Here is a 57,671-nt window from a genome sequence, read left to right on the forward strand (position 1 = left end):
ATTTGTATATTTTTTAAACACCATACTATAATAATTTTGATTATTAAAACCAACAGTTATTGCAATATCGAGTAGGTTTAAATTAGTATCTATTAAAAGCTTTTTACTTTTTTCAATTCTTAAGTGATTTAAAAAATATGAAAATGTATTTCCAGTATATTTTTTAAATAAGCTACAAAAATAGCTCTTATTGATATCTAAGTAATTACATAATGAGTCAATTGTTATATCTTGACTATAATTTTCATGAACATATTCTATAGCCTTTCTTATGTAAGGATTAAACAATTTATTATTCATATTCTTATCAAATTTATCATCAGCTATATTCAAAATGAGCTTAGACATATAATTAGAACATTCTAAAGAACGATAAGGTATATTATGCGAAGTACTACCAACAGGTTTATTTGATATAGGTCCTAATACAAAGAAACCTTTATTTTTATTAAACTTAGAAATACTTACAACCTTATAATAAATGTTTATATTTTTGCCTAAATTGATATTTAAATGACTACTTGAATGATTTATTAAATCTTTTATTTGTTCTAGTGGAAATATTTCTTCAAAATAATCATTGTATCCAATTTTATATATATCATCAAACTCACTTGAAATAGCCTTTACAGGGATATTGCAACATTCATAAAAATCTTTGAGTACTGAAATTATAAAATTCATAAAAAACTCCTAAAAATTATTCTAAAAATAAATTTAAACAAAAAAAATTAAAAAAATGCAAATATATTTAAAACTTTTATGTATAAAAAAATATATAATTAACTTGTTAATGAAAATCAATATCACATAATAAATAATATAAAGTATAGAATTTAAAAAGTCAATGATAAATGAAAATTATTATTAATTGATAAAATGGAGGAGAAAAAATGGCTTTAAGAAAAAAAGGTTTAAAAGTAGCGGTTACAGCGATGGCAATAATATCATTTATAACATCGGGGGGATTAAATAATATCTATGCAGACAGTAGTATAGATAAAAATGTTACAGTAATAGAAAGAACATTAGAAGATAAGGTGTATTCAGTAGCAAATAAAATAGAATATATAAAAGATGGAGAAATAATAACATCTGGTCATGGATACCAATCTTTAAGAGATGCATTATCAGAAAATACATTAATAGAAGTTAAAAATGGAAAAATATATATGACTCTTGAATTTACAGATTCTCAATATAGCATTATAGATACAATAAAAATATCAGTAGATGGAAAAACAACTAATTTTGAAAAATCAAGCGATAGAAAGTATACAGTTGAATTAACAAGCTTAGATTCAAATATACAACTAAGTTATAATGTTAATGTACCGGTACCAAATATGCCACCACACTCATTTACTGTAAATGTAAAGTTATCAGATACTCCAGAACTTGAAACAAAAAATAATGCACCAGTAATAAATGTAAAAGATAAAACAATATATGTAGGAGAAGAATTTGATGCATTAAGTGGAGCTACAAGTGGAGTAGCAACAGATAATGAAGATGGAGATTTAACATCAAAATTAGAAGTTGTGAGTAAAGTAGATACAACTAAACCAGGTACATATGAGGTTACATATAAAGTTGCAGATTCAGAAGGATTAGTTACAACTAAAACTATAAAAGTAACAGTTTTAGAAAAAGAAGAAGTAAAACCAAATGGATTAGAAAATGGTAAATATAAAATAAAAAACACAACAGTATATTCAGGAAATAGTTCAATGGGAACTAGTATGGTAAGAAATTCATTAGAAGAAGTATCATATTTAGAAGTTAAAGATGGAAAGGTATATCTTACTCTTGAGTTTGCCAAAGATATGCATGGTATGATGGAAAATATAAAATTAACTGTTGATGGGGCTGCTGTAAATCCTACAATCAATGGAACAAAATATACATTCGAGGTTAATTCTGTAAGTTCTAAGATAGGTATATCAGCATACATAACAGCTATGGGGATGAATATAAACTATACTGTTGGATTAGAAGAGTCAACTATTGAAAAGACAACATCTTCTTCAACAAGTGGAATAACAAATGGAAGTACATCAGGAAGTACAACATCATCAAGTGGAACAACAAATGGAAGTACAACATCAACAAGCGGAAGTATATCGTCTTCTGATACAACAGTAACAGAAAGTACAGTTAAAAAAGGAAAATTATATACTATACAAAATACAGTAGATCATGAAAGTCAAACTGGAAAAGATATGGCTAGAAAATACTTAAATTCTACATCTAAAGTTGAAGAAATAGATGGACAATACTATGTAACATTAACATTTACAGGTTCAGAATTTATGAAAAACCATGTTATATATGTAAACGGAAGTAAAGTATCTCATACAGTAACAGCTAAATCAGGAGATAGCATAAGTTTGAGATTTAAAGTATCTAGCTTAAGCGATACAATAAAAGTTGGAACATATGTAGTGCCAATGTCTAGAGATATAGAATTTACAGTTAAATTATTAGAAAGTACGTTAAAGTTTGTAAAAGAGTATGAAGTATCAAGTAATGGATCATCAACTCTTCCACAAACTGGATCAGCTATAGATGGAACAATGACTATGGGTATAGGGACTTCGTTAATGGCATTAGGTACATTATTAAATAGAAGAAAAAGAAAGTAAATAAAAAAACACTAGGAATATATTTCTAGTGTTTTTTATTGAAAGAAATTATCCAAATATATTTATAAAATCTAAATACAGAGTAAGAAAAAGGTTATAAAAGATTGTAAAATATATATGAAGTTGAAAATCAATATCAATAGGAAAATATATTTTGCAAAGGATGGTATAATGAATAAAAAGAATATTATAAAATTTACATTAGATATAGCTATGGCTGTATTATTTATAACCTTTTTTAATAAGAATTTGATAAGTTTTAAATTTCATATAATGGGTGGATATGTATTTACAGCATTTATACTGATTCATATGTTTTTAAATAGAAAATGGATAATAAATATAAGTAAAAGATTATTTGATAAGAAATTAAGATTAAGGGTAAAAATATCATATATACTAAGTGTATTCTTATCTATAAGCATTTTTTTAATAATAGCAAGTGGAGTGCTTATGATGAAATCAACGACTTATGATAGAATAATGTTCTGGAAGATGCTTCATTTTGGAGCTTCATACTTATCGATTGCCTTAATTGGTATGCATATAGGACTTTATTGTAATTTTATAATGAATATGTTTAAAAAAGTATTCGAAATCAAGAAAAATAATAGTACTAGTAAGATGTTAGTAAACATTTCTGTGATTTTAGTATTAATATTTGGAATATATACTACATATAAAGTAGAGTACTTTACAAAAGTTACAAATACATTAACATATGTTGTACAACATATAACACCACAAGATATAGAGAAACCAGAAGGTAATGGGTATAAAAAGGAATCTCCTACATTTATAAATCTAGCAACAACATATGGTTCAATAATATCTATATTTGCAATATCGACTTATTATAGTGATATTGCTATAAAAGAATATAATAAATCAAAGTTAACTAAAAAAGATAATAAAAAAATAGTAGAAGAAGCATAGATAAAAATGTAGATATGAATTAATTCATATCTACATTTTTATTTGAAAATAATAATATTTAAATTTAAATAAAAACTTTATTATACTTATTAATTTATAAAAATAAAATAGATTTTTACAAATTAAAATATAAAAAATGTTGTCAAAAGTGTTGACAAAAAAATAAAATTTTAGCGTTTAAAAAATACTTGATAGTCCACTATATATAGTATACAATAACTGATGTGATACTACATATGGTGCCTAAGGATTAAAAAAATGATTCATATATAGTAAAAAAAGTCAATAGGATTTTGTGAAATAAAAATAAGATTTTGTTAAAAATATTATTTTTATTTTACAAAATTTTAGGGATAATAAAGTGTTAAAAGGAGTATTTTTATGGTCAAGAACTTGAATATTATAAAAAGAGATGGAAGTATTGTTAAATTTAATAAATGTAAAATAGAGGATGCAATACTTAAAGCTATGAAATATGGAAGCGGAATATATGAAGAAGAAATAGCTAAAAAAATAGCAGATGAAATAGAACTAAATTGTTTTGAAAAAGAAAACTCTCCAACTGTATATCAAGTTGAGAACATGGTCTACAACAAATTGATAGAATATAAGCATGAGTTAACAGCAAAAGCTTATGAAGGGTATAGAGCAGTGCAATCATTTAAGAGAGAAGTAAATACTACTGATGACAGCATAATAGGACTTTTAGATAAAAGTAATGAGGAAGTAATAAATGAAAACTCTAATAAGAATGGAGTATTGGCTTCAACTCAAAGAGACTTAATCGCAGGAGAAGTATCTAAGGATATATCTAGAAGAAAAATAATACCGGCACATATAGTTCATGCTCATGATGAGGGTGTTCTTCATTACCATGATATGGATTATGCGATGCAATCAATTCATAACTGTATGCTTATAAATTTAGAAGATATGCTTCAAAATGGAACAGTAATAAATAATAAGTTAGTTGAACCTCCAAAGTCATTTAGTACCGCTTGTACTATAGTTACTCAAATAATAGCTCAAATAGCTAGTGGTCAATATGGTGGAAATACTATAACAATTAAGCATATAGCACCCTTTTTAAGGGTATCTTATGATAAGTATTACAATAAATACAAAGAAAAGTATTCTGAAGAAATGGCACATGAACTAGCAGAAGATAGAATGTTAGAAGAATTAAAGTCGGGTATACAAACTATAAGATATCAATTATCAACTCTTCATACAAGTAATGGTCAATCACCATTTTCTACTATATATTTAGAAATTGAAGAAGGCCATGAATATGAAAGAGAAATGGCTTTAATCTGTGAAGAAATGATAAATCAAAGATTAGAAGGAATGAAAAATCACAAAGGTCAACAAATAGGTGAAGAATTTCCTAAGCTTGTATACTTGTTAGATGAGCATAACTGCTTAGAAGGTGGTAAATATGATTATATTACAAAACTAGCAGCTAAGTGCAACACAAAGAGATTAGTTCCAGATTATCAAAGTGCGAAAATAATGAGAAGAAATTACGAAGGAAGTGCATTCCCGCCAATGGGTTGTAGAAGTCACCTTTCTCCATGGAAGGATGAAAATGGAAATTATAAATGGTATGGTAGATTCAATCAAGGTGTTATAAGTCTTAACTTAGTTCAAGTAGCTTTAACTGCAAATAAAGATATGGAAAAATTCTGGGAGATACTAGATGAAAGGTTAGAACTTTGCAAAGAAGCTTTAATGGTTAGACATAACTTATTATTAGGAACAACTTCAGATGTATCTCCAATACACTGGCAACATGGAGGAATAGCTAGACTTAAAAAGGGTGAAAAAATAGATTCATTATTAAAAGATGGATATTCAACTCTTTCATTAGGATATGTGGGAGTATATGAAATGACACAAGCGATGCTTGGAGTATCTCATACAACTAAAGAAGGAGAAGAGTTTGCTTTAAAGGTAATGCATCATTTAAATAATACATGTCAAAAGTGGAAGAAAGAAACAGGGCTTGGATTTGGATTATATGGTACTCCAGGAGAAAGTTTAACCTCAAGATTCTGTAGGATAGATAAACAAAAGTTTGGTGAAATAAAAAATGTAACAGATAGAATGTATTATACAAATTCATATCATGTTCATGTAACAGAAGAAATAGATGCATTCTCTAAATTACAATTTGAATCTCAATTTCATGATATAAGTTTAGGTGGATGTATAAGTTATGTTGAAGTACCAGATATGAGTAAAAACTTAACTGCAGTAGAACAAATAATAAACTATATTTATCATAATATACAATATGCTGAAATAAATACTAAGCCAGATGTATGTTTTAAGTGTGGATATGAAGGTGAGATATTATTAGACAATGACTTAGAATGGTATTGTCCAAATTGTGGTAACAGAGAAAAAGAAGAAATGCAAGTTATGAGAAGAACTTGTGGATATATAGGATCTAATATGTGGGGTAAAGGGCGTACGCAAGAAATTGGACAAAGAGTTCTACATTTATAAGATTGGAAGTGATTATATGAGGTTTTCTAAGATAAAAAACAATGATATAGCAAATGGTGTGGGCATAACAATGTCGCTATGGACACAAGGTTGTCCACATCATTGTAAGGGATGTTTTAATGTTGAAACATGGGACTTTAATGGTGGAAAAGAATTTACAACTAGTGATTTAAAGTACATCTTAGATAATATAAATAAAAACAACATAAAAAGAAACTTAGCTATATTAGGAGGAGAGCCTCTTTGCCCTCAAAATGTTAAAGGTGTTATAGAACTTTGTAAAAAATTTAAGAAAGTTTATCCTGAAAAAATGATATACTTATGGACTGGATACGTAGTTGAGAATTTTGATTATATTCAAATGGAGATATTTAAGTATGTAGATGTACTAGTGGATGGAAAATTTGAAGAAGATAAGAAAAACTTATCGATTATGTTAAGAGGCTCTTCGAATCAAAGAGTTATAGATGTAAATAAGTCGTTAAATAACAATGACATAGTAATGTATGAGGTCGGATAAAAGGAGAAATTGATATGATAATGAACGTAAAAAAAACAAATAAAGATGCAGTAATACCGATGTTTGCTCATCCAACAGATAGTGGTTTTGATTTATTTACATGTGAAGATGTAACTGTATCAGGCGGAAAAAAAGGAATAGCTAAAACTGGATTAATATTTGAAATACCACAAGGTTGGGGTATACAAATAAAAAATAAGTCAGGAATAACTGTAAAGGGTGTTCCAACAACTTCGGGAACTAATGCAGATATAACAGTATTTGAAGGAACTGTTGATATGGATTATAGAGGTGAAGTTGGAATAATGTTTAAAAATGAAGAAGATTTTGAAATAACTATACCAAAACACACTAAATTAGCTCAAGGGGTTTTAAGAAGAGTTTATAATTGTACTTTTATAGAAGTTGAAGAAGTAAATGATACCGTTAGAGGCGACGGTGGATTTGGTTCTACAGGTACAACTATTAATACAAAGTAATCAGATTTTTATATACATAAAAGAGACTATCTCATAATATGGGATTGTCTCTTTTTTTATTAGGTAATATAAATTATAGCTTAATAAAAAATAGATATTTTAGTAATATAGGATAAAGACTAAAATATTAAATTTTAATAAAAATAGAAGGATGGTAATAGATGAATAAAAAATTTGAAGATTTCAATTTAGATAAATATATAATAAAAGCTTTGTATAATTTAAACTATAAAACACCTTCTAAGGTACAGAAGGAAGTTATACCTAGATTGTTGAAAAAAGAGGATGTTATAGTTAAATCTAAGACAGGAAGTGGTAAAACTGCAAGTTTTGGAATTCCAATATGTGAGAATATAGATATAGAAAATAATAACGTACAAGCTCTTATAGTAGTACCTACTAGAGAGTTAGCACTTCAAGTTAAGGATGAAATTTCTAATATAGGAAGATTAAAAAAGATAAGATGTAGTGCAATATTTGGGAAACAACCTATAAAGGAACAAATAAGAGAACTAAAACAAAGAGTACATATTGTAGTGGCTACACCAGGTAGGATAATCGACCATATAGGAAGAAATACAATAAACTTAGATGATATTAAGTATTTTATAATAGACGAAGCGGATAAGATGCTTAATAAAGGGTTTATAGAAGATATGGAATTTATATTAAATAAGATACCTAAAAAGAGTGTAAAAGGATTATTTTCTGCAACTATAGACGATGATATACAATACATATGCGATAAATACCTTAAAACATCTAATATATTAGATATAAAATATAATGATGTATTTGATAAGAGTCAAATAATTGAAAATAAAATAAAGTCATCTGAAAATGACAAATATAAAAATCTAAAGAGTATAATTTATAGGGAGAATCCAACATCTTTAATAATATTTTGTAATACAAAAGATAAAGTTAAAAAGTTGTATGAAAATATGAAAAAAGATGGATTTTTAATTGAAGAACTTCATGGAGATATGTCTCAAGATAAAAGAATATTTGCGATTAAGGACTTTAAAAATAATAAGTTTAATATACTTATAAGTACAGATGTGGCTGCTAGGGGTATACATATTGATGATATATCTTTAGTAATAAACTATGATGTTCCACGAGATAAAGAAAATTATATCCATAGAATTGGTAGAACTGGTAGAAAAGATAGCTATGGAAAAGCAATAACTATTTTTACCGACAAAGATGATAAGTATATCAATGAAATAGAAGAATATCTAGGGTATGAAATAAAACTTCTTGAAGAGTTAAATATAGATGATATAGCAGAAGGAAAGATAAAGTTTGAAAAGAAATCTAAGGAGATTTTGAAAAATAGAAAAAATAAAATAATAGATAAAAATATTCATAGTGAAGTAACAAAGATATATATAAATGCAGGGAAGAAAAAGAAAATAAGAGTTATAGATATAGTAGGAGCTTTTAGTAATTTACCAGGTATAAATAATGAGGATATAGGTGTTGTTGAAGTTCAAGATTCATGTTCGTATGTAGATATACTTAATCATAAAGGCGAAGGATTAGTGAAAAAATATAAGGAAATAAGTATAAAGAAAAAGATAGTCAAATTAAGAAAAGATAGACAAAATTAATAGATAGTCTAGACTTAATAAAAAGTAGATTAGAGGAGCTAGGTTTTTATTAAAAATAGCTCCTTTTATTCTAATAATAGTATAGATTATATAAAATATTAAATATAAAAATTACTCTATATTTTCACCAAAACTCTCACTTATAAGTCTAGTATAGCTAATAGATCTAGCAATTCTATCTAATATTTCATCTTTATTACTTATAACAATGTCTGTTCTAGCATTCCAAAGCTTGTCAAATAAGTCAGTACACATACCCTTAAACTCATTATCACTAATTATAAAGTAATAATTTTTACCAGATTCAGGATACACCTTTGTGAATTTTAAGTTTCTTGATAGATATAGTGAAGGATTTTCTTTATTTTTAAAATCGTCAACCAGATCACCATCAACAAGTCTTATTTCCACATCATTTGATTCAGTAAGAATTTTTTCAATATATTCTATGTGTCTTTCTCTTTCCTTAAATGTAAGAGTTACTGGAGTATTGAAAAAGTGTAATTTTCCAGATGACATATATTTTCTAAGCTCTGATTCATGAATAAGAACTTTAAGCTTTGATTTATAGGTTACATTGTGAAGGAATAAGTTAATTTTCTTTAGTTCATTAATTATTTTTTGGTTATGACCAAATAATCTTTCTGCAATTTCCATAAATAAATCTGGTGGCATAAAGAATTCATTAATAGAACCAAGAAGACATCTTAAGTCATTATTCATTATATATTGTATATAAGTTTGGTCTTCAATCATTGAAGAAGCTTCTTTTCTATAGAATAAAAGATTTCCTTTATTCTTTAGTGTATATTTTAGATTTGAATAAAATTCTTCAACTAAGCGTCTATCCTTTGAGTTTGTACTAAATAGACATTCACCCTCTTCAAAGAATATATTTGTAGATAAGAACTTATCCTTTATAGCAAAAGCTACAGTATTTGACTTAACCTTACAATTATAAATTTTAAAGTTTAAACATGGATAACTAGCAATTAAATTAATGCCAAGTAATGTATTTATAACATCATCTTCATTATCATCTCCACCAAAGCCTATTAAAAATCTAGCTTTTACATTTGTTTTTTTACTTATTCTATGTAAAATCTCCTTTAAGTCTGACAAAGTTATTTTATCCTTATGGTTTAGATACATTAAGCTTAAAGAAATTAATATTTCTAAAGAGTCTTCTTTGTCTGCCATATTATTTAACTCATTAAAAAATGTATTGTAAATAATGTTAGGTTTTACCATAGAGAAGCTATTATAATATTCTTCAGAATGTGTACTTTTTGGTAAATTTTGAATAGATTTATTATTTAGATTAACGGTGTCAATATAAACTTCTTTTAACATAGTTTCAATGTATTCGCCAATGAACTCTTCATTGCTATCAGCTGGTATTTCAAAGTAATCAATTAAATTAATTAAGCTTGATTCATCTAAAGAATCAAGTATGAAATCTGAAATATTTTTACATATTTCGTTTATTCGCTTTGAACTAGGTAAATATGTAGATAGTATCCATTTATTAATATAAGACACGTCATATCCTATAAATTTAGCTAAGCTACTTTTCTTTTGGTTTGAAATATAGAGTAATTTTTCTATTAAGTTTCCGAACGTTATATTTTTCAACTTTGATGTCCTCCTAAGAGATATATATTTTCTTTGTAGTATCTAATAAGATATATATTATACCATTTTATTATAAAAATTATAATAAGTTAATTAGCACTTTAAGTTGGAATATTAAGAATAATTATAAAAATATATAAATTTAAATTACTTAAAAGGAAAGAAGGAATTCCTTATTTCTCTAAAGTGCTCTATTTTTCTTAAAAATGAATGAATAAAGTATGTTATTATTAATTTAACAAATTGAAAAAGTGTTTTCATAAGAAAAAAGGTAAGAAAATATAAGAAAAAGCAAAAAAAATATAAAAAAATTAAGTAATGAGTAGGAAAAATAGGAAATTAATTTTACTCATAATAGAAAATAATAAATGACATTAAATTAATAGGAGGAGATTTTTTAATGAATGATTCAACAATTAATAAAAATAAAAAAATAACTACAGGATGGTTAATAGTAATAGCTTGTATGCTTGTACAAGCTATACCAAATGGAATAGTAGTAAATACACAAGCATTATATATGTATCCAGTAATGGAAGCGAAAGGATTTACACTATCTCAATTTTCATTAATATTCACAATAGGTACAATAGTTCCAGCGGTAATTGGACCATTTATAGGTAGTATGTATGGTAAATTAAATACAAAAATGTTATATCTAGCAGGAGGTATATTATTATCTGGAGGATTTATGACATTCTCAATAGCAGATAAATTATGGCAATTTTATGCAATTGCAGCTATAGCTCAAATAGGTTCTAGTATAGTATCTGGTATAGGTATACCGATGTTACTAAACTCTTGGTTTGATGAAACTATAAAAGGTAAAGCTATGGGTATGGCATATGCAGGTGGATCTATAGGGAATATATTCTTACAACAATTAGTTACGAGAACTATAAGTTCAAGTGGTTATGCTCACTCATATTTTATATTTGGTTTAATTGGATTAGTAGCAATAATTCCAATAGCATTATTTATGATAAGAATGCCAAAAAATGAAGGTGAAAAAGTTAGAGGTAAAGAGCAAGAAAAAGAAGAAAATACAACTTCAATAGACATATCATATACATTAAAAGAAGCTCAAAAAAATAAATACTTCTGGATAATGGGAATAGGATTATTATTCGTAGGTATATATGTATCTGCTTATTCAATACAATATGCAGCGTATTTCCAAGGTGAATTACAATTATCATCATCTACGATAGCTACAACAGGTTCATTATTTGCGATGGCATCATTATTAGGAAGTATGGTTGGGGGTATATTATTTGATAAATTAGGTGTATTAAAAACTTTATCAATAGCAGCTATAGCAGTAATAGGATCAGGAGTTGCATTATTAATGGCTGGAAGCTCGCCATTGTTTGCACATGCACACTCAGTTTTAAAAGGTATAGCGACGTTTATTTATATGATGGGACCAGCTTATATGGTAGGTTCGTTCTTTGGTAATAAAGAATATGGGCAAATACTTGGTTTAGTTAATTTAAACTTTGCAATAGGATTTTGTAGTGGATCAGCATTATTTGGAGTATTTGCTGAAAACTTTGGATATAATGCAACTTGGATAGGAATACTAGTATGTGTAGTTATAGCATATATATCACTTACAATTGCAGCTAAAGGTATGACCAAGGTAAATAAAGAAAGAACAAAACAATTAGATGAAAACTCAGTTAAAATAGCTTAATATAAAGGCTGTCTATTAATTAGACAGCTTTTTTAATATATAATTTTAGAATCATACAAATGGAAACTTTGATATGACCTATCCATGTAGTTCCTTAAATATCGGATGTGACCGAAGTAAATTTTTATATTTAAAGAAAAGTTATATTTATTAAAATATATATGTTTAAAACAAATTATCGTGGACATAATCCTAATAAAATTTATCGGGGGTATGGTATAAAAATGATAGTATTAAATAGAGAAAGTATTATAAATGGATTAATAGAATTAAAAAAAGAAGAAGACAGAGAAAGTAGGATAATAGTTAATAATATAAAATCAATAATAAGTTTAAATGATATAAGTGATTTAGATAAATTAAATCTTATAAATAATGAATTGGGAAAAATATTATTTGATGAAACTATATAAAAATACTTATCCATAAAATAAATTTATATATTGAGAAATTATGAAAAGAGTTGTTAATAATCGGAATGGGTTTATTAATGATTTATCTATATAAATAGAAATTAAATATATTATAGAATATATTAGACGAACTTAGATTACTTGAATTTACATTTAATTAATGGTAATTTATATTTAAATTAATATTAAGGAGGAGAATTATGAAATTTAAGTTTTGTCACAATAATTTCAATGTATTAAATCTTGAAAAGAGTTTAGAATTTTATACAAAGGCACTTGGATTAGTTGAAACTAAAAGAACAGTAGCAGAAGATGGAAGCTTTATATTAGTGTTCTTAGGTGATGGAGAGAGTACACATAAGTTAGAATTAACTTGGTTAAGAGATTGGGATAGACCTTATAACTTGGGAGATAATGAGTTTCATCTAGCATTTAGAGTAGAAAATTTTGATGGTGCATATAATTTACATAAAGAAATGGGATGTATATGCTATGAAAATAAGGAAATGGGAATATACTTTATATCAGACCCAGATAATTATTGGATAGAAATAGTACCAGAAAATATGAAATAGAGGGAAGTTATGAAGAAAATAATAGTTGTAGTAGCGAATAGTGATTATTGTATAGAATCTTTAAAGAAAGCAGGGGATTCTATGGATGTAGAGATAAAGTTTGAAATTCAATCAGAAGGAAAAATAATAAACGAGCTGTCTATACGTGATATAAAAGAATCAACAGCGGTATTATTTGCTATAGATGGAGAAGTGGAAGACTTAGAAAAGATAGAAAGATTCATAGATTGTGAATACTATGAGGTTGAAGAACAGTTTATAGAAAATGATGCAAAATCAGTATTACAAGAGATATTATCGGATTTAAATTAATTTTAAGTAAGTGAAAAAATAAAACATTTTGTTATTTTAAAAGTACAGAATATACTATTGATTATATTTAAGATTTAAATAATATATCATAGCTATATATATATAAAAGACCTTTAAGGTAGTATAATAACTACCTTAAAGGTCTTTTTTATATATAGTAATATCTTTAGAAAAATAGTGCAAAATATATTTAATAAGGAGGATGTAACGTGATTAAAAAGACCATTATAACTAATACTATTACATTTATGATTGTTATGTTTTTTGTTATTACATTCAAATCAATATTTGGAAATGAAAATACATTGATTGGTGTTACTACAATAACAGCAACGCTTATGTTTTTAGAGCGAGATTTTACAGCGTCACCTTTAAAAAATGTCTTAAAATTTATAGGAGTAAATTTATTGATAGGACTCGGAGCATCACTGATTGTTGCAAGTAATCTATGGCTAGGACTTATAATTAATTTTATAGTAGTATTTATATTTAGTTATATATTTACTTATAACTTAAGACAACCATTGTATGTTCCTTTTGGATTGCAGTATATATTTTTATTATCAACACCTGTATCAACTGACAGATTAGGAATCAGATTATTAGCCTTAATATCTGGAGCGTTGATAATAATGTTAGTCCAATTACTTGTTAATAGAAATAAATTAGATACTCATGGTAACAAGATATTAGTAGGTATATGTGAATCTATCGAGAATAAGGTAGATTGCATTAAAGATAAATCAGACAACTATGATTCTATAAGTAATGTAAGTTCATCTATAGATGAATTTAGAACTATAATATACGATAAGAGAGAGTTAGATTATTATTTGACAAAAGAGGCTAAAATAAAGTTGAATATGTCTGTAGCTCTAGAAGGTATAAATACTGTGTTATATAGTGTAGATAATAAGTTGATAAATCTAAACATACTAGATACTTTAGAAGAATTATTAAAAGTTGCAAAGAAAGTAATTTCTATTAATCCTAAAAAAGATAAAATAATACAACTGAATTCTTACGATATTAAGAAACTTTTAGATTATTGTCAAGAACAGGAAATAAATGATTTGCTTAATTTACAATTATTAGAAGGGATGATTTATTTAGATGATACGCTACAAGAGCTTACTAAACTTGATAAAGAACAATATAATGCAATTAATAAAATAGGAAAAAAAGTAGATGTATCTTCAGATAAAAATATCAAATATCTTTTTAAAACAACTGATTCACCTAAATACTGTTATGCCATGCGTATGGCTATAACTATGACTATAGGATTGTTCTTAATAGAATATTTTAAACTTTCTGAAGGAAGATGGATATTGTTTACTATATTGTCGTTAACTACTCCGTTATATGAAACATCTAAACACAAAATTATATACAGAATAGAAGCCACTTTAATAGGGGCTATAATAATAACTGTACTATTTAGTATATTTAAATCTGAAGATAGTAGACTGCTTATAGTAATGTTAAGTGGTTATTTGCAAGGGTATGTAAATGAGTATAAACATAAAACAATATTTGTAACTATATCAGCAATTGGATCTGCAGCTATTGTTGGTAATATTCAAGCTTTGACAATTGGAAGAATTATAATGGTAGTTATAGGTGCTCTAGTAGCTATAATAGCCAATAAGTATTTATTCCCTTATAATTTAGAGAAATCAAATTATCAAATAAGAAGAATATATGATGTTTCTATAAAAAAAATGTTTAATGAATTATGCAGTTTAGTAGAAGGTAAAAATAATCCTGAAGTTATAAAAAATTTATTTGTTACAACCTCTATTATAGAATCTAAAGCAAGAATCAATGAGCAGATAGATAAAGATAAAAATTATATAAGTATAGTAAATGAAAGAAGATGTCTAGTGAGTAATATTTATGAGTTATATATGTGGATTTATAGAGAAAATATAAATTTACAGGATAGGGATAAAATTATTAATTATATAAAATTATTAATTGAATATAGAGATGATAATAAAACAGATAAAGTAACACTTGTAGAAAAAGGGATAAATGAAAGTAATAATATAAAAACAAAGATTATAATAAGTACTATACTAGTAATACTTGAAGAACTAGAAAGATTAAGTGAACTGGTTAAATTAAGTGAAAAAGCTCAGATTTAAAGATCTGAGCTTATTCCATTTAATACCTCTTTTAAAGTAATAAGAGAATCATTTAATTTATTAAGCTTATCTTGAGATAAAGGTGAAAATTTATTTTTTAATGATGACTCAAATTCTAAAAATTTATTTTCTAAAAATATATTTCCTTTTTCGGTTAAGTTTATATTTATAACTCTTCGGTCTTTTTCATCAGGGATTCTTTCAATCATATCTTCGTCGATAAGTTTATTTAATAACTTAGTCATATTAGGTGTAGATATAAAAAGTTTTTTTGCTACTTCTGATATAGGTTGTTGCCCTTCCTTTTTTAAAACCGCTAATATTTGAAAGTGTGAATGATTTAAATTACCTTTATCAAATTTACAATTATCATGTAAAAGTTTCTTTTTAAATAAAGGAATAATCGTTATAAAGTTTCGAACAATTTGTTCTAATTTAACTTCATCCATTTATTGTTACCTCCATATAATACATATTTGTTATTTAATATCGTTAATTTGTAATACTATATAAAGAATGATATTTATATTATTGACTTTTATTAAAAAAAGTATATACTTAAAAAGTATAATAGTTAAAAAGTATAACTATTATAAAATATAACTATTATAATTATACAACAAATTTTATTGAAATGGAGGTAAAAATTTAAATATGACTAAAGTTTTAAAATACTTAAAGCCATTTACATTATCACTTATATTAGTCATAGGGCTTTTGATAGTACAAGCGACTTGTGATTTATCTTTACCAGACTATACGTCAAATATAGTTAACGTAGGGATACAACAAAATGGTATAAAAAATGCAGTGCCTACCGTTATTAGAGAAAAAGAATTAAATAAACTAATGATTTTTATGGATAACAATCAAAAAGATGAAGTAAATAAAAATTATAAGTTAATAGACAAGGATAATTTAACTAAGGAAGAATATGATAAAGAGGTTAAAAAATATCCAATATTAAAAAGTGAACCGTTATATAAGTTAAATACAAATGATAAAAAAGAAATAGAAAATTTAAATAAAATAATGAGTAAGGCTTTGGTGAAGGTGTCAGGTATTGAAGCTGCAAGCCAACAAGGAAAAATACCAAATCTTCCAACAGGAGTAGATATTTTTTCTGTAATTGAAAAACTACCTCAAGCTCAAATAGATGAGATGACAAAAGAGATAGATAATAAAACAAGTGATTTAGATGAAAATATGCTAACTCAATCATCTATATATGCTGTAAAAAATGAATATGAAGCTATAGGTATAAATATAGAAAAATTACAAAATAATTATATATTTAAATCAGGTGCAGCTATGCTGGGAATAGCACTTATAAGTTTATTAGCAACTATAGTTGTTGGATTTATTGGTTCAAGAGTAGGTGCTGGAATAGGGCGAAGTCTTCGTAAAGATGTATTTAGAAAAGTTGTAAGTTTTTCAAATGTTGAATTTGATAAATTTTCAACTGCATCACTTATAACTCGTAGTACAAATGATATTCAACAAATACAAAACTTTACAGTTATGCTTGTAAGGATGATATTATATGCACCAATACTAGGTATAGGTGGTGTACTAAAAGTTTTAAATACTGATACATCAATGGCGTGGATAATAGGTGTAGCGGTTGTTGCTATACTTTTAGTAATTATAGTTTTATTTAGTTTAGCGATACCTAGATTTAAGAAAGTACAAAAACTAGTAGATAAACTAAACTTAGTAACACGTGAATCACTAGTAGGTATGTTAGTTATAAGAGCTTTTAGTAATCAAAAAGTAGAGGAAAAAAGATTTGATGAAACTAACATAGATTTAAGAAAAACAAATACATTTGTAAACCGTATAATGTCAGTAATGATGCCTACGATGATGTTAATTATGAATATGATAACAATACTAATAGTTTGGGTAGGTTCTCATAATATTGATGCAGGAGTAATGCAGGTTGGAGATATGATGGCATTTATTCAATATTCAATGCAAATAATAATGTCATTCTTAATGTTATCAATGTTATCAGTTATATTACCAAGAGCATCAGTTTCAGCTAGTCGTATAGGTGAAATATTATCAACTGATGTAGCTATAAAAGATTCAAAAGAAACTAGAGAATTTGATGAAGATAAGTATGGAGAAGTAGAATTTAAAAATGTTTCATTTAAATATCCTGATGCGGAAGATGATGTTATAAGCAATATAAGTTTTACAGCTAAGCCTGGTCAAACAACTGCTTTTATAGGAAGTACAGGAAGTGGTAAATCAACTTTAATAAACTTAATACCTCGTTTCTTTGATGTTACAGAAGGTGAAATTTTAGTAAATGGAGTTGATATAAGAAATATTAATCAACATAAACTTAGAGATGAAATTGGATATGTTCCACAAAAGGCAGTTTTATTCTCTGGAACTATAGATAGTAATATAAGATATGGTGCAGAAGGTTCTACAAAAGAAGATATAAGGGAAGCGGCAAGTATTGCTCAAGCTATGGAATTTATAGAGTCAAAACCAGACAAATTTGAGACTGAAATATCTCAAGGTGGTACAAATGTATCTGGTGGACAAAAACAAAGACTTTCAATAGCTCGTGCTTTAGCTAAAAAACCTAAGATATTTATATTTGATGATAGTTTCTCAGCACTAGATTTAAAAACTGATGCAAAACTTAGAAAAGAATTAAAATCAAAAACTAAAGATGCAACAGTTTTAATAGTGGCTCAAAGAATAAGTACAATACTTCATGCTGACCAAATAGTTGTACTTGATGAAGGTAAAGTTGTAGGAATAGGAACTCACAATGAGCTTATGAAAAACTGTGAAGTTTATAAGCAAATAGCACTATCTCAACTTTCAAAGGAGGAGCTAGATAATGAGTAATAAAAAAGGAATGAAAAGACCTGGCGGCATGGGCGGAGGTCATATGAAAATGGGTCAAGAAAAGGCTAAAGACTTTAAAGGTACGATGAAAAAACTAATAAGCTATTTAAGCCCATATAAATTAGCTATATTATTGGTTATAGTTTTTGCTATAGGAAGTTCTGTATTTAATATAGTTGGTCCTAAAATATTAGGAAATGCAACAACTAAAATATTTGAAGGTCTAGTTAGTAAGGTAAGTAATAGTGGTGGAGGTATAGATTTTGATGCTATATTTAGAACTTTAACTATACTTGCAAGTTTATATATTATAAGTTCGATATTCTCTTTTATTCAAACTTTTATAACATCAGATATATCCCAAAAGGTATCTTATAATTTAAGAAAATCTATATCTGAAAAAATTAACAAATTACCTCTTAACTATTATGATAGAAAGACTAATGGAGAAGTTTTATCGAGAGTAACGAATGACATAGATGCAATAAGTCAAAACTTAAACCAAATATTATCACAAATGATAACAGCATCAACTACTCTTATTGGGGTTTTAATAATGATGTTATCGATAAGTGTTACAATGACGTTAGTTAGTTTAATTGTAATACCTTTATCTTTAGTGATGATTATGTTCGTTGTAAAAAAATCTCAAAAGCACTTTAGAGCGCAACAAGAGTACTTAGGACATACTAATGGACATATAGAAGAAATGTATAGTGGTCATAATATAATGAAAGCATTCAATGGTGAAGAAAAAGCTATTGAAGAGTTTGATAAATTAAGTGATACGTTATATAACTCAGCCTGGAAATCACAATTCTTATCAGGAATGATGATGCCGATAATGACATTTATAGGTAACTTAGGATATGTAATAGTAGCTATAATGGGTGGATTCTTAGCTATAAGAAATAAAATTCAAGTTGGGGATATACTTGCATTTATTCAATACGTAAGATCATTTATGCAACCTATAGCTCAAACTGCTCAAATAGCTAATGTAATGCAACAAACAGCAGCTGCAGCAGAAAGAGTGTTTGAATTCTTAGAAGAAGATGAAGTTGTAGAAGATGTTGAAAATCCAATATCAACTGAAGGGATAAAAGGTGCAGTAGAATTTGAAAATGTTAAATTTGGATACAATGAAGAGAAGATAATCATAAAAGATTTTTCTATAAATATAAAGCCAGGTCAAAAGGTAGCGATAGTTGGGCCTACTGGTGCCGGTAAAACTACAATTGTAAAATTACTTATGAGATTTTACGAATTAAATGGAGGTAAAATACTAATAGATGGCCATGACTATAGAGATTTTACCAGAAATGATTTAAGAAAAGTATTTGGTATGGTTTTACAAGATACTTGGTTATTTAATGGTAGCATAATGGAAAATATACGTTATGGTCGTCTTGATGCAAGTGATGAAGAAGTAATCGAAGCTGCTAAGTTAGCTCATGCGCATCATTTTATAAAGACACTAGCTGATGGATATAATATGGAGATAAATGAAGAAGCAGATAATATATCACAAGGTCAAAAACAATTATTAACAATAGCTAGGGCTATACTTTCAGATCCTAAAATATTGATATTAGATGAAGCAACAAGTTCTGTAGATACTCGTACAGAGGTATTGATACAACAAGCTATGGAAAATCTTATGGAAGGTAGAACTAGTTTCATAATAGCTCATAGACTATCTACAATAAAAAATGCAGATGTAATATTAGTAATGAAAGATGGAGATATAGTTGAACAAGGAAATCATGAAGAATTATTAAAATCAAAAGGATTCTATAGTGAACTATATAACAGTCAATTTGAAGAAGAAGTATGTTAGATGATGAAACCGCACTAATCTTATAGATTAGTGTGGTTTTACTTTTTATTAAAGATAATAGTTCTACATATAATAAAAGGATAAAATTTACCATAATAAAAAAATCCTAATATGGGAAACTTAAGTATAAATATTCGTTGAGGAGGTAAAGCTATGGATAATATGAGAGAAATGAGAAATAAAGTTCAAGATGGAAAATATAACTTAACTTTAGAAATAGCAGATGGTGCTTATTTTGGAACATATGATGATGTAGATGTTAAGTCTGGAGAAGACTTAGTTCGAAATTACTTAAGAAGTAACTCTGATGATGCAAATTTTAATGATATAAAAATAAAATATAATAAAAATAGACATACTGTAAAGGTTACAGCGGAATTAAATTATGATAATAATGTGCACAGTGATTATCATAATAGAGGGAAGTTAATGTAATTTTAGAATTTAAATAATTATTATAAAGGACAAGTAAAAATATTAATCTGAATTTTTTAAAAAAAGTATTGACTACTTAAATTTAAGATGGTATAGTTATACTTGTCCTTAAGGAAAGGGCAAAAAAATAACAACAACTTAAAAAATAAGTTGACAAAGATAAATAACTTTGATAAACTTAAGAAGTTGTAAAAATGAACTTTGAAAATTAAACAGTAGGTTAATTTATAGAATTGAAACTAAACAAACCAAGCCAGATATTCAGATAATGATTAGTCTGAGCAGGTAATCAAATTTATTTGAGCAACGGATGTATCTGAAGTGGTAGCGAAGATATAACGTTGGCGATATAAATTCGAAGAATTTATTTTGAGAGTTTGATCCTGGCTCAGGATGAACGCTGGCGGCGTGCCTAACACATGCAAGTCGAGCGATTTACTTCAGTAAAGAGCGGCGGACGGGTGAGTAACGCGTGGGTAACCTGCCCTGTACACACGGATAACATACCGAAAGGTATGCTAATACGAGATGAAATACTTTTGTCGCATGGTAGAAGTATCAAAGCTTTTGCGGTACAGGATGGACCCGCGTCTGATTAGCTAGTTGGTAAGGTAACGGCTTACCAAGGCGACGATCAGTAGCCGACCTGAGAGGGTGATCGGCCACATTGGAACTGAGACACGGTCCAAACTCCTACGGGAGGCAGCAGTGGGGAATATTGCACAATGGGCGAAAGCCTGATGCAGCAACGCCGCGTGAGCGATGAAGGCCTTCGGGTCGTAAAGCTCTGTCCTCAAGGAAGATAATGACGGTACTTGAGGAGGAAGCCCCGGCTAACTACGTGCCAGCAGCCGCGGTAATACGTAGGGGGCTAGCGTTATCCGGAATTACTGGGCGTAAAGGGTGCGTAGGTGGTTTCTTAAGTCAGAGGTGAAAGGCTACGGCTCAACCGTAGTAAGCCTTTGAAACTGGGGAACTTGAGTGCAGGAGAGGAGAGTGGAATTCCTAGTGTAGCGGTGAAATGCGTAGATATTAGGAGGAACACCAGTTGCGAAGGCGGCTCTCTGGACTGTAACTGACACTGAGGCACGAAAGCGTGGGGAGCAAACAGGATTAGATACCCTGGTAGTCCACGCCGTAAACGATGAGTACTAGCTGTCGGAGGTTACCCCCTTCGGTGGCGCAGCTAACGCATTAAGTACTCCGCCTGGGAAGTACGCTCGCAAGAGTGAAACTCAAAGGAATTGACGGGGACCCGCACAAGTAGCGGAGCATGTGGTTTAATTCGAAGCAACGCGAAGAACCTTACCTAAGCTTGACATCCTTTTGACCGATGCCTAATCGCATCTTTCCCTTCGGGGACAGAAGTGACAGGTGGTGCATGGTTGTCGTCAGCTCGTGTCGTGAGATGTTGGGTTAAGTCCCGCAACGAGCGCAACCCTTGCCTTTAGTTGCCAGCATTAAGTTGGGCACTCTAGAGGGACTGCCAGGGATAACCTGGAGGAAGGTGGGGATGACGTCAAATCATCATGCCCCTTATGCTTAGGGCTACACACGTGCTACAATGGGTGGTACAGAGGGCAGCCAAGTCGTGAGGCGGAGCTAATCCCTTAAAGCCATTCTCAGTTCGGATTGTAGGCTGAAACTCGCCTACATGAAGCTGGAGTTACTAGTAATCGCAGATCAGAATGCTGCGGTGAATGCGTTCCCGGGTCTTGTACACACCGCCCGTCACACCACGGAAGTTGGGGGCGCCCGAAGCCACTTAGCTAACCCTTTTGGGAAGCGAGTGTCGAAGGTGAAATCAATAACTGGGGTGAAGTCGTAACAAGGTAGCCGTATCGGAAGGTGCGGCTGGATCACCTCCTTTCTAAGGAGAATTACCTACTGTTTAATTTTGAGGGTTTATTAAAAACTTTCATAAAGAGGGCGAAGCCCAAAATAAGTACTTTGAGCACCTAGGCACGAACGAATGTGAGTGGAAGGTAGCGAAGTGCGTTAGCACTTTGAAAACTGCATAACATTTAGTGATATGACATCATTTTAAACATATATAGACAAGAAAAGTCTTTTAAATTACACTTTTAAGCACTGGAATAAACTGAGTGAATACGAAGTTTGTTCAGTAGCGATAACTTTTTAATAACTGGTCAAGTTATTAAGGGTGCAGGGCGGATGCCTTGGCACTAGGAGCCGATGAAGGACGTGATAAGCTGCGATAAGCTTCGGGGAGTTGCACGTAAACTTTGATCCGAAGATTTCCGAATGAGGAAACTCACTTAGAGTAATGTCTAAGTATCGTTAAGTGAATACATAGCTTAGCGAGGGGAACCCGGGGAACTGAAACATCTAAGTACCCGGAGGAAGAGAAAGAAATTCGATTCCGTAAGTAGCGGCGAGCGAAAGCGGAACAGGCCAAACCAATGAAGTTTACTTCGTTGGGGTTGCGGACATACAACATGGATGCAATATCGTAAATGAAGAGAGTTGGAAAGCTCCGCCATAGAAGGTAATAGCCCTGTAGTTGAAACGAGAAAGCTACTAGTATGATCCAGAGTACCACGGGACACGTGAAACCCTGTGGGAAGCAGGAGGGACCATCCTCCAAGCCTAAATACTACCTAGTGACCGATAGCGCATAGTACCGTGAGGGAAAGGTGAAAAGAACCCCGGGAGGGGAGTGAAATAGAACCTGAAACCCTGCACTTACAAGCTGTGGGAGCACATTACTTGTGTGACCGCGTACTTTTTGTAGAACGGGCCAACGAGTTACGTTAAGTAGCAAGGTTAAGCACTTAAGGTGTGGAGCCGTAGCGAAAGCGAGTCTTAAATGGGCGATTAAGTTACTTGGCGTAGACCCGAAACCGGGCGACCTATCCATGAGCAGGTTGAAGCGAAAGTAAAATTTCGTGGAGGACCGAACCCACGAGCGTTGAAAAGCTCGGGGATGACTTGTGGATAGCGGTGAAATTCCAATCGAGCCCGGAGATAGCTGGTTCTCCCCGAAATAGCTTTAGGGCTAGCCTCAAGCGTAGAGAAACGGAGGTAGAGCACTGAATGTCCTAGGGGGTATTGCACTTACCGAAGACTATCAAACTCCGAATGCCGTTTTCTTTTACTTGGGAGTCAGACTGTGGGTGATAAGATTCATAGTCAAAAGGGCAACAGCCCAGATCGTCAGCTAAGGTCCCTAAATGTACGTTAAGTGGTAAAGGATGTGGGATTGCACAGACAACCAGGATGTTGGCTTAGAAGCAGCCACTCATTTAAAGAGTGCGTAATAGCTCACTGGTCGAGTGATCCTGCGCCGAAAATTTCCGGGGCTAAAACGTACTACCGAAGCTACGGCATCAATTATGATGGGTAGGGGAGCTTCGTATGCAGGCTGAAGCATGACCGTAAGGACATGTGGACAGTATACGAGTGAGAATGTTGGCATGAGTAGCGAGACGTGGGTGAGAATCCCACGGGCCGTAAACCCAAGGTTTCCAGGGGAAGGTTCGTCCGCCCTGGGTTAGTCGGGACCTAAGCCGAGGCCGAAAGGCGTAGGTGATGGACAACAGGTTGATATTCCTGTACCGCCAATAAGCGTTTGAGAGATGGAGTGACACAGTAGGATAAGCTAACCGTACTGTTGGTTATGTACGGCTAAGCATTGAGGCAGTCTAAATAGGCAAATCCGTTTAGACAATGCTAGGATGTGATGGGGAAGCCCTTCGGGGCGAAGTAGCTGATTTCACACTGTCAAGAAAAGCTTCTATCGAGTTTAAAGGCGCCCGTACCGTAAACCGACACAGGTGGGTGAGGAGAGTATCCTAAGGCCAGCGAGAGAACTATTGTTAAGGAACTCGGCAAAATGACCCCGTAACTTAGGGAGAAGGGGTGCCTGTCTATGACAGGCCGCAGAGAATAGGCCCAAGCGACTGTTTACCAAAAACACAGGTTTCTGCTAAGTCGCAAGACGATGTATAGGAGCTGACGCCTGCCCGGTGCTGGAAGGTTAAGGGGATCTGTTAGAGCAATCGAAGCAGTGAACTTAAGCCCCAGTAAACGGCGGCCGTAACTATAACGGTCCTAAGGTAGCGAAATTCCTTGTCGGGTAAGTTCCGACCCGCACGAAAGGCGTAACGATTTGGGCACTGTCTCAACAATAGACTCGGTGAAATTGTAATCCCGGTGAAGATGCCGGGTACCTGCGACAGGACGGAAAGACCCCATGGAGCTTTACTGTAGCTTGACGTTGGGTCTTGGTACTACATGTACAGGATAGGTGGGAGACTAAGAAGCATGGACGCCAGTCTGTGTGGAGTCACCCTTGGGATACCACCCTTGTAGTACTGGGATCCTAACCATAGGCCTTGAATCAGGTCTTGGAACACCGTCAGGTGGGCAGTTTGACTGGGGCGGTCGCCTCCTAAAAAGTAACGGAGGCGCTCAAAGGTTTCCTCAGCACGGTCGGAAATCGTGCGAAGAGTGTAAAGGCAAAAGGAAGCTTGATTGCAAGACATACAGGTCGAGCAAGGACGAAAGTCGGACTTAGTGATCCGGTGGTACCGCATGGAAGGGCCATCGCTCAACGGATAAAAGCTACCCTGGGGATAACAGGCTTATCTCCCCCAAGAGTCCACATCGACGGGGAGGTTTGGCACCTCGATGTCGGCTCATCACATCCTGGGGCTGTAGTAGGTCCCAAGGGTTGGGCTGTTCGCCCATTAAAGTGGTACGCGAGCTGGGTTCAGAACGTCGTGAGACAGTTCGGTCCCTATCCGTCGCAGGCGTAGGAAATTTGAGAAGACCTGTCCTTAGTACGAGAGGACCGGGATGGACGTACCTCTGGTGTACCAGTTGTTCTGCCAAGGGCATGGCTGGGTAGCTATGTACGGAATGGATAAGCGCTGAAAGCATCTAAGCGCGAAGCCAACTTCAAGATAAGATTTCCCACCGTAAGGGTAAGACCCCAGGAAGACTACCTGGTTGATAGGTCGAAGGTGTAAGTGCAGTAATGTATTTAGCTTATCGATACTAATAGGTCGAGGACTTGACCAAAATAAACCTAAAGGTTTATATCGCCAACCAAATTATTATTAAAATATTAATAAGGAAGATTTCGGTTGCTAAAATAAAATGATTAATATGTAAATGATATGCAGTTTTCAGAGTATTAACTCTAAATTAAAGATTATGTGGTTATTATAGCAAAGAGGATACACCTGTTCCCATACCGAACACAGAAGTTAAGCTCTTTAGCGGCGATGGTACTTGGTGGGCGACCGCCTGGGAGAGTAGCACGTAGCCACGTAATCTTTTTTTGTTTCTAAATTAAATTCATTTCTTTAAAAATCTACTTTAATTCTAATTATAAATTCTAAAATATAGTTATAAATCCATTTAATAATGCCATCAATTTAAAGTTCATAATCTAGTATAGAAATTTAAGAAAATACGATTATTATATTAAATTTATGCTAAAAATAATAATTATAAAGCAATATGTTAATACTAAAAATGATATATTGAAAAGAATACATAAAAGGAGAGAGATTATGGCAAAGGTAATCAAAACTATGGATGGTAATACAGCTGCAGCGTATGTAGCTTATGCATATACTGATGTAGCAGCTATATTCCCAATAACTCCATCTTCTACTATGGCAGAAGTGGTGGATGAATGGTCTGCACAAGGAGTAAAAAATATATTTAATCAAAAAGTAAGTGTAGTAGAATTACAATCTGAAGCAGGAGCAGCAGGAGCATTCCATGGTTCGCTTCAAGCAGGAGCTCTTACTACTACTTTTACTGCATCGCAAGGTTTACTTTTAATGATACCTAATATGTATAAGGTATCTGGGGAATTACTTCCTGGAGTATTCCATGTCAGTGCTCGTGCATTAGCATCTCAAGCACTTTCAATATTTGGTGATCATCAAGATGTTATGGCAGCACGTCAAACAGGATGTGTACTTTTAGCATCAGGTTCTGTTCAAGAGGTAGCAGACTTAGCACCAGTAGCTCATTTATCAGCTATAAAAGGAAGATTACCATTTATACATTTCTTTGATGGATTTAGAACATCTCACGAAATACAAAAAATAGAGCTTTTAGATTATAAGGACTATGAATCATTAATCGATAAACAAGCAGTAAAGGCATTTAGAGAAAGAGCATTATTACCTGAACATCCTGTAACTCGTGGTACTGCTCAAAATCCAGATATATATTTCCAAACAAGAGAAGCTGGAAATAAGTTCTATGATCAGATAATTCCTATAGTGGAAGGTTACATGAATGAAGTAAGTAAATTAACAGGTAGAAGCTATGGTTTATTTGATTATTATGGTGCGCCAGATGCTACAAATATATTAATTGCTATGGGATCTGTAACTGAAACTATAGAAGAAACTATAGATGAATTAAATTCTAAAGGAGATAAATTAGGTTTAGTAAAAGTTCACTTATACAGACCATTCTCAGCAAAACATTTACTAAATGTTATACCTAAGACTGTAGAAAAAATATGTGTATTAGATAGAACAAAAGAGCCAGGTTCTATAGGAGAGCCACTTTATTTAGATGTACGCTCTGCATTTTATGGTGAAACAAATGCACCTATGATAATAGGTGGAAGATACGGGCTAGGATCAAAAGATGTAGCACCATCAAGTATAAAGGCAATATTTGATAATCTAGCAAGTGTTAACCCTAAAAATCAATTTACTGTAGGTATAGATGATGATGTAACAAATACATCTTTACCAATAGATGAAAGCTTTAAGTTAGAATATAAAGATACTATAAACTGTAAATTCTGGGGATTAGGATCAGATGGTACAGTAGGAGCTAATAAACAAGCTATAAAAATAATAGGAGATAATACAAAGAAGTATGTACAAGCATATTTTGCATATGACTCTAAAAAGTCTGGTGGTATAACAATGTCTCACTTAAGATTTGGAGATTCTCCAATAAGATCAACATATCTAATTGATAACGCAGATTATATAGCTTGTCACAATCAATCTTATGTAAATCAATATGATTTATTAAAAGGGCTTAAAAAAGGTGGGACTTTTGTATTAAATACTATATGGAATGAATCGGAATTAGAAACTCATTTACCAGCAAAAATGAAAAACTATTTAGCTAAAAATGAAATAAAATTCTATACAGTAAATGCAACTAATATAGCTCAAGAGATAGGGCTTGGAAATAGAATAAATATGATAATGCAATCTGCATTTTTTAAATTAGCTAATATAATACCTGAAGATGAGGCTACTCAATACTTAAAAGATTCTATAAGTAAAGCTTATGGCAAAAAAGGTGAAAAGGTTGTTAATATGAACTATGAAGCAGTTGAACAAGGTAAAAATGCTTTAGTTCAAATAAATATACCTGCATCTTGGGCTACAGCTACAGATGAAATCAAGAGTGTTCAAGAGCCTGAATTTATAACAAATATATTAAGACCAATTAATGCACAAGAGGGAGATAGTTTACCGGTAAGTGCATTTAATGGTATAGAAGATGGTACATTCCCTCAAGGAACAGCTGCTTATGAAAAACGTGGTATAGCTGTAAATGTCCCAGAATGGATATTAGAGAACTGTATTCAATGTAATCAATGTTCATATATATGTCCTCACGCAACTATAAGACCATTCCTTCTAAATGAAGAAGAATTACAAAATGCGCCAGAAGGATTTAATACTAAGAAGGCTGTAGGTAAGGCATTTGATGGTTTACAATATAGAATTCAAGTAGATACTATGGACTGTACAGGATGTGGAAACTGTGCTGATGTATGTCCAGCTAAAGAAAAAGCATTAGTAATGAAACCTCTTGAAAGCCAAACTGAGAAAGAGATACCAAATTGGGATTATGCAGTATCTAGTGTATCAGATAAAGGTCACTTAGTAGAAGGAAAAACGGTTAAAGATTCTCAGTTTAAGATGCCGTTACATGAATTTTCAGGAGCATGTGCTGGATGTGGTGAGCCTGCGTATGTTAAATTAGTTACTCAATTATATGGAGATAGAATGATGATAGCTAATGCTACGGGATGTTCATCTATATGGGGTGGATCAGCTCCTACGACTCCATATACTATAAACCATGAAGGAAAAGGTCCTGCTTGGGCAAACTCATTATTTGAAGATAATGCAGAGTTTGGATATGGTATGTATTTAGGTATTAAACAAATAAGAAATAAAATAAAAGATGATATGCAAGAATTAATATCTATGCCAGAGGCTTCTTCTTATAAAGATGTATTTGAAAATTGGATAGCAAATATGTACAATGGAGAAGCATCTAAAGAAGCAAGTAAGAAAGTATTAGAAGTTTTAGAGAATTGTAAATGTAGCGGAAAAGCAGAAGAGTTACTTGATTCAATAAGATGTAAAAAAGATTACCTAGTTAAAAAATCTCAATGGATACTAGGTGGAGACGGTTGGGCATATGATATAGGATATGGAGGACTAGACCACGTTCTTGCATCTGGTGAGGATATAAATGTATTAGTATTTGATACAGAGATATATTCTAATACAGGAGGACAAGCATCAAAATCTACTCCTGTAGCCGCAATGGCAAAATTCGCAGCAGCAGGAAAAAGATCTAAGAAAAAGGATCTAGGTATGATGGCTATGAGCTATGGAAATGTATATGTTGCTCAAGTTGGTATGGGAGCAGATAAGAATCAGGTATTGAAGGCTATAAGAGAAGCTGAAGAATACGATGGACCATCATTAATAATAGCTTATGCACCATGTATATCTCATGGATTAAAAGAAGGTATGGGAAGAAGTAGTGCTAATCAAGCTCAAGCGGTTGCTTGTGGATACTGGCATTTATATAGATATAACCCTGTATTAAAAGAGCAAGGCAAGAATCCATTTATTTTAGATTCTAAGGAGCCAACAGAAAACTTTAGAGATTTCTTAATGGCACAAGTAAGATACTCTGCTATAGCTAAGCAGTTCCCAGATGTTGCAGAAGAATTATTTAATTTAGCTGAGAAATATTCTAAAGAAAGATATGAAAATTATAAGAGATTAGCAAATCAAAACTAAATTATTAAGCGTATATCTATTTAGATATACGCTTTTATCATATTTTAGGATATTTTTACATATTATTTAAATTTATGTTATAATTGTCTAAATCAATCTATTAATACATCTATTAAGAGATAATATTAAAAAGTATTGTTCAAATATCAGAAAAGAGGAATGGTTATGTCAAAAAAAACTAAAACAACTGCGATAGTGTTAATGTTCATAATATTAATATCTAAGACAACAGGTTTTTTTAGAGATATAATATTAGCCAAAACATTTGGTGCTGGTAAAATAACTGATGCATATTTGACTGCTCTTAATATACCTGTGGTTTTATTTGATGGCATAAGTGCAGCTTTAGGTACAACATTTATACCGATATATTTCAAGATTAAATCCAGTAAAGGACAAGATGAAGTAAATAAGTTTACAAGCAATATTCTTAATATAGTTATAGTCATAAGTCTTGTATTCGTATCATTAGGCATAATATTTGCACCATATATAGTAAAAATATTTGCGGTTGGATTTAAGGGTGATGTTTTTGATTTAACAGTGAATTACTCTAAAATATTAATATTCTCAATAATATTTATAGCTATAAATGGGTTAATATCATCATATTTAGTAGCATCAGGTAATGTATATATTTCTGGAGCTATAACTATACCATTTAATATATTAGTTATAATAGCTATTATTTTCGCATCAATGACAGAATCTTATACCATGGTTTATGGAACTTTAATTGCATATATAGCTCAATTATTATTTCAATTACCGTTACTAATAAAAAAGGGGTATAAACATAGATTAATTGTAAATATAAAGGATGAAAATATAAGACAAATACTATTTTTAATTATACCAGTATTTTTAGGTTCTTATATTAATCAAATAAATGCAGTAGTAAATAGGACTTTATCATCAACGTTAGATAGCGGTAGCATAACCGCATTAAATTATGCTAATAAATTAAATATGTTTGCAGTAGGAGTTATAGCTGTAGCTATATCTACAATAATGTATCCAATACTTTCCAAGCTAGCTAGTGAAGGAAATAAGAAATTATTTAAAATAAACCTTTCAAAGTCTATAAATATGATAATAATAATAATGTTACCTATAATGGTGATAATGACAACATTTTCAACTGAAATAGTAAAAGTTCTTTTTGAAGAGGGAGCTTTTAACTCACATGATACATATTTGACATCAACAGCATTATTTTTCTATTCCACAGGAATACTAGCCTATGGATTGAAAGAATTATTATCAAAGTCATTTTACTCGTTACAAGATACAAAAACTCCTGTTAGAAATGCAACTATATCAGTAGTTATAAATATTGTTTTTTCTATAATTTTAGTAGATACAATGGGGATAGGAGGACTAGCACTATCGAGTTCTATATCAGCTACAGTAACTACTGTACTTTTATTAATATCTTTAAGGAAAAAAATAGGTAAAATAGGTTTTAGTTATATACTAAAAATATTTATTAAGGTAACTATAGCATCTATTATAATGTATATAATTATGAAAGTTACTTATAGTTTAATATTTATTTATGGAAGTAGATTTGATTTAGAGTCTAGAAAATTTATAGCATTTAATTGTGTTGTATCTGTAATATTAGGAATGATTACATACTTAATTTTAGTATTAATATTAAAAGTAAAAGAAGTAAAAGAGATATTTGATACAATACTGTTTAAGTTAAAGAGTTATTTAATATAAAGAATAAATTATAAAAAATATATATAGGGGGATTTTTTATGAGAAGATTTATATATTTTGTTGTATTGATGATATCTATAACTCCAGTATTAACCCATATATTGGAGAAAAATTATATAGTAGCTATAGTGTATGGGATTTTCTTTATATTTATTTTACATCCATTTATAAAGAAATTCATGGCTAAAAGCAATTATTATGGATAAGTATATAATTATTAAAACTATTAATGATAATGATATATATCGTAAATGGTTAAAATTGTAAAAAAATATCATCTTAAAAATATCATGTGATATAATTTAATATATATTAATTTTGTTGGATGGGAGATATAGTAATTATGAATAATTTAAAAGAAGTTTTTATTAACGAAATACCAGCGTTTAGGGAATTAGGACATAAATTTTTAAACAAAGAAGTTTCAACAGGAGATTTCAAGTCAGCGTCTGGTGGTATGGGTGTCTATGCTCAACGTGGGGGGCTAGATTTTATGATAAGATTTAGAATTCCATCAGGAATAATGAATATGAATGAATTTAAAAAGGTATATGAATTAGCAAAAAAACAAAATTTAGATAAAGTTCATTTAACAACTAGACAAGCTATACAGCTACATAGCATATCTATAGATGCTGTTTGTGACACAATGGAAGAAGCGATAAAAAATGACATATTTACACGCGGAGGCGGAGGAAATTTTCCAAGAAATGTATCAATATCTCCATTAGCAGGCGTAGATGTAGAAGAAGCATTTGATGTAACTCCATATGCATTAGAAGTAAATAATCATTTTATGAGTAAAATAACTACATATAAATTACCAAGAAAGTTAAAAGTATCGTTCTCTAGTAGTGAAAAGGATTATGGAAATAGTACTATAGCAGATTTAGGTTTCTTAGCTATAAAAAAAGATAATAAGGAATATTTTAAAGTTTATATAGGTGGAGGACTTGGAAAAAATCCAGAAAAATCAGTAGAGTTTGACTCATTAATAAATCCTAATGAAATATTATATCATGTAGAAGCTATAACAAATTTATTTATAGCGGAAGGTGATTATACAAATAGAAATAAGGCTCGTACAAGATACATAGTTGATAGAATGGGAGAAGAAGCTTTCTTAAATTGTTATAAAGAACATCTTAATAAGGTCTTTGAAAGTGAAAGTTTAGATGTAAATATAGAATATAAAGAATATAAAAAACAAGGGATAAAAACTACTGTAAAGCACAATAGGTTAATACCGCAAAAGCAAGAAGGTCTTTATAGTGTATACTTCCATCCTATATGTGGTCAGCTATCTATGACTAATTATAAATTATTAATAGATAAATTAGATGAATTAGAAGATATAGAAATCAGACTATCTATGAATGAAGGTATGTACATAAGAAACCTAAATGGAGAAGAAGCTGTTGAATTAATAAAGCTTACTCAAAACTTAGGTGGAGAAACTAAATTAGAGCAAAGTGTAGCATGCATAGGGGCTAATATATGCCAAATAGGTATAGCTGATAGTCAAGGAATGCTACAAGATATACTAGAATACTTTAAAGAAAAGAATTTTACAGCTGATGTACTTCCTAAAATAAGAATATCAGGATGTACAAATTCTTGTGGAACGCATCAGATTGGAATACTAGGATTTGCAGGAAAGAAAAAAAGAGTAAATAATGTGGTTACAGAAGCATTTGAACTTTATATAGGTGGAGCAAAGGGAAAAGACAAAACAAAATTAGGATCTTCTATAGGAGATATAACTAGAGAAAATGTACCAAAATTCTTATATGAATTAGCTAAATCAATAGAAGAGTCTAAGTTAAATTACGAAGAATATATATTAGAAAATAATGAAGAGTTAAATAATATAATAGACAAGTATTTAGTTGAAGAAAGAGTAGTTAAAGCTTAAGTCTATTTATATATTAAGAGTCCTTTAAATAGTAAGGACTCTTTTTTATATTAAATTATTTAAGTATGTATGCTCTAATAATAATTTTAATTAAAAAAATATACCTAAATAATAGCTAATCTAATGTGGATATAGGTTTAAAATGGAAAATTACGAATTAAGTAAAGAATACATAGATTCTATAATAAAATTAAATATATTATAATATATTTAAGTATATAGAAAAACATATTTGGAGAGGAAGGGAGACAATGAAGTTAATCTGGCTAGTTGTAGCTATTTTATTTGCAGTAGCAGAGCTTATGACAACTACATTAACATTAATTTGGTTTAGTATAGGTGCAGTAATATTAATATTTTTAAGCAGTATAATAGATAGCGTTTTGATTCAAATAGCAATATTTGCAATAATTTCTACGTTGATGTTAATTATAGCCACTCAAAAATTTATAAAACAGGATAAAAATTATAAATATGATACTAATTTACAAGCGATTATTAATAAAAAAGGCATAGTAAAAGAAACTATATATCCGAATCAAGTTGGGATTGTAATTATTGAGGGAGAAAGTTGGAGCGCAATATCATATAATAATGAGAAGATAGATAAAGGGTCAATGGTAGAAATATTGAAAATAGAAGGTGTTAAAGTAGTAGTAAAAAAAATTGACTAATGGGGAGAATGGTATATGGATTTTATATTTAGTTTAGTGTTACCGATAGTAATAGTAGCAGTAATTGTTATAATAGGATTATCTTGTGTAAAGGTAGTTAAGCAGTCTAAAGTTGGGATAATTATGAGGCTAGGAAAGTTTCGTAAGGTAGCAGATACAGGTGTGCATTTTTTAGTTCCATTTTTAGATAATATGAGTTATATTATAGATTTAAGAGAGAAGGTAGTAGATTTTCCTCCACAACCAGTGATAACTAAGGATAACGTAACAATGCAAATTGACACTGTTGTTTATTATAGAATAACAGATCCAGTAAGATACACATTTGAAATAGCTAATCCTATAACAGCTATTGAAAATTTAACAGCAACAACGCTTAGAAATATAATTGGTGAATTGGATTTAGATGAAACTTTGACATCTAGAGATATAATAAATACAAAAATGAGAGTTATACTAGATGAAGCAACTGATAAATGGGGTATAAAAGTTAATCGAGTAGAACTAAAAAATATTATGCCACCTCATGATATACAAGTTACTATGGAAAAACAAATGAGAGCAGAAAGAGAAAGAAGAGAATCAATACTTCAAGCAGAGGGAAATAAGGCAGCAGCAATACTTCAGGCAGAAGGTGAGAAACAATCAGCTATACTTAGAGCAGAAGGTGAAGCTGAATCAATAAAGAAAATCGCTACGGCAAAAGGTCAAGGTGAAGCTGAAATTATTACAAATGTTCAAAAAGCAACTGCACAAGGTTTAAGAGAAGTATTTTTAGCTATGAAAGAATCTGAGGTAGATGATAATATTATAGCACTTAAATCAATAGAGGCATTAGAAAAAGTAGCAAACGGAAATGCAACAAAACTTGTTCTTCCATCTGATACAGTAAAATTTTTAGGAACATTTAAGGGTATAAAGGAAGTTTTAAGTGATGATAAATAAATAATTTAAAATAAAAAATAACCTTTTATATTTATCATATATAGAAGGTTATTTTTTATTTAATAGAGTAAATTAAAAAAATAAATTAAATATAAATTTATTAAAAGTTAAGATAAAAATATAAAAATATGCAGGAAAAAGATTTCAAATGCAGCAATTTGTAAAAAAATATACTAAAACATATTTAATTGTCTGAATTTTTATAACGGTTAATTATAAAATATAGTATTTTTTATTATATAATTAAGTAACGAATAGTAAAATTAGATGTTCAGGGGGGGAATTTTCATAGATGGCATATAAGAAGATACCGGAGTATGAAGATATTATTAATATAGATAATATAGAAAAGTTTAAACGCGGGGAATTGTATGATAGTTATAATTTTTTAGGAAGTCATAAATCTAGATATCAAGGTAAGATAGGAATATGTTTTAATGTATGGGCACCAAATGCAAAAAATGTATATCTAGTTGGAGACTTTAATGATTGGAACAAAGAAGCTTATCCTATGGAAAATATAGAGGGAAGTGGAATATGGACTATATTTTTAAATAATGCAAAACAAGGACAAGCATATAAGTACAATGTAATCGGATGTGACGGAGTTAGTAGAATGAAAGCCGACCCTTATGGGGTATTTTCAGAAAAAAGACCAAATACAGCTTCAATAATATATACAAATGATAACTATAAATGGAATGATAGAAAATGGCAAAGAGAAAAACAAAAAATTGTTCATGATGAAAATCCAATGAATATATATGAAGTTCATTTAGGTTCTTGGAAAAGAAAATGGGACGGCGAATTTTTTTCATATGAAGAATTATATGAAATGATAGAATATGTAAAAGATATGGGATATACACATATAGAATTAATGCCTATAACTGAACATCCATTAGATGAATCTTGGGGATATCAAACTATAGGATACTATAGTAGTACAAGTAGGTATGGAACACCTACAGAGTTTAAGGCATTTATAGATAAATGTCATGAAAATGGTATTGGAGTAATATTAGATTTTGCATATAGTCATTTTTGTAAAGATGCTCATGGGCTATATAAATTTGATGGATCTGCACAATTTGAATATTCAGATCCTTTAAAGGCTGAAAATCTAGGATGGGGAACTGCTCACTTTGATTTAGGTAAACCAGAGGTTAATAGTTTTTTAATTTCTAATGTACTTTATTGGTTTAATGAATATCATATAGATGGAATAAGGGTAGATGCAGTCTCTAGTATGCTTTATTTAGATTATGATATTGGAGAATGGAGACCTAATAAATACGGTGGAAGAGAAAATTTAGAAGCAATAGATTTTATAAAAAAATTAAATAAAATTATTTATACTACAGTTAGTAATCCAATTATAATAGCCGAAGAATCAACAGCGTGGCCTATGGTGACTGGGCCAACTTATTCAGGTGCTCTTGGATTTACATATAAATGGAATATGGGATGGATGAATGATACATTGAAATATATGGAGATGGACCCTATATACAGAAAATACCATCATGAATTAATTACATTCTCTTTCATGTATGCATTCTCAGAGAACTTTATCTTGCCACTGTCACATGATGAAGTTGTTCATGGTAAAAAATCATTATTAGATAAAATGCCAGGAGATCCTTGGCAGAAATTTGCTTCATTAAGAACGTTATATGCATATTATATGATACACCCAGGGAAAAAATTATTGTTTATGGGATCAGAATTTGGGCAAGGACTAGAATGGAGATATGCATACGGACTAGAATGGGAACTACTAGAAAGAGAACCTCATATGAAAATGAAAGATTATGTAAAAGACTTAAATCATTTATATAAAAATGAAAAAGCTCTCTATGAAATGAATAATACGTATGAAGGATTTGATTTTATAGATCCACATAATAGTGAACAAAGTATAGTAACTTTAATGCGAAAGGGAAAAAATGAAAGAGATTTTATAATAGCTGTTATAAACTTTACTCCTGTAGTCAGATATAATTATAAAATAGGAGTACCATACGAAGGGGTTTATGAAGAAGTATTTAATACTGATGATGAAAAATATTGGGGATCAAATCAGACAATGAAAAATTCAGAATTAACATCATATCCAGAGAAATGGCATAATAAAGATAATCATATAAGAATAAAAGTACCGCCTTTAGGAGCTGTATTTATAAAAGGAAAGGAATTAAAAATAGACACTATACAAATAGATTCTAATAGTAAAGTATCGATAGGTGGTAAGGATAAAAAAGTCAATAAAGTAAATTCTAAAACTAAAACTCAGAAATTATAAATTAGAGATGGATAAATATTAAGGGGGATAAGTAATGAAAAAAGATATGCTAGCTATGATTTTAGCAGGGGGCCAAGGATCAAGATTAGGAGTTTTTACAAAAAGAATTGCTAAACCAGCAGTTTCATTTGGAGGAAAATACAGAATAATAGATTTTGTTTTAAGTAACTGCTCTAATTCAGGAATAGATACAGTAGGAGTTTTAACACAATATAGACCATTAATATTAAATTCACATATAGGGACAGGAAGTCATTGGGATTTAGATAGAATAAATGGTGGAGTACATATATTACAGCCATATATGAATGAAAAAGAAGGAAATTGGTATAGAGGTACTGCACATGCAATACATCAAAATATGGATTTTATAGATAGTTATAATCCAGAGTATGTACTGATATTATCAGGAGATCATATATACAAAATGGATTATAGTAAGATGTTAGATCATCACAAAAAGAAAGGATCAAAAGCTACAATTGCAGTAATAGAAGTTCCTTGGGATGAGGCATCTAGATTTGGGATAATGAATACTAATGAAGATTCATCAATATATGAATTTGAAGAAAAGCCAGCTAATCCAAAAAGTAATCTAGCATCTATGGGTGTATATATATTTGATTGGAAAATGCTAAAAGGATATTTTGAAGAAGTAGATAATAATGGTGCAAATTATGATGATTTTGGTAAAAATTTAATACCTAAGATGTTAGAAGATCAAATACCAATGTTTGCATATCCATTTAAAGGTTATTGGAGAGATGTAGGTACTATAGAAAGTTTATGGGAAGCTAATATGGATATTATAAAATCTAATGATGAAATAGATTTAAATAGTTCTAAATGGAGAATATATACAAATACAATGTCAATGCCACCTCAATACATAGGTAAAGATTCTGATATACAGAAATCATTAGTAGCAGATGGATGTAAGGTATTGGGAAAAGTAGAACACTCTGTTTTATCTCATGGAGTATCAGTAGGTAGTGAGAGTATAATAAAAGATTCTGTAATAATGCCTAATGTAAAGATAGGTAAAAATGTAATAATAGAGAAGGCTATGATAGGTGAAGGTGCAATAATAGAAGATAATACTATAATAAAAGAGCAAGAAGGTATAAATGTTATATCTGAGTACGAAGTAGTAAAAGCTCAACTTGAATTAGAAGGGGGATTTTAATCATGAGAAGTGAATGTGTAGGAATAATAAATTTAGATAATAAAAATGATTTAACTATGAATCAACTTACAAATGTAAGACCAATAGGATCTCTTCCTATTGCAGGTAGATATAGAGTTATAGATTTTTCACTTTCAAACATGGTGAATTCAGGTATAACTAATGTAGGAATATTTGCGAAAGAAAAGTATAGATCATTAACAGACCATATAGGAAGTGGAAAGGATTGGGATTTAAGTAGAAAAACAGGAGGATTATTTATATTCAGTCCTGAGAACACAAAAGATAGAAGTAAATATCCATATAGAAGTGGAGATATTTATAATATATTAGCTAATATAGATTATATAGAAAGATGCGAAGAAGAATATGTATTAATAGTACCAAGCTATATGGTAGGAAATATAGATTATACAAAAATGATAGAGTATCATAAAGAATCAGATAATGATATAACTATGCTTTATAAAAATATAGATAATGCGGATGTGGATTTCTATGAAACATCAACATTGAATATAGATGGAGATAGAGTAATTAATATAGGAACGAATATAGGTACTTCAAAAAATGCTAATGTATCTATGGAAACTTATATAATGAATCGTAATGAGTTTATAAAATCTATATATAAGTGCGTAAGTGAAGGTAGACATTCATACATAGAAGATTTTATAGCAGAATCTATTAATAAATTAAAGATTGGTGCATATGAATATAAAGGATATCTTAAGTGTATAAATTCAATAAAATCATATTATTCAATGAAGGACGAATTATTACAAGAAGATATAGCTAATGAATTATTATATTCTGATAGAAAAATATTAACTAAAGAACAAAATCAATCTCCTACTATATATTCAGAGAGTGCAAATGTAGAGAATTCGTTCATAGCTACTGGATGCATAATAGAAGGTACTGTAAAAAATAGTATTATCTTTAGAAAAGTTCATATAAAAGAAGGTGCAGTAATAGAAAATTCAGTTATAATGCAAAACTGTACAATAGAAAAAGATGCACAGTTACAAAATGTTATATTTGATAAAAATGTATACATATCAGAAGGAAAAGAGTTAAAAGGAGATATAGAATATCCAGTAGTTATTGAAAAAAATACAGCTATTTAAAGGGGGAATATATTAGTGAAGGTTCTTTATGCTACTGCAGAATGCTGGCCATTTGCAAAAACTGGGGGATTAGGCGATGTATCTTATGCATTGCCTAAGTCATTAAAAAAAGAAGGTATAGATGTTAGGGTAATACTACCAAAGTATTCAACTATGCCAAATTACTTAAAAGAGCAACTAAAAGAAGTTGCAGTATTTAGTGTAGATGTTGGTTGGAGAAAACAGTATTGTGGTCTTTTAGAAATGGATTTAAATGGAGTGAAATTTTATTTTATAGATAATGAATATTATTTTAAAAGAGACGGAGAAATAGCATATCTATATGGATTTGGAGACGATGCAGAAAGGTATACATTCTTTAGTAATGCAGTTCTTGAAGCTATGTCTATATTAAACTTCTATCCAGATATAGTTCATTTAAATGATTGGCACACTGGTATGATCCCATTGATATTAAAGGAGAAATATAGCCACTCAAAAAAATATAGAAATATAAAAACTGTTTATACGATTCATAACCTACAATATCAAGGAGTATTTAGTGATTCTATAATAGAGGATATATTAGACATACCAAGAGATTATTATAACAATGGAGATATAGAATATTATGGTGGCGTAAGTTTTATGAAGTCTGGAATTGTATTTAGTGATAAAGTAATAGCTGTTAGTCCAACTTATTCAAATGAAATACAAACAGAATTTTATGGAGAAGGATTAGATGGCCTTCTTAAATCAAAATCTTATAAATTAAAAGGGATTTTAAATGGAATAGATTATGATTTAAATAATCCATTAACAGATGGAGATATATTTGTAAACTATGATATAAATAGTATAGACAAAAAAATAGAAAATAAACTTAAATTGCAAGAAATTTTAGGATTAGATATTAATCCAGATATACCGCTAATAGGAATTGTATCAAGATTAGTGTCACAAAAAGGATTTGATTTAATATCATATATGATGCCTGAAATAATAAGAGAAAATTTACAAGTAGTTATTTTAGGAACAGGGGAACATCAGTATCAATCAATGTTTAATTATTATGACTCTAATTTCCCAAATAAAGTTTCTGCAAGAATAACTTTTGATAGTGCTTTTGCGCAACAAATATATGCAGGAAGTGATATGTTCTTAATGCCATCATTATTTGAACCATGTGGGATAGGCCAAATGTTGGCTATGAGATATGGAACTCTTCCGATAGTTAGAGAAACTGGTGGTCTTAAAGATACAGTTATACCATATAATAAGTACACAGGAGAAGGTAATGGATTTAGTTTTAAAAATTATAATGCACATGAAATGCTTTATTGCATTAGAAGAGCTGTAAAACTATACGATGATAAAGAGAATTGGATGGGATTAGTTAATAATGCAATGAATACAGATAGTAGTTGGAAAAAATCAGCTACAGAATATATAAAAGTTTACGAGGAAATAGTTAACCAAAAGGGGTGATTAGATATTGGCTAAAATAAATAAAAACAAATTTAAACAAAGTTTTGAAACTAAAATGTATAGTTTGTATGCTCAATCCATAAATGATGCTACAGATGAGCAATTATTAAATGTTTTATGTAGTGTTATAAAAGATATAATATCTAAAAAATGGGTAGATAACAAACTAGATTCTCAAAAAGAAGTATATTATTTTAGTATAGAGTTTTTATTAGGTAGACAATTAAAATCTAATTTACTAAATTTAGGAATAGAAAATGTAGTAAGAGAAAGCTTGAAAGAGCTTAATATAGATTTAGATAATTTAATAAATGCCGAGTCAGATCCAGCGCTAGGAAATGGTGGATTAGGTAGATTGGCAGCTTGTTTTTTAGACTCGATGGCATCTTTAAATATAAGTGGTCATGGATATGGTATCAGATATAAACATGGTTTATTTGAACAAAAATTTATAAACGGTTATCAGGTTGAAGTACCTGATAACTGGTTAACTCAAGGTGGATATGTTTGGGAGACGGTAAGACCAAATAAAGCTATAGTAGTTAAGTTTGAAGGAAATGTGAATTTAATAGATAAAAATGGAAGACTTGAAGTTAACCATACTGATTATTTACCAATAATGGCTATGCCGTATGATATACCTATAATAGGGTATGGTAATAACTCTATAAATACACTTAGATTATTTAAGAGTGAAGTTTTAAGTAGAGATTTTGGTCCATTAACTGTAAATGCTAGAAATTCATATGGAAGCTATGAAGATGCATTAAAATATAAATACTATGCAGAGGAAATTTCGCAAGTTTTATACCCGAATGATTCTAATTATGCAGGTAGATTATTAAGATTAAAGCAAGAGTACTTCTTCGTAAGTGCAGGTATACAAGATATAATAAGAAAGTATAAGAAAAAGAAACTAGATATAAAAAAATTAAATGAAAAAGTTGCTATACACATAAACGATACTCATCCTACTCTTTGTATTCCTGAATTAATGAGAATATTATTAGATGAGGAAGGGCTATCATGGGATGAAGCTTGGGATATAACTATAAATACTATATCTTATACAAATCATACAATAATGACAGAGGCTATGGAAAGATGGCCAAAAGAAATGGTCAAAAGATTACTTCCGAGAATTTACATGATTATAGAAGAAATTAATAAGCGATATGTGAATGAATTAGAAGAACGTAAATATGATCATGAAAAAATATATCGAATGAGTATTATTGATAATAATGATATAAAAATGGCTAATTTATCTATAGTAGGTAGCCATAGTGTAAATGGTGTTGCAAAACTTCATACAGAGTTACTTAAAAAGGAAGTCCTAAAAGACTTTTATGAGCATGAACCAGAAAAATTTAATAATAAAACTAATGGTATAGCTCATAGAAGATGGTTAATAAGTGCTAACAGTGAACTTAGTGATCTTATTACAGGATTAATATCTGAAGATTGGAAAACAGATACAAATAAACTTAAAGAACTAGAAATATATAGAAATAATAAAGATGTATTAGAAAAAATAGGTGAAATTAAATATAGCAATAAAGAGAGATTAGCTAAATTTATAAAAGAAAAGTATGATATAGATGTTAATCCAAATTCAATATTTGATGTACAAGTAAAAAGATTACATGCATATAAAAGACAATTATTAAATGCACTTCATATATTACATTTATACCATGAATTGTTAGAAAATCCTAACTTTGATATGGAACCAAGAACATTTATATTTGGGGCTAAAGCAGCACCTGGATATTATTTAGCAAAATGTATAATAAAATTCATAAATTCTTTAGCAGATAAAATCAACAATGATCCACGAATAGATAATAAAATAAAAGTAGTATTCATAGAAAATTATGGAGTATCAATAGCAGAGCTTATAATACCTGCAGCTGATGTAAGTGAACAAATATCAACGACAACTAAAGAGGCATCAGGAACAGGTAATATGAAGTTTATGATGAATGGAGCTATAACTTTAGCTACATTAGATGGTGCCAATATAGAAATATTTGATCAAGTAGGTAAAGATAATATAGTTATATTTGGTCTGAGTGCAAATGAAGTATTAAATTACAATAAATTTGGAGGATACTCAGCTTTAGATTTATATAATTCTAATAGAAATATAAAAAGAGTTGTAGATGATCTAATAAATGGATTTATACCAAATATGGAAAAAGAAGGTAGAGAAATATACGATTCTTTAATAACTTATAATGATGAATATTTTGTTCTTAGAGATATAGAGAATTATATAGAAGCTCAAGAAAAGATAGATAAGCTGTATAAAAATAAAGATAAGTGGAATGAAATGGCCTTAATAAATATAGCTAATTCAGGTGTATTCTCAAGTGATAGAACTATAGCAGAATATGCACATGACATTTGGTTTAAAGGGTGTGAGGGAAATGAGTAATATAATAAACTATAGTTCTTGGGAAAATAAGACTCCATTTGGAGCCATAAAAATAAACCAAGACATAAGAATATCAGTAGAGGCAGATGAAAGCTATAATTTAAAAAATATAAAGTGGATTATATTAAAAGATGATAATAAAGTTGGAGAAGTAGATTTAGTAAGAGAAAGTAAAAAATATTATCAAGGCGAATTTAATAAATTTAATGAAACTGGATTATATTTTTATTACTTTGAAGTAGAAGTAGATATAAATGGAAATAATAGAAAGTTATTTTATGGAAAGAATTATAACGACGGGAATGTTTGTGAATATTCATATGAAAACTTAAATAAATATCAGATAACAGTTCATGAAGATTTTAAAATTCCATTATGGTATAAAGAAGGCATAATGTATAATATATTCGTTGATAGATTTAATAACGGAAATAGAAATAAAAAGCCGAGTAATCCAAAAGAAAATAGTTTTATATATGCAAATTGGTCTGATACACCTATGTATATAAGAGATAAAAATGATGATATAATAAGATGGGATTTCTATGGAGGAAATCTCAAAGGTATAATAGAAAAGCTTCCATATTTAAGTAAGATGGGTGTTAGCATAATATACTTAAATCCAATATTTGAATCTCCAAGTAATCATAAGTATAATACTGGAGATTATAAAAAAATAGACCCAATGTTTGGAGATGAAGAAATACTAAAAGAATTAATAGAGAAAGCTAATACAAAGGGAATAAATATAATACTAGATGGTGTATTTAGTCATACTGGAGCGGATAGCAAATACTTTAATAAGTTTGGGAATTATGATGAAGTAGGTGCATACCAATCAAAGGATTCTAAATATAGCTCATGGTATACTTTTAACGAGTTTCCAGATGATTATAAATGTTGGTGGGGCGTTAAGGATTTACCCAATGTGAACGAACTTAATAAGAGTTATATGAATTATATTATATATGAAGAAGATAGTGTTATAAATAAATGGACTTCTATGGGAATTAAAGGCTGGAGATTAGATGTAGCAGATGAATTACCAACTGAGTTTATAAAGGAATTTAGAAAAGAGTTGAAAAAAAATGATTCTGAATCTATATTAATAGGTGAAGTATGGGAAGATGCGTCTAATAAGATAAGTTATAACGAAAGAAGAAGTTATCTTGTTGGAAATCAATTAGATTCAGTAATGGGATATCCATTTAGAGACAATATAGTTTCATTTTTGAAAGGAAATATAACTTCAAAAGAATTAAATAATAAATTTATGACTATAAAAGAAAATTATCCAAAAGAATCATTTAAAGCTAATTTAAATTTGATTAGCTCACATGATGTACCTAGAATAAAGACAGAATTAAATTATGATGAAGCTATGGTAAAATTAGCTGTAGCTACTCAAATGACTTTTGAAGGAGTGCCATATATTTATTATGGTGATGAAGCTGGTCTTTGTGGAGGTACAGATCCTGACAATAGAAAGACATATCCCTGGAAGAATGAAGATGAGAATATGATAGAGTTTTACAAGCAATCAATAAATACAAGAAAACAATATAATGTATTGATTAATGGAGATACTGAATTTATAGATACAAATGATGATGATGTGTTTGGATATATTAGATTTAATGATAAGTATGAAAAAATGTTAATATTAGTTAATAGAAGTTTAGAAAATAAAAACATATCAATAGATATAAAAGAAAATACATTAGAAATAGTAGATATTAAATATAGTTCTAACAAATATTTAGAATTTATATCTAAGGAATGTGAAGAATTTAATTTACAAATAAGTCCTAAGTCTTTTAATATATTTAATGTAACAAATCATATTGAAGTATAGATATATAAATAAAGAGACAGTTATTTTTAATTTTGGCTATGTTAGCCCTCTTCGTGATAAATATTGCATAAAAAGAACCACACCTTAGATTTTTCAATACATTGAATTCTAAGATGTGGTTGCTTTTATAACTTACTATAAATTATTCGTAATATATTAAAATTGTGCGTTTATTTTAATTTATATAATTAATCAATTGTATGATAAAATAAGTATGGAAATAGCTAAATATATTAGCATTACCACATATACATATATTTTTGTTAGTTAATTTTATGTAGTTTCACATACACTACCAAATCTTTTAGATTATTATTACCTATTTCAAATTCTTTATCAATATTTAAACTTTCGGTGCTATTATTTTCTCCACCAATACTATATAGAGCTATCACAACTTCATCATCTAAATTAAAGTATTTATCTTCCTCTAAAGTTGACAGTGCTATACCTGTATCATAAGCATCTTTTAAAAAGTCTAAAGTACCACTTCCATATTCTGAATCATTTATTATAACTTTAAGATTACAGTCTGTTTTATCTCCATCAGTAACTCCAATTTTTAGTGTACTATTGTTTCTATTGTGTTCTATAGTTGATTTATATAATACATGTTCTTCTTTTAGAGCACCATATTCATATTCTTTAGCAGTAAATTCAATTTCATAATTCCCATCTTCTAAATTATTTATATAGTATTTTTTACCCATTCCAAACATATTGTCAGGACAGTTTCCTATATATAATTTATCTGAATTTTTTGAATTTGAGCAACCAACAATAAATATGATTGAAGTTACTATTAATAATAGCATTGTTATTATTTTTTTCATAATAGATATCCCCCTTTTATTTTCTTTATTTTCTAATCATGCTAGAACAATAGTTCGTATAATATAACAATTGCGAACTTGATTATATTATACAAAATATTCAATTATTTTCCAATTACAAAATGGTTTCATTAATTTGAAGTAAAGTTCCTTATTTTAGGTTAACTCAATGAATCTATTTCTAATAGTTTCTCTAGTTACATATGTATCCTTAGTAGCTACATTCACTAGCATATCTTTAATTCGGTCACCCTTTTTATTCTTCTTACTTAGTTGGAGAAATTTAAACCAAGCCAAATAATTGTTGATATATTTTGTGGATACACCATTAAAAGGCATTAACCATCTCTTAAAACTACTGTGAAGAGCATTTATATGCTGTAAATGATAAACACTATCTATCATTGATTTTCCTCTAGGAACTTGCTTTAATTCTATGTTCAACTTGTCCTTTATTCCTATATATGATTTATGTGAATCTACGCAAAAAGTAGTCTCTTCACATATTTTATTGTCAAAGAAGTTAACTATTTGATTTGTTGTAATTTTACCGTTACAAACAGCACTAATAAGGATATTTCCTTTTCTATCAATTGCTGTCTCTATACAAATCTGCTCTTTTGATATTCCTCTTTTCTTCTTATCATTTTTACCTTTACCTCTTTTTCTAGGGTTTCTAGGCATTACAAATGTAGTACTTTTAGAATGATTGCCTTTAAAAGACTCCTTAATAAAGCATTCATCTACTTCAACTATACCTTCAACCTTATCATTTTTTAATGATAGATTGATTACATCAAGTATCCTATGACGCATGTAAAAAGACGTTTTAACACCTACTCCGACTTCTTCAGCACATTTTCTTATAGAAAGTCCTAATATCATTAATTCACAGTATTTTAACCATTTATCTAAGCCTAATTTTGTATTAGAGAATGGAGACATAGTAAACTCATCAAAACTTGTGCGACAACGTTTACAAATATATCTTTGTCTTCCGTTAGATTTCCCATTTTTATTTACATCTTTACATTGACATTTTGGACATTCGTATCCCTTGGAAAATCTACTTTCTTTAACATTATCTCTAATTTCAAAAGAATTAAATAAAGTACTTAATACTTCTTGTGCTACTGAAATTAACTCTGTAAGTTCATTCTTTTTTAAATCTTTTATCATAGCTTTTATATCTATTTTTGACATAATATTAGGTATCCTTCCTGTAAATTAGTTGAAATATAGTTTATATCTATATTATAGCCTATGTTATATATAATTAATCACGAAGTTAGCTAACATAGCCTTAATTTTAAATAACTGTCTCTTTATTTGTATAAACGCATAGATCTTTGTTTATAATCTTACTGAAAATATATATTAAAAGGCGGTATTATATGAATAATGTAGTTTTAGTAGGTAGGCTAACTAAAGACCCAGAATTAAGATATGTAGGCGAAAAGAATAATGCATTAACTAATTTTTCTTTAGCTGTAGATAGAGGATATAAAAATTTACAAGGTGAAAGCAAAGTTGATTTTATCAATATAGAAATTTGGGGTAAGCAAGCTGAAATTTTTTGCACATATATGGAAAAAGGTAAGATGGTAGGTATAGAGGGCAAAATAATAGCTGATAAGTATAAAAATGAAAATGGAGAAAATAGATATATTACTAGAGTTAGAGCTAACTCTTTTAGATTTTTAGATTCTAAAAATAAAAATATTGCAACAGTAGGAGAGACAGAGGCGAATTATTATAATTCTAATACTTTATTTAATCAAGTTGACAAAGAAAGGGGATTATCTATTGAAGAATTACCTTTTTAGTAAAAAAATATATATTAATGAATTTTAAATAAAACGAATTAAATAAAAATGCGTAATTACATACTAATAAATAAAATAAAGTAAAAACGATAAATAAGTTAATAAAATCAATTAAAATAAACTACAATTGGATATGTAGTTTATTTTTTTATGTACAATAAAAAAGAAATTGTATATAATATAATTAAGCAAATAAAAAAGTTCGTATAGGGGGGAATTATAATGAAAAAGAGTACATTAACAGGTAAAATTTTAATAGGCCTATTTTTAGGATTTATATTTGGAATATCTTTAAAACATATACCATCAAGTTATATAAAAGATACTGTTATTTTAGATGGATTTTTAAAAATACTAGGTAATGGATTTACAGCTGCTATAAAAATGATGGTAGTTCCATTAGTGTTTGTTTCGTTAATTTGTGGAACTGCATCTATGGGAGATGTAAAAAAGTTAGGAAGAATTGGTGGAAAAACGATGTTGTTTTACTTATTAACAACTGCAATAGCTATAATTATAGCACTATTTTTAGGAATAATGCTTAAGCCAGGTGAAGGTTTAGATATGAGTAATATGATGTCAGGGGAAGTCGCAATTGGAGAAGCAAAATCATTAGTGGATATAATATTAAATATAATACCTACGAATCCGATACAATCTTTAGCTAATGGTGAAATGTTACAAGTAATATTCTTTGCATTATTAACAGGAGTTGCTTTAAATATAGTTGGAAAAAATGCAGAACCAATAAAAGTTATATTTGAAAGTGCGAATGAAGTATGTATGAAAATGGTAAATTTAATAATGTTATTTGCACCATATGGTGTATTTGCATTAGTGGCTAATACATTTGCTACAGTTGGAAGTGAAGCTATAATAGCACTTCTAAAGTATATATTAGTAGTGTTATTAGGAATGATTATACATGTTACTATGGTTTATGGTGGGTTATTTAAAATATTTGCAAAACAAAGCATTAAACCTTTTTTAAGTAAATTTGCACGAGTTGCTGCAGTAACATTCTCAACAGCTTCTAGTAATGCATCAGTTCCAGTTAGTTTAGAAATAATGGAGGAGTTAGGAGTAGGGAAAACTACAAGATCATTTACAATTCCAATGGGAGCTACTATTAATATGGACGGAACAGCTATAATGCAAGGTGTTGCAGCATTATTTATAGCTCAGATATATGGTATAGATCTTGGAGTAAATTCTATGATAACTATAGTTCTTACTGCCACATTAGCATCTATCGGAACTGCAGGAGTTCCAGGTGTTGGTATGATAATGCTATCTATGGTTCTTACATCTGTAGGACTTCCCCTAGAAGGAATTGGTTTAATTATGGGTGTTGAAAGAATTATAGATATGTTTAGAACAACTGTAAATGTAATGGGGGATAATATAGTTACATTAATAATTGCCAATAGTGAAAAAGATTTAAACTTAGATGAATATAATAATAAGATAAAAGAAAGAATTTAATATAAAAATGTACTTTAAAATTTAGAGTGTCTACAAGTTGAGGTATATGTATTTTACATATACCTTATTTTTATTATTTAAAAACCATATATTATATTTTACTTTATTTGGAATATAGAGTAAGTAAGAATTTTAGTATTAATATACCGAACAAGCATATATATTTAGAAGAGAGGTGCACTTAGGAGGATAGAGTATGAAAAGTAAAGTTAATATTAAAGAAATTTTAAAATTAGCAGGTACATATATTTCAGTATGCATAGGGTCAGGATTTGCTACAGGACAAGAAATTATGCAATTTTTTTCAGCGCATGGAATGATAAGTATATTATCTAATATTATATGTATGGGGATAATGGCTTATTGTGGAGCGAGTTTACTTGAAATTGGAAATCAGAAAAACTTAAAGTCGAGTAATGATATATTTGAATATCTATGTGTAAAGCATATAGGAAAATTATTTAAAGGCTTTATGCCAATATTTTTCTTTTGTAGTTTTGTGATTATGTTGTCTGGAGCAGGAGCATCGATAAATCAATATTATGGAATAAGTAAAAATATTGGATCGTTGATTTTAGCTATAATAACGTTATGTTCAGTTCTTCTAGGTATAAATAAAGTAATAAGCATATTAGGAAATATAGGTCCGATGATAGCAATAATATCTATAGGTGTTGGAACTGTGACCATATCTAGAAATATAGACTCATTTTGTATAGCTGATGAAATAATAGGAACATTAAACATAACAAAAGCGATAGATAATTGGTGGATGACAGCAATTATCTATAGTGGTCTAAATCTAATAATTGCTACACCATTTTTAGTAGGAGTTGGTGCAACTGCAACAAATAAGACAAATTGTATATGGGGAGGAATTCTAGGAGGCATAGTATTTATGATTGCAGCTATGACTTTAAATATGGGGATAATGTCTGATATACAAAATACATATATAACAGAAATACCTACATTATATATGGCTAAAAATATTGGTCCTATAGTAGGAATGATGTTCTCGTTTATGCTTATTGCAGGAATATACACAACAGCGGTTCCTTTACTTTGGAGTGTATGTGATAGTTTTTCAAAAGAAAAAACATCTAAGTTCACACTTATTGCTTTATTTTGTACGGTTATAGGATTTATAGGGTCAAGGTTACCATTTTCAATGCTTGTTAATATAATATATCCTATGTCAGGGTTATTTGGAGTAATTATAATTATTTCAATTTTTATAAGACACATAATAAACTCTGTACATGGAGTTGTAAAAGTATTTTATGCAAGTAGATAACATGAGTAAATTCATTTAATATATATTTTAGAAAAGTAGATGGGCATACTATAAAATATAATCTAACTATGTTAATATATTTAGAGAACTTAAGTTAAGGAGATTACATATGAAAAAACAATTAGAGATAGATTATGCATTTGGATATGTCTACGACAAAAGTAAATTAATAGTATTATATCCAGCGGGAACTAACATAATAGATTTAGACGATTATGAAATGGAAGTTGAGGTAGCTTTTTTAGAAGATGGTATAGATGCAGCCTTTGAAGAAAATGATGTGAAGGAAGCAAATGAAACAATAAAACCTTTAGAAACTTTTTTAATGAAGCCAAGCAAAGTAATACCATTTGTAATTAGCATAAAAAATGCAGAAACTAAGGAAGAACTACCTAAGCTATTAGCTGAATTTGATGAAGAATATGAAGTAAAAGAAAATTATATAAAAAAAGGATATGAAATAAAAGATATATATCATGTATTTGAAAATGTAGTAAGTTATATACCTAAAGAAAACTTAGAAAATTTAAATATACTAAAAATAGAAAATGATAAGTTTGATATGGATAAATTTATAAGTACTGTAAGTGAAAATTTAGATGAGGCTATAAATAAAAATTTAATAGCTATAGATATGAAACAAAGTGAACTAACACCTAGATTGTATATAAAAGCAGATGGAAAAACTAATACTAAATTTGTTGTGTTTGGTACAGATATAAATAGCTATTCACAAGGTATATTATGTGCGAATAATGAGGTTATAAAAGATTTAGATATAGATATGGGAGATGTTGAAATATCTAATACAAGAGATATAGGATATATAATAAATGAAGAAAATGGATATCTTACATTTAAAATAGCAAATTACAATAGTCAAACATCAAATAATAATCAAATAGCTCAAATAGTAGATTATAGTGGTATATTTAAGCTTATGATGATAGATTTTATAAAGCAATTTGTAAGATAGCTAAAAAATAAGCAGATTATAATTATAATCTGCTTATTTTTTTAATATTAGTAATTAAAAAAAGTATATATAATATATAATTATCTATCATATGTTACTCAATAATAATAGTATATAAGGCTAAAATGTTTAGAAATAAAAAGAGCCTTAGAATCTTTATCTATTACCGTAAATTAATAAAAGATAAGCTGCACCGGCTAATAATGGATTATCACCGTCAATTCTTCCAACTACAGTATTACCTTTAATTATAAAACCATCTTCTGAAACTTTCCCAATAGGGCTATTATTTATATAATGATTATGAACTATACCATTTTCGTCAATTCTACCAACTACATTATTATTGTTATCATAAATAAAATTATTGTCATCAACTCTCCCTATAGGACACTGATTATAGATATGATTATGAACGATGTTATCAGAATCTAATCTTGCTATAGCTCCAAAATTGTATGGAAAATTAACTATTTTATTCATATAGCACCAACCTTTATATTGATAATATTTTGTATATTAAATCTTATGATAAGAATTCTAGAAAATATAACTTAAACTTTTAAATCAACGTTAAGAATACATAATGTATGAATATTTATTATATCAGTAGGTTAAATTATTTAGGAAGAATTAGTAGATATTATAAAACTTATATAAACTACAAATTATATGAAATAAAAAATATCTAATATGATAAAACATAATAGCTCTAATAATAAAGTGTAATCTTATTTGATAATTACTTTCATAAAAAGAACTATTATGTGTGGAGGTTATTATATGAAATTAAAGAAAATAGTATCGCTAGCAATGTCAGTAGTACTATCAATATCTTTATTAATAGGATGTTCGGGTAAAAATAAAGATGATTCGGATAATGCAAGTAATGAAAAAGCTATATTAAAAATAGGTATGATAACTGATGTAGCCGGTGTAAATGATCAAAGTTTTAACCAAAGTGCATGGGAAGGACTTCAAAAAGCTAAAGAAGAATTAGGAGTAGAAGTTACATATTTAGAATCAAAACAAGACTCAGATTATGCTACTAATATAGAAACATTTGTAGATGAAGATGTAGACTTAATATTAGGAGTTGGTGCGAAATTAGCTTCAGCTATAGAAGAAGGAGCCGGATTATATCCAAATCAAAAGTTTGCTATCGTAGATGAAGAGTTACCAAGTGATATAAAAAATGTAAAATCTATATTATTTAATTCTCAGGAAGCTGCATATTTAGTAGGATTAATAGCTGGTAAAATGACTAAAACTAATAATGTAGGATTTATAGGTGGAATGGAGATACCAGTTATAGATACTTTCAAATACGGATATATGGCTGGAGTAAAAAATGCTAATTCTAATGTACAAATACAAGATCAATTTGCAAACTCATTTACAGATCAAGCAAAGGGAAAAGCAATAGCAAATCAAATGTATGGTCAGGGCGCAGATATAATATTTATTGCAGGTGGAGATGTTGGAACCGGAGCAATAGAAGCGGCTAAAGAAAAAAATAAGTATGCAATAGGCGTGGATAGAGATCAAAGTGATTTAGCACCAAAAAATGTTTTAACATCAGCTATAAAAAGAGTAGATGTTGGTGTTTATGAAACAGTTAAAAATCTAGTTGATGGAAATTTTGAAGGTGGAACAACTACTGTGTATGGCTTAGATCAAGATGCTATAGGGATAGCTCCTACTACTAAAAATTTAGTCCCAAAAGATATATTAGATTATGTGAATGAAGAAATTGAGAAGCTAAAAAAGGGTGACATAAAAGTACCTAAAGATAAATCAGAATATAATGCTATTATGAAATAGCATAACAAAAGGTATCTCTAATTTATAGAGATACCTTTTGTTATAGAATCTAATTACATATATTTGTTGCACTAGTTAATCTATTGTAGATATTCAAGATATTATAAAGGCTCGTATTTTCAATAACTAAATTTAAATATCAAAATGTATTATATTTATAAAAATGAATATATAAAAGGTCCTTATTTAAAATATATTTAAATAAGGACCACTTATTAATTACTTTATATTATTGAACTTGATACATACCATGACTAGCCATATAATTATAGATTTTTTCTCCATGTTCTTGCTCTTCTTTTTGAATATGATTTAATACCTGTCTTACATTTTTATCTCTAAATTCGAATATAGCAGTATTATATGTAGCGGATATAAATTTTTCAGTAGATAGTGAATCATTACAAAGCATTTTATCATGTTCGTTATAAGTGTTAGATCCTAAATTTATAGGAGATTGATTTATAAATTGTTGATTTATCGACTGTTGATTATAACTATTTTGTTGACTTCCTTGTGGAGAGTCTTGTTGTTGGTTTATATTTGGAACTATTCCATTTAGTAATTGATTGATAGAATCTAGATGTTGTTGTTCTTTTTGAGAAAGTTGAGAAAATAAGTTTTTAAGCTCTGGGCAGTATGCTTTATTTGAATACTCATTATACTTGTCAACACATAGTTGCTCATGAGATTTTTCATCTTCTAATAACATTCTTTCTTTTATACTTAAGTTAATCATAAAAACACCTCCAATAGTAGTTTTTGTAAAATATAAAATAATATCCATAAATCTTGTATTGTTTTAATAAATAAAAATAAGAATTAATGTATGATACTTAGGAAAAACTAAAAGTATAAGGAAATCGAAATTTTAGATAAGTATATTGAACATTGATAAAAGAACATAATTTTAATACGTAAAATTAATATAGATAATATAGTGAGAGGTAGAGAATATGATAAAAGAAAGTTTAAAGATAATACCATTAGGAGGACTTGGAGAAATCGGTAAGAATATAACTGCTATAGAATATAAAGATGAAATAATAGTGATTGATTGTGGTATATCTTTTCCAGATGAAGATATGTATGGGATAGACTTAGTAATACCAGATATAAAATATTTACTTGATAATAAAAATAAAGTAAAAGGTTTGTTTTTAACGCATGGTCATGAAGATCACATAGGAGCAATTCCTTATATATTAAAACAAATAAATATACCTGTATATGGGACTAAACTTACAATAGGATTAGTTAAAAACAAATTAAAAGAGCATAATATGCTATCTAAATCTAATTTGAATCCGATAAGACCCGGTGAATTAATTAAATTAGATGAACTAGCTATAGAATTTATAAGAGTGACTCATAGTATAGCAGAATCATGTGCTTTAGCTATACATACTCCTATAGGTACAGTTTTACATACAGGTGATTTTAAAATAGATTATACTCCAATAGATGGAAAGGTTATGGATTTAAATAGAATAGCACAGCTTGGGCAAGAAGGAGTTTTACTTTTGATGGCAGATAGTACTAACGTAGAAAGAGCAGGGCATTCTTTATCTGAAAAAATTATAGGAGAAACTCTAAATAGAATAATATCTAACGCAAAAGGTAGAGTTATTGTAGCTACATTTGCATCAAATATACATAGAATGCAACAAATAGCAGATGCATCTATGATATATGATAGAAAAATAGTTTTTAGTGGAAGAAGCATGGAAAATATATCAAATGTTGCTATGGACCTTGGGTATTTACATATACCAGAAGAAAGTATTATAGGTATTGAAGATTTAAATAGATATCCAAGTGATAAGATCACAATAATAACTACTGGTAGTCAGGGAGAGCCAATGGCAGGGTTATCTAGAATTGCTTATGGGTCACATAGACATATATCTATAGAACAAGATGATTTATTTATAATATCTGCATCACCGATACCAGGAAATGATAAGTTAGTATCTAGAGTAATAAATCAACTATATAGAAAAGGTGTGGAAGTAATATATGAAGATTTAGAAGAAATACATGTATCAGGACATGCATATAAAGAAGAATTGAAGTTAATTCATACACTAGTAAAGCCTAAATACTTTATGCCTGTACATGGGGAGTATAGACATCTAAAACATCATAGTGATTTAGCTTTAAAATTAGGAATGGATAAATCAAATGTATTTACATTAGAAACTGGTCAAGTTTTAGAAATTTCTCAGGATAAAGCTATAGCAACTGAAAAAGTGCACACAGGCGTTGTATTTGTAGATGGAATAGGTGTTGGAGATGTAGGTAATATAGTTTTAAGAGATAGAAGAGACTTAGCTAGAGATGGTATGGTTACAATAGTTGTTGCTATAAATAAGGAAACATACAGTATAGTATCAGGGCCAGATATTATAACAAGAGGTTTTATATATGCAAGGGAATCTGAAAATCTTATAAATAAGATAAAAGATGTAGCAAAAGAAGAGATAGAAATTTGCTTAGGGAATAATATATTAGAATGGCAAGTTTTAAAAGGTAGAGTTAGAAAGTCTGTAGAGCAACTACTTTATCATAAAACAAAAAGAAGACCAAGTGTGTTTCCTATAATTATGGATATTTAAGAAAATATTTTATTAATAGTGAAGTAGAATAAGTAAAATAATAAAAGAAATTATAAATGCTAACTTTATTTAGGACTGTAGATTTGTATCGAAATAAACCTAAATAAAATAATGACAAAATTGAATAAGTTTTCATAGTATAGATTAAGAGTAAAAAACTCTATAAATTAATTACAACAGGGGGATTTAAGATGTTAGACAGATTTTTTGGTGAAGGTGGATTCTTTGGTGGAGCTTGGTGGATAATAGTATTATTCTTCTTATTCTTAGCATTTCAAGATGTTTGGGCAGATATAGATATATGTGCTTGGATACCATTTTTAATATTATTATTAATAGTTTGTGCATCAGGAGATTTATTTGGTGGATGTGGATGCTAATATTTTAATGAAATAATATAATAGAGGTATTTTAGTATCATTAAGTACTAAAGTACCTCTATTTTTATGTTTAATAATATTATAATACTTAAAAAATATATATAACTTTGGAATGCAAGTAATATTAATAGAGTAGATTTTATCGTAAAAATATTTTAGTACAGATGAAGTTGTTGGCGATATGATTGAATCGAATTTTTTATTTTATTGAAAGATATTTTGAACTAAATGATGTATTAGAATACTTGTAATATACTTTTATACAATATAAAATTTTTATAAAAAATACATAATGATTATAATAAACAAGTATTTAAATAAATATAATTTAATATTGAAAAAGTAGCAACTTGAATGTATAATATAGTCTTAAAGTGTAGATAAGATATAAAATTATCACACTAAATAAATATAAATATACGGTTATCAAAATTAAATAATTTAGTGAGGTGTAGATATGAAGATAGGATTCGATCATAAAAAATATCTAGAAGAGCAGTCAAAGTATATATTAGAGAGAGTTAACAACTTTGATAAGCTTTATTTAGAGTTTGGTGGTAAACTAATTGGAGATTTACATGCAAAGAGAGTTTTACCAGGATTCGATGAAAATGCAAAAATAAAAGTTTTGCAACATATAAAAGAAAAGGTAGAAGTTGTAATCTGTGTTTATGCAGGAGATATCGAAAGAAATAAAATAAGAGGTGATTTCGGTATTACTTACGACATGGAAGTTTTAAGATTAATTGACGATTTAAGAAGTTATGAATTAGATGTAAACAGTGTTGTAATAACAAGATACGAAGGACAACCTGCTACAACAGTTTTTATAAATAAATTAGAACGTAGAGGTATAAAGGTATACAAACATGCTCCAACAAAAGGTTACCCAACAGATGTTGATACAATAGTAAGTGATGAAGGATATGGAGCAAATCCATATATAGAAACTACTAAGCCTATAGTTGTTGTAACAGCTCCAGGACCAAATAGTGGGAAATTAGGAACTTGTTTAAGTCAGTTATACCATGAAAATAAAAGAGGTAATGCTGTTGGATATTCTAAATTTGAAACATTCC

41 protein-coding genes and 3 rRNA genes (2 of these 44 only partly in view) are annotated in these 57,671 nt (G+C 29.2%); 37 read left to right on the forward strand and 7 right to left on the reverse strand.

What is annotated here, in order from left to right; all coding sequences use genetic code 11:
- Nucleotides 1-684 carry the 5' portion of a helix-turn-helix transcriptional regulator gene (locus CRIB_RS01350; RefSeq protein ID WP_180702776.1) on the reverse strand. 45 nt of this gene lie to the left of the window's left edge, so the window shows 684 of its 729 coding nt (coding positions 1-684); the start codon lies at nt 682-684; its stop codon lies off the left edge, out of view.
- Between the two features lie 209 nt (nt 685-893).
- On the opposite strand from CRIB_RS01350, the gene CRIB_RS01355 reads away from it, so the two are divergent.
- The 6 genes from CRIB_RS01355 to CRIB_RS01380 all read left to right on the forward strand — a co-directional run bounded on the left by CRIB_RS01355 (nt 894) and on the right by CRIB_RS01380 (nt 8,707).
- A complete protein-coding gene (locus CRIB_RS01355) occupies nt 894-2,645 on the forward strand; it encodes an NEAT domain-containing protein (RefSeq protein WP_180702777.1) in 1,752 nt (583 codons plus the stop codon).
- A 171-nt stretch (nt 2,646-2,816) separates the two neighbouring features.
- Complete coding sequence (locus CRIB_RS01360) at nt 2,817-3,581, forward strand: cytochrome b/b6 domain-containing protein (RefSeq protein ID WP_180702778.1); 765 nt, start codon at nt 2,817-2,819, stop codon at nt 3,579-3,581.
- Between the two features lie 381 nt (nt 3,582-3,962).
- Complete coding sequence (gene nrdD / locus CRIB_RS01365) at nt 3,963-6,092, forward strand: anaerobic ribonucleoside-triphosphate reductase (protein WP_330404903.1); 2,130 nt, start codon at nt 3,963-3,965, stop codon at nt 6,090-6,092.
- 16 nt (nt 6,093-6,108) lie between these two features.
- The gene (gene nrdG, locus CRIB_RS01370; RefSeq protein WP_180702779.1) at nt 6,109-6,612 is read left to right on the forward strand and encodes an anaerobic ribonucleoside-triphosphate reductase activating protein; all 504 of its coding nucleotides are present in this window, start codon (nt 6,109-6,111) and stop codon (nt 6,610-6,612) included.
- Between the two features lie 14 nt (nt 6,613-6,626).
- Nucleotides 6,627-7,091: a dUTP diphosphatase gene (gene dut, locus CRIB_RS01375; RefSeq protein WP_180702780.1), complete on the forward strand. Its 465-nt coding sequence runs from the start codon at nt 6,627-6,629 to the stop codon at nt 7,089-7,091.
- Between the two features lie 161 nt (nt 7,092-7,252).
- Entirely contained in the window at nt 7,253-8,707 is a 1,455-nt protein-coding gene (locus CRIB_RS01380; protein WP_180702781.1) for a DEAD/DEAH box helicase, read from the forward strand.
- Nucleotides 8,708-8,818: 111 nt separating this feature from the next.
- On the opposite strand, the gene CRIB_RS01385 is transcribed toward CRIB_RS01380, so the two are convergent.
- Nucleotides 8,819-10,342 (reverse strand): hypothetical protein, encoded by a 1,524-nt coding sequence (locus CRIB_RS01385; RefSeq protein ID WP_180702782.1) that lies wholly within the window; start codon nt 10,340-10,342, stop codon nt 8,819-8,821.
- Between the two features lie 400 nt (nt 10,343-10,742).
- On the opposite strand from CRIB_RS01385, the gene CRIB_RS01390 reads away from it, so the two are divergent.
- The 5 genes from CRIB_RS01390 (at nt 10,743) to CRIB_RS01410 (ending at nt 15,488) form a co-directional block, all read left to right on the forward strand.
- Nucleotides 10,743-12,038, forward strand: coding sequence for a conjugated bile salt MFS transporter (locus tag CRIB_RS01390; RefSeq protein WP_180702783.1), 1,296 nt, complete (start codon nt 10,743-10,745; stop codon nt 12,036-12,038).
- Between the two features lie 224 nt (nt 12,039-12,262).
- Nucleotides 12,263-12,451 (forward strand): hypothetical protein, encoded by a 189-nt coding sequence (locus CRIB_RS01395; RefSeq protein ID WP_180702784.1) that lies wholly within the window; start codon nt 12,263-12,265, stop codon nt 12,449-12,451.
- 200 nt (nt 12,452-12,651) lie between these two features.
- On the forward strand, nt 12,652-13,026 hold the full coding sequence (locus CRIB_RS01400; RefSeq protein ID WP_180702785.1) for a VOC family protein: 375 nt from the start codon (nt 12,652-12,654) through the stop codon (nt 13,024-13,026).
- Nucleotides 13,027-13,035: 9 nt separating this feature from the next.
- Nucleotides 13,036-13,338: a PTS sugar transporter subunit IIBC gene (locus tag CRIB_RS01405; RefSeq protein WP_180702786.1), complete on the forward strand. Its 303-nt coding sequence runs from the start codon at nt 13,036-13,038 to the stop codon at nt 13,336-13,338.
- 209 nt (nt 13,339-13,547) lie between these two features.
- Complete coding sequence (locus tag CRIB_RS01410) at nt 13,548-15,488, forward strand: FUSC family protein (protein WP_180702787.1); 1,941 nt, start codon at nt 13,548-13,550, stop codon at nt 15,486-15,488.
- Here CRIB_RS01410 and CRIB_RS01415 read toward each other — a convergent pair.
- A complete protein-coding gene (locus CRIB_RS01415; RefSeq protein ID WP_180702788.1) occupies nt 15,485-15,937 on the reverse strand; it encodes a MarR family winged helix-turn-helix transcriptional regulator in 453 nt (150 codons plus the stop codon). The genes CRIB_RS01410 and CRIB_RS01415 overlap by 4 nt on opposite strands.
- Nucleotides 15,938-16,142: 205 nt before the next feature.
- Here CRIB_RS01415 and CRIB_RS01420 point away from each other — a divergent pair, with 205 nt between their 5' ends.
- From CRIB_RS01420 to CRIB_RS01505, 18 genes are all read left to right on the forward strand, one after another.
- Nucleotides 16,143-18,362 carry an ABC transporter ATP-binding protein gene (locus CRIB_RS01420; RefSeq protein WP_180702789.1) on the forward strand — a complete coding sequence of 740 codons (2,220 nt, stop codon included), beginning with the start codon at nt 16,143-16,145 and terminating at the stop codon, nt 18,360-18,362.
- Nucleotides 18,363-18,372: 10 nt separating this feature from the next.
- Nucleotides 18,373-20,202 (forward strand): ABC transporter ATP-binding protein, encoded by a 1,830-nt coding sequence (locus CRIB_RS01425; protein WP_408638564.1) that lies wholly within the window; start codon nt 18,373-18,375, stop codon nt 20,200-20,202.
- A gap of 153 nt (nt 20,203-20,355) precedes the next feature.
- A complete protein-coding gene (locus CRIB_RS01430) occupies nt 20,356-20,637 on the forward strand; it encodes a hypothetical protein (protein WP_180702791.1) in 282 nt (93 codons plus the stop codon).
- A gap of 365 nt (nt 20,638-21,002) precedes the next feature.
- Nucleotides 21,003-22,507, forward strand: a 16S ribosomal RNA gene (locus tag CRIB_RS01435).
- A 278-nt stretch (nt 22,508-22,785) separates the two neighbouring features.
- Nucleotides 22,786-25,683, forward strand: a 23S ribosomal RNA gene (locus tag CRIB_RS01440).
- Nucleotides 25,684-25,819: 136 nt separating this feature from the next.
- A 5S ribosomal RNA gene (rrf, locus tag CRIB_RS01445) occupies nt 25,820-25,936 on the forward strand.
- The 16S, 23S and 5S rRNA genes sit together here, the layout of an rRNA operon.
- A 244-nt stretch (nt 25,937-26,180) precedes the next feature.
- The gene (gene nifJ / locus CRIB_RS01450; protein ID WP_180702792.1) at nt 26,181-29,708 is read left to right on the forward strand and encodes a pyruvate:ferredoxin (flavodoxin) oxidoreductase; all 3,528 of its coding nucleotides are present in this window, start codon (nt 26,181-26,183) and stop codon (nt 29,706-29,708) included.
- Nucleotides 29,709-29,873: 165 nt separating this feature from the next.
- A complete protein-coding gene (gene murJ / locus CRIB_RS01455) occupies nt 29,874-31,436 on the forward strand; it encodes a murein biosynthesis integral membrane protein MurJ (RefSeq protein ID WP_180702793.1) in 1,563 nt (520 codons plus the stop codon).
- 38 nt (nt 31,437-31,474) lie between these two features.
- Nucleotides 31,475-31,642: a hypothetical protein gene (locus CRIB_RS01460; protein WP_180702794.1), complete on the forward strand. Its 168-nt coding sequence runs from the start codon at nt 31,475-31,477 to the stop codon at nt 31,640-31,642.
- Between the two features lie 137 nt (nt 31,643-31,779).
- Nucleotides 31,780-33,351, forward strand: coding sequence for a nitrite/sulfite reductase (locus CRIB_RS01465; RefSeq protein ID WP_180702795.1), 1,572 nt, complete (start codon nt 31,780-31,782; stop codon nt 33,349-33,351).
- Between the two features lie 251 nt (nt 33,352-33,602).
- Nucleotides 33,603-34,025 carry an NfeD family protein gene (locus CRIB_RS01470; RefSeq protein WP_180702796.1) on the forward strand — a complete coding sequence of 141 codons (423 nt, stop codon included), beginning with the start codon at nt 33,603-33,605 and terminating at the stop codon, nt 34,023-34,025.
- A gap of 15 nt (nt 34,026-34,040) precedes the next feature.
- On the forward strand, nt 34,041-34,970 hold the full coding sequence (locus CRIB_RS01475; RefSeq protein ID WP_180702797.1) for an SPFH domain-containing protein: 930 nt from the start codon (nt 34,041-34,043) through the stop codon (nt 34,968-34,970).
- 292 nt (nt 34,971-35,262) lie between these two features.
- Nucleotides 35,263-37,275 carry a 1,4-alpha-glucan branching protein GlgB gene (gene glgB, locus CRIB_RS01480; protein WP_180702798.1) on the forward strand — a complete coding sequence of 671 codons (2,013 nt, stop codon included), beginning with the start codon at nt 35,263-35,265 and terminating at the stop codon, nt 37,273-37,275.
- Between the two features lie 34 nt (nt 37,276-37,309).
- Complete coding sequence (locus tag CRIB_RS01485; protein WP_180702799.1) at nt 37,310-38,461, forward strand: glucose-1-phosphate adenylyltransferase; 1,152 nt, start codon at nt 37,310-37,312, stop codon at nt 38,459-38,461.
- Nucleotides 38,462-38,463: 2 nt separating this feature from the next.
- Entirely contained in the window at nt 38,464-39,591 is a 1,128-nt protein-coding gene (gene glgD / locus CRIB_RS01490; protein ID WP_180702800.1) for a glucose-1-phosphate adenylyltransferase subunit GlgD, read from the forward strand.
- A gap of 15 nt (nt 39,592-39,606) precedes the next feature.
- Entirely contained in the window at nt 39,607-41,058 is a 1,452-nt protein-coding gene (glgA, locus tag CRIB_RS01495; RefSeq protein ID WP_180702801.1) for a glycogen synthase GlgA, read from the forward strand.
- 55 nt (nt 41,059-41,113) lie between these two features.
- Nucleotides 41,114-43,498, forward strand: a complete 2,385-nt coding sequence (locus CRIB_RS01500) for a glycogen/starch/alpha-glucan phosphorylase (RefSeq protein WP_243633590.1) — start codon at nt 41,114-41,116, stop codon at nt 43,496-43,498.
- Entirely contained in the window at nt 43,491-45,353 is a 1,863-nt protein-coding gene (locus CRIB_RS01505) for a glycoside hydrolase family 13 protein (protein ID WP_180702803.1), read from the forward strand. The genes CRIB_RS01500 and CRIB_RS01505 overlap by 8 nt, the downstream gene beginning before the upstream one ends.
- A 263-nt stretch (nt 45,354-45,616) precedes the next feature.
- On the opposite strand, the gene CRIB_RS01510 is transcribed toward CRIB_RS01505, so the two are convergent.
- Nucleotides 45,617-46,186, reverse strand: coding sequence for a hypothetical protein (locus tag CRIB_RS01510; RefSeq protein ID WP_180702804.1), 570 nt, complete (start codon nt 46,184-46,186; stop codon nt 45,617-45,619).
- Between the two features lie 156 nt (nt 46,187-46,342).
- Complete coding sequence (locus CRIB_RS01515; protein WP_180702805.1) at nt 46,343-47,389, reverse strand: IS1595 family transposase; 1,047 nt, start codon at nt 47,387-47,389, stop codon at nt 46,343-46,345.
- Nucleotides 47,390-47,580: 191 nt separating this feature from the next.
- Between CRIB_RS01515 and CRIB_RS01520 the strand changes: the two genes are divergently transcribed.
- From CRIB_RS01520 to CRIB_RS01535, 4 genes are all read left to right on the forward strand, one after another.
- Nucleotides 47,581-48,012: a single-stranded DNA-binding protein gene (locus CRIB_RS01520; protein ID WP_180702806.1), complete on the forward strand. Its 432-nt coding sequence runs from the start codon at nt 47,581-47,583 to the stop codon at nt 48,010-48,012.
- A 222-nt stretch (nt 48,013-48,234) separates the two neighbouring features.
- A complete protein-coding gene (locus CRIB_RS01525; RefSeq protein WP_180702807.1) occupies nt 48,235-49,497 on the forward strand; it encodes a dicarboxylate/amino acid:cation symporter in 1,263 nt (420 codons plus the stop codon).
- 196 nt (nt 49,498-49,693) lie between these two features.
- Nucleotides 49,694-50,794, forward strand: coding sequence for a YkvI family membrane protein (locus CRIB_RS01530; protein ID WP_180702808.1), 1,101 nt, complete (start codon nt 49,694-49,696; stop codon nt 50,792-50,794).
- 109 nt (nt 50,795-50,903) lie between these two features.
- Entirely contained in the window at nt 50,904-51,770 is an 867-nt protein-coding gene (locus CRIB_RS01535) for a hypothetical protein (RefSeq protein ID WP_180702809.1), read from the forward strand.
- A 156-nt stretch (nt 51,771-51,926) separates the two neighbouring features.
- On the opposite strand, the gene CRIB_RS01540 is transcribed toward CRIB_RS01535, so the two are convergent.
- Nucleotides 51,927-52,253, reverse strand: a complete 327-nt coding sequence (locus CRIB_RS01540) for a hypothetical protein (RefSeq protein ID WP_180702810.1) — start codon at nt 52,251-52,253, stop codon at nt 51,927-51,929.
- A gap of 300 nt (nt 52,254-52,553) precedes the next feature.
- Between CRIB_RS01540 and CRIB_RS01545 the strand changes: the two genes are divergently transcribed.
- Nucleotides 52,554-53,594: a BMP family lipoprotein gene (locus tag CRIB_RS01545; protein WP_180702811.1), complete on the forward strand. Its 1,041-nt coding sequence runs from the start codon at nt 52,554-52,556 to the stop codon at nt 53,592-53,594.
- Nucleotides 53,595-53,823: 229 nt separating this feature from the next.
- On the opposite strand, the gene CRIB_RS01550 is transcribed toward CRIB_RS01545, so the two are convergent.
- Entirely contained in the window at nt 53,824-54,333 is a 510-nt protein-coding gene (locus CRIB_RS01550) for a spore coat protein (RefSeq protein WP_180702812.1), read from the reverse strand.
- A gap of 217 nt (nt 54,334-54,550) precedes the next feature.
- Here CRIB_RS01550 and CRIB_RS01555 point away from each other — a divergent pair, with 217 nt between their 5' ends.
- From CRIB_RS01555 to CRIB_RS01565, 3 genes are all read left to right on the forward strand, one after another.
- The gene (locus CRIB_RS01555; protein ID WP_180702813.1) at nt 54,551-56,212 is read left to right on the forward strand and encodes a ribonuclease J; all 1,662 of its coding nucleotides are present in this window, start codon (nt 54,551-54,553) and stop codon (nt 56,210-56,212) included.
- Nucleotides 56,213-56,403: 191 nt separating this feature from the next.
- On the forward strand, nt 56,404-56,592 hold the full coding sequence (locus CRIB_RS01560; protein ID WP_180702814.1) for a hypothetical protein: 189 nt from the start codon (nt 56,404-56,406) through the stop codon (nt 56,590-56,592).
- A gap of 457 nt (nt 56,593-57,049) precedes the next feature.
- A protein-coding gene (locus tag CRIB_RS01565) for a DUF1846 domain-containing protein (protein WP_180702815.1) crosses the window boundary here: on the forward strand, nt 57,050-57,671 show its start. The gene runs 887 nt beyond the window's last position; the window shows 622 of its 1,509 coding nt (coding positions 1-622); it begins with the start codon at nt 57,050-57,052; the stop codon falls past the right edge of the window.

Source organism: Romboutsia ilealis (assembly GCF_900015215.1).
Taxonomy (GTDB): Bacteria; Bacillota; Clostridia; order Peptostreptococcales; family Peptostreptococcaceae; genus Romboutsia; species Romboutsia ilealis.

Excerpts from the sequence above, each read along its gene's own strand:
- CRIB_RS01355 (WP_180702777.1), top strand. The coding sequence starts at position 894 with ATGGCTTTAAGAAAAAAAGGTTTAAAAGTAGCGGTTACAGCGATGGCA.
- CRIB_RS01360 (WP_180702778.1), top strand. The coding sequence starts at position 2,817 with ATGAATAAAAAGAATATTATAAAATTTACATTAGATATAGCTATGGCT.
- nrdD (WP_330404903.1), top strand. The coding sequence starts at position 3,963 with ATGGTCAAGAACTTGAATATTATAAAAAGAGATGGAAGTATTGTTAAA.
- nrdG (WP_180702779.1), top strand. The coding sequence starts at position 6,109 with ATGAGGTTTTCTAAGATAAAAAACAATGATATAGCAAATGGTGTGGGC.
- dut (WP_180702780.1), top strand. The coding sequence starts at position 6,627 with ATGATAATGAACGTAAAAAAAACAAATAAAGATGCAGTAATACCGATG.
- CRIB_RS01380 (WP_180702781.1), top strand. The coding sequence starts at position 7,253 with ATGAATAAAAAATTTGAAGATTTCAATTTAGATAAATATATAATAAAA.
- CRIB_RS01390 (WP_180702783.1), top strand. The coding sequence starts at position 10,743 with ATGAATGATTCAACAATTAATAAAAATAAAAAAATAACTACAGGATGG.
- CRIB_RS01395 (WP_180702784.1), top strand. The coding sequence starts at position 12,263 with ATGATAGTATTAAATAGAGAAAGTATTATAAATGGATTAATAGAATTA.
- CRIB_RS01400 (WP_180702785.1), top strand. The coding sequence starts at position 12,652 with ATGAAATTTAAGTTTTGTCACAATAATTTCAATGTATTAAATCTTGAA.
- CRIB_RS01405 (WP_180702786.1), top strand. The coding sequence starts at position 13,036 with ATGAAGAAAATAATAGTTGTAGTAGCGAATAGTGATTATTGTATAGAA.
- CRIB_RS01415 (WP_180702788.1), bottom strand. The coding sequence starts at position 15,937 with ATGGATGAAGTTAAATTAGAACAAATTGTTCGAAACTTTATAACGATT.
- CRIB_RS01420 (WP_180702789.1), top strand. The coding sequence starts at position 16,143 with ATGACTAAAGTTTTAAAATACTTAAAGCCATTTACATTATCACTTATA.
- CRIB_RS01425 (WP_408638564.1), top strand. The coding sequence starts at position 18,373 with ATGAAAAGACCTGGCGGCATGGGCGGAGGTCATATGAAAATGGGTCAA.
- CRIB_RS01430 (WP_180702791.1), top strand. The coding sequence starts at position 20,356 with ATGGATAATATGAGAGAAATGAGAAATAAAGTTCAAGATGGAAAATAT.
- nifJ (WP_180702792.1), top strand. The coding sequence starts at position 26,181 with ATGGCAAAGGTAATCAAAACTATGGATGGTAATACAGCTGCAGCGTAT.
- murJ (WP_180702793.1), top strand. The coding sequence starts at position 29,874 with ATGTCAAAAAAAACTAAAACAACTGCGATAGTGTTAATGTTCATAATA.
- CRIB_RS01460 (WP_180702794.1), top strand. The coding sequence starts at position 31,475 with ATGAGAAGATTTATATATTTTGTTGTATTGATGATATCTATAACTCCA.
- CRIB_RS01465 (WP_180702795.1), top strand. The coding sequence starts at position 31,780 with ATGAATAATTTAAAAGAAGTTTTTATTAACGAAATACCAGCGTTTAGG.
- CRIB_RS01470 (WP_180702796.1), top strand. The coding sequence starts at position 33,603 with ATGAAGTTAATCTGGCTAGTTGTAGCTATTTTATTTGCAGTAGCAGAG.
- CRIB_RS01475 (WP_180702797.1), top strand. The coding sequence starts at position 34,041 with ATGGATTTTATATTTAGTTTAGTGTTACCGATAGTAATAGTAGCAGTA.
- glgB (WP_180702798.1), top strand. The coding sequence starts at position 35,263 with ATGGCATATAAGAAGATACCGGAGTATGAAGATATTATTAATATAGAT.
- CRIB_RS01485 (WP_180702799.1), top strand. The coding sequence starts at position 37,310 with ATGAAAAAAGATATGCTAGCTATGATTTTAGCAGGGGGCCAAGGATCA.
- glgD (WP_180702800.1), top strand. The coding sequence starts at position 38,464 with ATGAGAAGTGAATGTGTAGGAATAATAAATTTAGATAATAAAAATGAT.
- CRIB_RS01500 (WP_243633590.1), top strand. The coding sequence starts at position 41,114 with ATGTATAGTTTGTATGCTCAATCCATAAATGATGCTACAGATGAGCAA.
- CRIB_RS01505 (WP_180702803.1), top strand. The coding sequence starts at position 43,491 with ATGAGTAATATAATAAACTATAGTTCTTGGGAAAATAAGACTCCATTT.
- CRIB_RS01510 (WP_180702804.1), bottom strand. The coding sequence starts at position 46,186 with ATGAAAAAAATAATAACAATGCTATTATTAATAGTAACTTCAATCATA.
- CRIB_RS01515 (WP_180702805.1), bottom strand. The coding sequence starts at position 47,389 with ATGTCAAAAATAGATATAAAAGCTATGATAAAAGATTTAAAAAAGAAT.
- CRIB_RS01520 (WP_180702806.1), top strand. The coding sequence starts at position 47,581 with ATGAATAATGTAGTTTTAGTAGGTAGGCTAACTAAAGACCCAGAATTA.
- CRIB_RS01525 (WP_180702807.1), top strand. The coding sequence starts at position 48,235 with ATGAAAAAGAGTACATTAACAGGTAAAATTTTAATAGGCCTATTTTTA.
- CRIB_RS01530 (WP_180702808.1), top strand. The coding sequence starts at position 49,694 with ATGAAAAGTAAAGTTAATATTAAAGAAATTTTAAAATTAGCAGGTACA.
- CRIB_RS01535 (WP_180702809.1), top strand. The coding sequence starts at position 50,904 with ATGAAAAAACAATTAGAGATAGATTATGCATTTGGATATGTCTACGAC.
- CRIB_RS01540 (WP_180702810.1), bottom strand. The coding sequence starts at position 52,253 with ATGAATAAAATAGTTAATTTTCCATACAATTTTGGAGCTATAGCAAGA.
- CRIB_RS01545 (WP_180702811.1), top strand. The coding sequence starts at position 52,554 with ATGAAATTAAAGAAAATAGTATCGCTAGCAATGTCAGTAGTACTATCA.
- CRIB_RS01550 (WP_180702812.1), bottom strand. The coding sequence starts at position 54,333 with ATGATTAACTTAAGTATAAAAGAAAGAATGTTATTAGAAGATGAAAAA.
- CRIB_RS01555 (WP_180702813.1), top strand. The coding sequence starts at position 54,551 with ATGATAAAAGAAAGTTTAAAGATAATACCATTAGGAGGACTTGGAGAA.
- CRIB_RS01560 (WP_180702814.1), top strand. The coding sequence starts at position 56,404 with ATGTTAGACAGATTTTTTGGTGAAGGTGGATTCTTTGGTGGAGCTTGG.